At 54.8% G+C, this 56,872-nt stretch carries 54 protein-coding genes and 1 riboswitch (1 of these 55 cut by a window edge); of the genes, 29 read left to right on the plus strand and 25 right to left on the minus strand.

Going from position 1 to position 56,872, the window contains the following annotated elements:
- Positions 1–1,031 carry the 3' portion of a glycine C-acetyltransferase gene (locus tag NP77_RS13825; RefSeq protein WP_039660606.1) on the plus strand. Its footprint begins 166 nt before the window's first position, so the window shows 1,031 of its 1,197 coding nt (coding positions 167–1,197); its start codon lies beyond the left edge, outside the window; the stop codon is at positions 1,029–1,031.
- A 10-nt stretch (positions 1,032–1,041) separates the two neighbouring features.
- The gene (tdh, locus tag NP77_RS13830; RefSeq protein WP_039660577.1) at positions 1,042–2,070 is read left to right on the plus strand and encodes an L-threonine 3-dehydrogenase; all 1,029 of its coding nucleotides are present in this window, start codon (positions 1,042–1,044) and stop codon (positions 2,068–2,070) included.
- 28 nt (positions 2,071–2,098) lie between these two features.
- Here the strand turns inward: tdh and NP77_RS13835 are convergent, their stop codons facing one another.
- The 4 genes from NP77_RS13835 to envC all read right to left on the minus strand — a co-directional run bounded on the left by NP77_RS13835 (position 2,099) and on the right by envC (position 6,543).
- On the minus strand, positions 2,099–3,010 hold the full coding sequence (locus NP77_RS13835) for a hypothetical protein (protein WP_039660580.1): 912 nt from the start codon (positions 3,008–3,010) through the stop codon (positions 2,099–2,101).
- Complete coding sequence (locus NP77_RS13840; protein WP_039660583.1) at positions 3,003–4,232, minus strand: glycosyltransferase; 1,230 nt, start codon at positions 4,230–4,232, stop codon at positions 3,003–3,005. Before NP77_RS13840 ends, NP77_RS13835 begins: the two co-directional genes overlap by 8 nt.
- Positions 4,233–4,335: 103 nt before the next feature.
- Positions 4,336–5,238 (minus strand): divergent polysaccharide deacetylase family protein, encoded by a 903-nt coding sequence (locus NP77_RS13845; RefSeq protein ID WP_231572334.1) that lies wholly within the window; start codon positions 5,236–5,238, stop codon positions 4,336–4,338.
- A gap of 3 nt (positions 5,239–5,241) precedes the next feature.
- Complete coding sequence (envC, locus tag NP77_RS13850; RefSeq protein WP_003851287.1) at positions 5,242–6,543, minus strand: murein hydrolase activator EnvC; 1,302 nt, start codon at positions 6,541–6,543, stop codon at positions 5,242–5,244.
- Positions 6,544–6,795: 252 nt separating this feature from the next.
- Here envC and NP77_RS13855 point away from each other — a divergent pair, with 252 nt between their 5' ends.
- The 5 genes from NP77_RS13855 (at position 6,796) to cysE (ending at position 9,916) form a co-directional block, all read left to right on the plus strand.
- Positions 6,796–7,227 carry a rhodanese-like domain-containing protein gene (locus NP77_RS13855; protein WP_003851285.1) on the plus strand — a complete coding sequence of 144 codons (432 nt, stop codon included), beginning with the start codon at positions 6,796–6,798 and terminating at the stop codon, positions 7,225–7,227.
- A 19-nt stretch (positions 7,228–7,246) separates the two neighbouring features.
- Positions 7,247–7,501, plus strand: coding sequence for a glutaredoxin 3 (gene grxC, locus NP77_RS13860; RefSeq protein WP_008926942.1), 255 nt, complete (start codon positions 7,247–7,249; stop codon positions 7,499–7,501).
- 38 nt (positions 7,502–7,539) lie between these two features.
- The gene (gene secB, locus NP77_RS13865; RefSeq protein WP_003851281.1) at positions 7,540–8,010 is read left to right on the plus strand and encodes a protein-export chaperone SecB; all 471 of its coding nucleotides are present in this window, start codon (positions 7,540–7,542) and stop codon (positions 8,008–8,010) included.
- The gene (gene gpsA, locus NP77_RS13870) at positions 8,010–9,026 is read left to right on the plus strand and encodes an NAD(P)H-dependent glycerol-3-phosphate dehydrogenase (RefSeq protein WP_003851280.1); all 1,017 of its coding nucleotides are present in this window, start codon (positions 8,010–8,012) and stop codon (positions 9,024–9,026) included. The genes secB and gpsA overlap by 1 nt, the downstream gene beginning before the upstream one ends.
- Before the next feature lie 68 nt (positions 9,027–9,094).
- Positions 9,095–9,916 (plus strand): serine O-acetyltransferase, encoded by an 822-nt coding sequence (gene cysE, locus NP77_RS13875; RefSeq protein ID WP_003851279.1) that lies wholly within the window; start codon positions 9,095–9,097, stop codon positions 9,914–9,916.
- Here cysE and trmL read toward each other — a convergent pair.
- Genes trmL through cpxR form a run of 3 tightly spaced genes read right to left on the minus strand, consistent with a single transcriptional unit; the run spans position 9,913 to position 12,493 of the window.
- Entirely contained in the window at positions 9,913–10,386 is a 474-nt protein-coding gene (trmL, locus tag NP77_RS13880) for a tRNA (uridine(34)/cytosine(34)/5-carboxymethylaminomethyluridine(34)-2'-O)-methyltransferase TrmL (protein WP_003851277.1), read from the minus strand. The genes cysE and trmL overlap by 4 nt on opposite strands.
- Positions 10,387–10,421: 35 nt before the next feature.
- Complete coding sequence (cpxA, locus tag NP77_RS13885; RefSeq protein WP_003851276.1) at positions 10,422–11,801, minus strand: envelope stress sensor histidine kinase CpxA; 1,380 nt, start codon at positions 11,799–11,801, stop codon at positions 10,422–10,424.
- The gene (gene cpxR / locus NP77_RS13890) at positions 11,798–12,493 is read right to left on the minus strand and encodes an envelope stress response regulator transcription factor CpxR (RefSeq protein ID WP_003851274.1); all 696 of its coding nucleotides are present in this window, start codon (positions 12,491–12,493) and stop codon (positions 11,798–11,800) included. The genes cpxA and cpxR overlap by 4 nt, the downstream gene beginning before the upstream one ends.
- A gap of 148 nt (positions 12,494–12,641) precedes the next feature.
- Here cpxR and cpxP point away from each other — a divergent pair, with 148 nt between their 5' ends.
- The 6 genes from cpxP to NP77_RS13920 all read left to right on the plus strand — a co-directional run bounded on the left by cpxP (position 12,642) and on the right by NP77_RS13920 (position 18,147).
- Positions 12,642–13,151, plus strand: coding sequence for a cell-envelope stress modulator CpxP (cpxP, locus tag NP77_RS13895; protein ID WP_003851271.1), 510 nt, complete (start codon positions 12,642–12,644; stop codon positions 13,149–13,151).
- Between the two features lie 455 nt (positions 13,152–13,606).
- On the plus strand, positions 13,607–13,762 hold the full coding sequence (locus NP77_RS13900; protein ID WP_003851267.1) for a general stress protein: 156 nt from the start codon (positions 13,607–13,609) through the stop codon (positions 13,760–13,762).
- A gap of 243 nt (positions 13,763–14,005) precedes the next feature.
- A complete protein-coding gene (gene fieF, locus NP77_RS13905; protein ID WP_003851265.1) occupies positions 14,006–14,908 on the plus strand; it encodes a CDF family cation-efflux transporter FieF in 903 nt (300 codons plus the stop codon).
- A 207-nt stretch (positions 14,909–15,115) separates the two neighbouring features.
- Positions 15,116–16,078: a 6-phosphofructokinase gene (gene pfkA, locus NP77_RS13910; protein ID WP_003851263.1), complete on the plus strand. Its 963-nt coding sequence runs from the start codon at positions 15,116–15,118 to the stop codon at positions 16,076–16,078.
- 144 nt (positions 16,079–16,222) lie between these two features.
- A complete protein-coding gene (locus NP77_RS13915) occupies positions 16,223–17,212 on the plus strand; it encodes a sulfate ABC transporter substrate-binding protein (protein ID WP_003851261.1) in 990 nt (329 codons plus the stop codon).
- A 161-nt stretch (positions 17,213–17,373) separates the two neighbouring features.
- Positions 17,374–18,147, plus strand: coding sequence for a CDP-diacylglycerol diphosphatase (locus NP77_RS13920; protein WP_039660588.1), 774 nt, complete (start codon positions 17,374–17,376; stop codon positions 18,145–18,147).
- A gap of 28 nt (positions 18,148–18,175) precedes the next feature.
- On the opposite strand, the gene tpiA is transcribed toward NP77_RS13920, so the two are convergent.
- Together tpiA and NP77_RS13930 are read right to left on the minus strand one after the other, a co-directional pair.
- Complete coding sequence (gene tpiA, locus NP77_RS13925) at positions 18,176–18,943, minus strand: triose-phosphate isomerase (RefSeq protein WP_003851259.1); 768 nt, start codon at positions 18,941–18,943, stop codon at positions 18,176–18,178.
- 120 nt (positions 18,944–19,063) lie between these two features.
- On the minus strand, positions 19,064–19,654 hold the full coding sequence (locus tag NP77_RS13930) for a DUF1454 family protein (RefSeq protein WP_003851254.1): 591 nt from the start codon (positions 19,652–19,654) through the stop codon (positions 19,064–19,066).
- Positions 19,655–19,752: 98 nt separating this feature from the next.
- Between NP77_RS13930 and NP77_RS13935 the strand changes: the two genes are divergently transcribed.
- Complete coding sequence (locus tag NP77_RS13935) at positions 19,753–20,187, plus strand: DUF805 domain-containing protein (RefSeq protein WP_003851252.1); 435 nt, start codon at positions 19,753–19,755, stop codon at positions 20,185–20,187.
- Here the strand turns inward: NP77_RS13935 and fpr are convergent.
- Complete coding sequence (fpr, locus tag NP77_RS13940; protein WP_003851251.1) at positions 20,178–20,924, minus strand: ferredoxin--NADP(+) reductase; 747 nt, start codon at positions 20,922–20,924, stop codon at positions 20,178–20,180. The genes NP77_RS13935 and fpr overlap by 10 nt on opposite strands.
- Before the next feature lie 273 nt (positions 20,925–21,197).
- Between fpr and emrD the strand changes: the two genes are divergently transcribed.
- Positions 21,198–22,391, plus strand: coding sequence for a multidrug efflux MFS transporter EmrD (gene emrD, locus NP77_RS13945; RefSeq protein WP_003851249.1), 1,194 nt, complete (start codon positions 21,198–21,200; stop codon positions 22,389–22,391).
- Here the strand turns inward: emrD and glpX are convergent.
- The 3 genes from glpX to NP77_RS13960 all read right to left on the minus strand — a co-directional run bounded on the left by glpX (position 22,381) and on the right by NP77_RS13960 (position 25,880).
- Positions 22,381–23,391, minus strand: coding sequence for a class II fructose-bisphosphatase (gene glpX, locus NP77_RS13950; RefSeq protein WP_003851247.1), 1,011 nt, complete (start codon positions 23,389–23,391; stop codon positions 22,381–22,383). The two genes, emrD and glpX, sit on opposite strands and share 11 nt — an antisense overlap.
- 95 nt (positions 23,392–23,486) lie before the next feature.
- Positions 23,487–24,998 carry a glycerol kinase GlpK gene (glpK, locus tag NP77_RS13955; protein ID WP_003851245.1) on the minus strand — a complete coding sequence of 504 codons (1,512 nt, stop codon included), beginning with the start codon at positions 24,996–24,998 and terminating at the stop codon, positions 23,487–23,489.
- A gap of 30 nt (positions 24,999–25,028) precedes the next feature.
- Positions 25,029–25,880 carry an MIP/aquaporin family protein gene (locus tag NP77_RS13960; protein WP_003851244.1) on the minus strand — a complete coding sequence of 284 codons (852 nt, stop codon included), beginning with the start codon at positions 25,878–25,880 and terminating at the stop codon, positions 25,029–25,031.
- A gap of 405 nt (positions 25,881–26,285) precedes the next feature.
- On the opposite strand from NP77_RS13960, the gene zapB reads away from it, so the two are divergent.
- Positions 26,286–26,525, plus strand: a complete 240-nt coding sequence (gene zapB / locus NP77_RS13965; RefSeq protein ID WP_003851242.1) for a cell division protein ZapB — start codon at positions 26,286–26,288, stop codon at positions 26,523–26,525.
- A gap of 53 nt (positions 26,526–26,578) precedes the next feature.
- On the opposite strand, the gene rraA is transcribed toward zapB, so the two are convergent.
- From rraA to priA, 6 genes are all read right to left on the minus strand, one after another.
- Positions 26,579–27,064, minus strand: a complete 486-nt coding sequence (gene rraA / locus NP77_RS13970; RefSeq protein ID WP_003851240.1) for a ribonuclease E activity regulator RraA — start codon at positions 27,062–27,064, stop codon at positions 26,579–26,581.
- Between the two features lie 158 nt (positions 27,065–27,222).
- A complete protein-coding gene (gene hslU / locus NP77_RS13975; RefSeq protein WP_039660591.1) occupies positions 27,223–28,560 on the minus strand; it encodes an HslU--HslV peptidase ATPase subunit in 1,338 nt (445 codons plus the stop codon).
- Between the two features lie 10 nt (positions 28,561–28,570).
- Complete coding sequence (gene hslV / locus NP77_RS13980; RefSeq protein WP_003851234.1) at positions 28,571–29,101, minus strand: ATP-dependent protease subunit HslV; 531 nt, start codon at positions 29,099–29,101, stop codon at positions 28,571–28,573.
- 88 nt (positions 29,102–29,189) lie between these two features.
- Positions 29,190–30,197 (minus strand): cell division protein FtsN, encoded by a 1,008-nt coding sequence (gene ftsN, locus NP77_RS13985; RefSeq protein ID WP_039660594.1) that lies wholly within the window; start codon positions 30,195–30,197, stop codon positions 29,190–29,192.
- Between the two features lie 152 nt (positions 30,198–30,349).
- Positions 30,350–31,387: a DNA-binding transcriptional regulator CytR gene (gene cytR / locus NP77_RS13990; protein WP_008926938.1), complete on the minus strand. Its 1,038-nt coding sequence runs from the start codon at positions 31,385–31,387 to the stop codon at positions 30,350–30,352.
- Between the two features lie 164 nt (positions 31,388–31,551).
- On the minus strand, positions 31,552–33,747 hold the full coding sequence (gene priA, locus NP77_RS13995; protein WP_039660597.1) for a primosomal protein N': 2,196 nt from the start codon (positions 33,745–33,747) through the stop codon (positions 31,552–31,554).
- Positions 33,748–33,972: 225 nt separating this feature from the next.
- Between priA and rpmE the strand changes: the two genes are divergently transcribed.
- Positions 33,973–34,188, plus strand: coding sequence for a 50S ribosomal protein L31 (gene rpmE / locus NP77_RS14000; protein WP_003851227.1), 216 nt, complete (start codon positions 33,973–33,975; stop codon positions 34,186–34,188).
- A gap of 80 nt (positions 34,189–34,268) precedes the next feature.
- Here the strand turns inward: rpmE and metJ are convergent, their stop codons facing one another.
- The gene (metJ, locus tag NP77_RS14005) at positions 34,269–34,586 is read right to left on the minus strand and encodes a met regulon transcriptional regulator MetJ (RefSeq protein WP_003851225.1); all 318 of its coding nucleotides are present in this window, start codon (positions 34,584–34,586) and stop codon (positions 34,269–34,271) included.
- A gap of 273 nt (positions 34,587–34,859) precedes the next feature.
- Between metJ and metB the strand changes: the two genes are divergently transcribed.
- The 3 genes from metB (at position 34,860) to metF (ending at position 39,557) form a co-directional block, all read left to right on the plus strand.
- Complete coding sequence (metB, locus tag NP77_RS14010; protein ID WP_003851223.1) at positions 34,860–36,020, plus strand: cystathionine gamma-synthase; 1,161 nt, start codon at positions 34,860–34,862, stop codon at positions 36,018–36,020.
- A 2-nt stretch (positions 36,021–36,022) separates the two neighbouring features.
- On the plus strand, positions 36,023–38,458 hold the full coding sequence (locus NP77_RS14015; RefSeq protein WP_003851221.1) for a bifunctional aspartate kinase/homoserine dehydrogenase II: 2,436 nt from the start codon (positions 36,023–36,025) through the stop codon (positions 38,456–38,458).
- Positions 38,459–38,660: 202 nt separating this feature from the next.
- A complete protein-coding gene (gene metF, locus NP77_RS14020; protein WP_039660599.1) occupies positions 38,661–39,557 on the plus strand; it encodes a methylenetetrahydrofolate reductase in 897 nt (298 codons plus the stop codon).
- A gap of 94 nt (positions 39,558–39,651) precedes the next feature.
- Here metF and ppc read toward each other — a convergent pair whose 3' ends face one another.
- Positions 39,652–42,303, minus strand: a complete 2,652-nt coding sequence (gene ppc / locus NP77_RS14025; RefSeq protein ID WP_008926935.1) for a phosphoenolpyruvate carboxylase — start codon at positions 42,301–42,303, stop codon at positions 39,652–39,654.
- Positions 42,304–42,656: 353 nt separating this feature from the next.
- Positions 42,657–43,805, minus strand: a complete 1,149-nt coding sequence (gene argE, locus NP77_RS14030) for an acetylornithine deacetylase (RefSeq protein ID WP_003851216.1) — start codon at positions 43,803–43,805, stop codon at positions 42,657–42,659.
- Positions 43,806–43,972: 167 nt separating this feature from the next.
- Here argE and argC point away from each other — a divergent pair, with 167 nt between their 5' ends.
- From argC to argH, 4 genes are all read left to right on the plus strand, one after another.
- On the plus strand, positions 43,973–44,977 hold the full coding sequence (argC, locus tag NP77_RS14035; protein ID WP_039660601.1) for an N-acetyl-gamma-glutamyl-phosphate reductase: 1,005 nt from the start codon (positions 43,973–43,975) through the stop codon (positions 44,975–44,977).
- A gap of 14 nt (positions 44,978–44,991) precedes the next feature.
- Positions 44,992–45,768 carry an acetylglutamate kinase gene (argB, locus tag NP77_RS14040; RefSeq protein WP_039660602.1) on the plus strand — a complete coding sequence of 259 codons (777 nt, stop codon included), beginning with the start codon at positions 44,992–44,994 and terminating at the stop codon, positions 45,766–45,768.
- A 24-nt stretch (positions 45,769–45,792) separates the two neighbouring features.
- Positions 45,793–47,010 (plus strand): argininosuccinate synthase, encoded by a 1,218-nt coding sequence (locus tag NP77_RS14045; protein ID WP_003851209.1) that lies wholly within the window; start codon positions 45,793–45,795, stop codon positions 47,008–47,010.
- 91 nt (positions 47,011–47,101) lie between these two features.
- Complete coding sequence (argH, locus tag NP77_RS14050) at positions 47,102–48,475, plus strand: argininosuccinate lyase (protein WP_003851207.1); 1,374 nt, start codon at positions 47,102–47,104, stop codon at positions 48,473–48,475.
- 119 nt (positions 48,476–48,594) lie between these two features.
- On the opposite strand, the gene NP77_RS23480 is transcribed toward argH, so the two are convergent.
- Positions 48,595–48,741 carry a hypothetical protein gene (locus NP77_RS23480; RefSeq protein WP_153574532.1) on the minus strand — a complete coding sequence of 49 codons (147 nt, stop codon included), beginning with the start codon at positions 48,739–48,741 and terminating at the stop codon, positions 48,595–48,597.
- A gap of 180 nt (positions 48,742–48,921) precedes the next feature.
- Between NP77_RS23480 and oxyR the strand changes: the two genes are divergently transcribed.
- Positions 48,922–49,839: a DNA-binding transcriptional regulator OxyR gene (gene oxyR / locus NP77_RS14055; protein ID WP_003851204.1), complete on the plus strand. Its 918-nt coding sequence runs from the start codon at positions 48,922–48,924 to the stop codon at positions 49,837–49,839.
- Here the strand turns inward: oxyR and sthA are convergent.
- Positions 49,822–51,222: a Si-specific NAD(P)(+) transhydrogenase gene (gene sthA / locus NP77_RS14060; RefSeq protein ID WP_003851201.1), complete on the minus strand. Its 1,401-nt coding sequence runs from the start codon at positions 51,220–51,222 to the stop codon at positions 49,822–49,824. The genes oxyR and sthA overlap by 18 nt on opposite strands.
- A gap of 192 nt (positions 51,223–51,414) precedes the next feature.
- Between sthA and fabR the strand changes: the two genes are divergently transcribed.
- Positions 51,415–52,062, plus strand: coding sequence for an HTH-type transcriptional repressor FabR (gene fabR, locus NP77_RS14065; protein WP_003851200.1), 648 nt, complete (start codon positions 51,415–51,417; stop codon positions 52,060–52,062).
- Between the two features lie 14 nt (positions 52,063–52,076).
- On the plus strand, positions 52,077–52,430 hold the full coding sequence (locus NP77_RS14070) for a YijD family membrane protein (RefSeq protein WP_003851197.1): 354 nt from the start codon (positions 52,077–52,079) through the stop codon (positions 52,428–52,430).
- Between the two features lie 49 nt (positions 52,431–52,479).
- Here the strand turns inward: NP77_RS14070 and trmA are convergent, their stop codons facing one another.
- A complete protein-coding gene (trmA, locus tag NP77_RS14075) occupies positions 52,480–53,583 on the minus strand; it encodes a tRNA (uridine(54)-C5)-methyltransferase TrmA (RefSeq protein WP_003851194.1) in 1,104 nt (367 codons plus the stop codon).
- Between the two features lie 110 nt (positions 53,584–53,693).
- A riboswitch (cobalamin riboswitch) is annotated at positions 53,694–53,877 on the plus strand.
- Positions 53,878–53,945: 68 nt separating this feature from the next.
- Here trmA and btuB point away from each other — a divergent pair.
- Together btuB and murI are read left to right on the plus strand one after the other, a co-directional pair.
- Complete coding sequence (gene btuB, locus NP77_RS14080) at positions 53,946–55,826, plus strand: TonB-dependent vitamin B12 receptor BtuB (RefSeq protein WP_039660608.1); 1,881 nt, start codon at positions 53,946–53,948, stop codon at positions 55,824–55,826.
- Positions 55,771–56,622, plus strand: coding sequence for a glutamate racemase (gene murI / locus NP77_RS14085; RefSeq protein ID WP_033762375.1), 852 nt, complete (start codon positions 55,771–55,773; stop codon positions 56,620–56,622). Before btuB ends, murI begins: the two co-directional genes overlap by 56 nt.
- Positions 56,623–56,872 lie beyond the last annotated feature (250 nt).

The raw sequence follows: 56,872 nt of genomic DNA on the forward strand, positions 1-56,872 counted from the left end.
CGAACCATCCGGCGCTGATTCAGGCGGCGAAAGCGGGGATGGATTCGCATGGTTTTGGCATGGCGTCGGTGCGCTTTATCTGCGGCACCCAGGATAGTCATAAGCAGCTGGAAAAGCGGCTGGCAGATTTTCTGGGCATGGAGGATGCCATTCTTTACTCCTCCTGTTTCGATGCCAACGGTGGCCTGTTTGAAACCCTGCTTGATGCCCAGGATGCAATAATTTCCGACGCGTTGAATCACGCCTCCATTATTGATGGCGTCCGGCTGTGCAAAGCGCAGCGATATCGCTATGCCAATAATGACATGGTGCAGTTGCGCGCCTGTCTGCAGGAAGCGCGCGATAAAGGTGCCCGTCATATTTTGATCGCAACTGATGGCGTCTTCTCTATGGATGGGGTGATTGCGAATTTGCCCGCCATCTGCGATCTGGCAGATGAGTTCTCCGCGCTGGTGATGGTGGATGACTCCCATGCGGTGGGCTTTGTCGGGAATGCCGGACGCGGAACCCATGAATATTGCGACGTCATGGGTCGGGTCGACATCATTACCGGCACGCTGGGTAAAGCGCTGGGCGGCGCGTCCGGAGGCTACACTGCAGCAAAAGCTGAAGTAGTGGAGTGGCTGCGTCAGCGCTCCCGTCCTTATCTGTTCTCCAACTCACTTGCCCCGGCTATTGTAGCTGCCTCGCTGCGGGTGCTGGATCTGCTCAGCGAAGGCGATGGGCTGCGTCAGCGTCTGTGGGATAACGCCCGTTACTTCCGGGAGCAGATGACGGCCGCGGGCTTTACGCTGGCCGGTGCCGACCACGCCATTATTCCGGTGATGCTGGGAGAAGCCAGCGTCGCCCAGCAGTTTGCCCACCTGCTGCAGCAGGAAGGTATCTACGTGACCGGTTTCTTCTATCCGGTGGTGCCAAAAGGTCAGGCACGCATTCGCACCCAAATCTCTGCGGCGCACACCCAGCAACAACTGGAGCGTGCGGTGGCGGCCTTTACCCGCATCGGCAAACAACTGGGCGTCATCGCCTGAGGAGTCCGTCATGAAAGCACTCGCCAAACTGAAGAAGGAAGAGGGCATCTGGATGGTGACCGATGCGCCGGTTCCTGAGCCCGGTCATAATGATCTGCTGATTAAAATTCGTAAAACCGCCATCTGCGGCACCGATGTCCATATCTATAACTGGGATGACTGGTCACGCAAAACCATCCCGGTACCGATGATTGTCGGTCATGAATATGTGGGTGAGGTGGTTGCGATAGGACAGGAAGTGAAAGGCTTTACGATTGGCGATCGGGTCTCAGGTGAGGGGCATATCACCTGTGGGCACTGCCGCAACTGCCGCGCTGGACGCACGCATCTATGCCGGAATACGATGGGCGTGGGCGTTAACCGCCAGGGGTGCTTCGCGGAATATCTGGTCATTCCGGCCTTCAATGCGTTCAAAATACCCGACAATATTTCTGATGAGCTGGCGGCAATCTTCGACCCCTTCGGCAACGCCGTACATACCGCACTGTCGTTTGATCTGGTCGGCGAGGATGTGCTGATCTCCGGCGCAGGCCCAATTGGCATTATGGCTGCAGCGGTCTGTCGCCATGTCGGCGCACGTAACGTTGTGATCACGGACATCAATGAGTACCGCCTGGAGCTGGCGCGGAAAATGGGTGTCACGCGTGCGGTCAATGTGGCGAATGAGAACTTGCGGGATGTGATGCATTCGCTGGGTATGACGGAAGGGTTTGATGTCGGGCTCGAAATGTCCGGTGCACCGCCTGCGTTTCGTAGCCTGCTGGAGGTGATGAACCACGGCGGGCGGATTGCATTGCTGGGCATTCCGCCGGGGGAGATGGCGATCGACTGGAATCAGGTGATCTTCAAAGGGCTTTTTATCAAGGGAATTTATGGCCGCGAAATGTTTGAAACCTGGTACAAGATGGCAGCACTGATCCAGTCCGGCCTCGATTTAACGCCTGTAATCACCCATCGTTTTGGCATTGACGATTTCCAGCAGGGCTTTGATGAGATGCGTTCAGGACGCTCGGGAAAAGTGATACTGAGCTGGGATTAAATTAACGGCCGCAGGGGCGGCCGCGTGATTAGCTTTGCTTCTTCTCTTCGTCGGTCAGGTAGCGCACTTTGCGCGTGTAGTCCTGACCTTTGAAGTTCAGCGGCTGTTGCGGATCGGCGAGGTATTTTTGCCATTCCGACAGCGGGAATCCGCCATGTGCGCCAACCACTTCAGGTGGGATCACCGCCGACTGTCCGCCAATTTTCTTCGAGACTGGCCAGTTAGCCCATTCCCCCAGATTGACGGTTTTAATATCCAGCATGTCCAGTAACACCGCCAGCGGGAGCTGATCGGTAGGCGGCTGGCTGTCGTTCATTAAATTCCAGGTATCATTAAACAGCGTCAGCCACAGCGGTGAAATACGCTGCCAGACTTCTCGCGTAGCAGCCAGGTAAGCGCCGTTAACGTGGTCTGTCAGATAGGGCCTGATACTGTGCGGATAATAGGCGGGAATCGCTTCATCCGGCGCTCCCTCCAGCTTGGCAATCATTTTCCCCTGACGAAAACTGGAGTAAAGATGGCCTGGACCCATCATGATTTCAGGCATCTTAAGCAGATTGAGGTCGGAATCGATCATCAGAATGCCGTCGCCTTTTGCCTGCAGGGGCGCCTGCAATTTGATTAAACGGCTGCGATAGATCTGTTTGTAACGGTAGCTCTCTTCCCGGTGTGGGACATCCAGCGTTGCCACGCGGGTTTTTACGGGCAGGCTGCCAAAGGCGTGAGTGGGCTGATCGCTGACTATCACAATCTCTTCTGCTTCTGTCGCAAAGCGCGCCGCAAAATCAGCACTGAGCAGGGCTTCTTCAATATAGTCCGCGCCAGTGCAGGGAATCACGACAGACGTGACCGGCACAGTGCCCTGAACCGCTCTATTCGAATAAGGCAGGTTATGGCGCGCTCTGATATGACGGTAACGGGGATTCAAAAAATTAAGCATGAGGTTTCTTTTTGGCGACGCTTTGCAAAATATTCTCGACGCCGCTGATATAGGTTTCAATAGCGTACTGTTCACGTACGCGTTTCGCTGCCGCATTGGTCAGGCGCTGACGTAACTCCGCATCCTGCCACAGCGCAGTCAGATGCTGTGTCAGTTGCACCACGTTGCCATAATCAAACAGCAACCCGGTTTCATCATGACTGATCAATTCGGCAGTGCCGACTACGCGGGAGCCCACGACGGTGGTATTTACCAGCATCGCCTCCAGCACAACCCGTGGCAAGCCTTCACTGCGTGAGGCAAGAATAAAGGTATCAAAGGCTGTAAGGTAATCCATCGCATTGTTCTGGAAGCCCGTAAAGACCACGTGATGCTGGATGTTCTCTGCGGTAGCCAGTTGCAACAGATGCTGAAGCTCCGGGCCCGCTCCGACAATCATCATTCGCCAGTCTGCATCGGGGTTGGCGCGTTTAAAACGGCCCAGAGCCTGCAGAATGTGGTGATTAGATTTACGTAATATCAGGGAGCCGATCGTGCCAAACACAAAGGTCGACGGTGAGAGTTTAAAACGCTGGCGTACGTCAAGACGGCTGGGCAGAGGCTGGTGGATATCGATAGCATTACTGACGGTAAAACAGCGCTCCGCTTCCACGCCATGGCGGCGTAAGGTGTCACTAACACCCTGTGACACGGCAATGACCGCCTGACAATCCTGATTAACCATGTTAACCAGCCGCGGTTCCAGAACCGGATCGATACGGCAGTGCTGAACCACCGCGACCGGCAGGCTGCGCGCCGCCAGATAACCTTCCACATTGGTGCTGGGCTGGTTATTCATGTAGAGCGTGTCAAATTTCCCCAGTTGCAGCAATGAATTGATTTTGATGGCATTAGGCATAATGCGCCAGTGTGTATCAACTTTATCAATGGTGCGTTTCCTGAGTTTTTTATTGAAAAACAGCAGCGCCCGTGCGGCTTCTTTTATAAATTTGGCCCAGCGTGGTTGCCTGATTTGCGGAATAAAAAAGACCGGAATAGCCAGCGCATTCAGCGTGGCTTCGATGGTTTCGTCGTTGCCACGGCTGTAGTTGTGATAGAAGCAGCAGGTAATATCGAACTTTTGACGATCGATACGTTTCAACAGCTCCAGCATGCTGTTGGTGCCGCCGCCCCACTCTCTGCCGTTGTCCAGCAGCAGGATTTTTTGTTTATTAATCGTCATCCCTACACTGTTCCCGCAAAGCCCGTTATTGCCCGACCCAGGATTATAGTAATTTCTGTGCATAAATGAACGCTAAGCTCAGCACTTAGCATTCATGGCAAATTCAGAACAGATTTTTCAGCGTCCTAAACAGCGGACTGTTATTCACACTTTCGGCAATGACCGTCAAGGCTCTGGTCGCCGGAACCGGCGTCAGCGGCTGCTTCGGTTTACATATGTCGGCAGGCCGGAAGCGTGGCGTCACCGGTTTTGTCGGTGCCACAGGCGTCCGTGCGTTGTTGTGAAGAGATTCGTTCAATAGCTCGCTGGGGCGAACCAGCGTAATGTCGGCTGGCAGCGTGGGTAACATCTGCTGCAGCACCCGTACGGTGTTAGGGTGAGGATGCCCAATGGCAATGGCGTACCCATCGCGCTGCGCCAGCTTTACCGCCCGACTGAACTGCTGGCGGATGGCGTTGATATCCTGGCTGTCATCAAGGAAGACCCGGCGTTTTAACACTTTGACCTGGGTACCCTGAGCGGCAGGAATAGCCTGACTATTGGCGATGGTCATGCTATCAAGAAAGTAGAGATTATAGTGGTTCAGCGCCTGCATCACCTTCTGCATACCGGGCAGGCTTGAGGTCATCCTGCTGCCCATATGATTGTTCAGACCCACGGCATAAGGCACGTTGTTAACCGCATTGCGCATGATGCGGGCGACCTCTTCGCTGCTCATCTCCGGCGTTAAGGTATCTTTTTCCAGCGGCTGTTTGCTCAGCGGCGCCATGGGCAGATGGATCAACACTTCGTGACCCCCCTGATGCGCTTTAATTGCCATTTCACGGGCATGGGGTGCGTTGGGTAATACCGCTACTGAAATAGCCTGGGGCATCTGCAGGACCTTGTTCTCTTCTGCAGGGCGATAGCCAACATCATCAATGACAATGGACAGTTTGCCCGCCTGCGCAGCGGAGCAGAACAGCAGGGCGCTCATCAGAACGGGGAGTTTTCGACGTTGCAGCAAAACTTATTTTCCTAACCACGGGAGTGGATTGACGGCCTGTCCCTGACGTCGGATTTCAAAATAGAGCGATGGGGTACCGCGGCCACCACTGGTGCCCACCAGTGCAATAGGCTGTCCTGCCTTCACCTGCGTACCCACGCTCACCAGCGCACTTTGGTTGTAGCCATACAGACTCATATCACCTTTACCGTGTTCCAGCACCACCACCAGACCGTAGCCCTGTAACCAGTCGGCCATCAGCACACGGCCATCGGCGATAGCTTTCACCTCGGTACCTTCCCGCGCATCAATTACCAGGCCTTTCCAGCGAAGTTCACCCTGTAGTTGTTCACCAAAGCGATGTTCAATGCGTCCGCGAACCGGCCACAACGCCTGACCGCCCGCACGACCGAGCCCACCAGTACGCGCCACCAGTTCGCGTTCGCTCTGGGTCGGCTGATAGCTGGAGCCTTTGGCTTTCGCCTGCGCCTGACGCTGACGCACTTTTTCAGCCTCACGCGCTTCGCGGGCTGCACGCTCGCGCGCCTCACGTTCCGCCCGGGCGATTTTATCCTGCAGACGGCTTTCATTCTGGCGCATCTCGACCAGATCGGCCTGATCTTTTTCCAGCGCGCTTTCCAGCGACGTCAGGGTTTTTTTACGTGCTTCGCTCGCCTGTTGCAGCTTCTGCTGCTGGCCCTGCTGCTGTGCCAGTAAGTCTTTCTGCTGCTGTTGCTTTTGCTCAAGTGTGACGCGTTGCTGATTTAAGTCCTGACGCGTCTTTTGCAGCGATTCAATGCTTTTCTGGCGGGCAGCATTCATATAACCAAAATAGGCCAGAATACGCTCACTGCGCTGGCTCTCTTCACCGCCCATCAAAAGCTGTACTCCGTTGTGCTTACCCTGACGAAACGCCGCATCAAGCTGCTCGGATAACAGGCTTTCCTGTTGGGTTTGCTGTTTTTCAAGACGGGCGATGGAGGTGGTGAGCTGTTTGATCTCACTATTCAGGGCGCTGAGGCTATTGCGGGTGTCACGCAGCTGACGGCTTGCCTGCGCGATGATTTTTTCCTGGCTTTGCAGCTGATCCAGTAATTTGCTGCGTTGCACCTTCTGCGCTTTGACGCTTTTCTCTTTCTCAGCAATGTTTTGCTGAATGGACTGCAGCTGAGATTTGCTGTCTTCTGCACTTTGGGCTGCGGCAGGCAATAACAGTGCCCCCGCACAAAGCAGGCTAAGGGAGAGGCTGGACAGGTGTATGAACAACGGCAGGTTATCGCCGTTGCGACGGGTCCTTGTGTGCGAAACGGTTGTTTTTCCCTTCATAGGCCAATGATTATTCCACGATGAACCGCCGCTTACCAGTGCTCCCCACTGGCATTTGCTTTTCCAGTTATGTCTACTTTCGCAATGACATACATTAAGCCTTACGCCATTTTTGCTATTCAGCCACTTTTTTTGGAAAATGGCGCACAAATCGATACTCTGGCCGCATAGCATCTGTACATGCGAAGTGGCGCAGGTATACTCAGAACCCTTGTTTTAGCTTATTAGCCCGGTCTGGAGTCGTTACCCCTCATGCAAGAAATTATGCAGTTTGCAAGCAATCACCCCATCCTGAGTCTGGCATGGGTCGTTTTACTTGTTCTGGTGATTGTGACTACCGTTAAAGGAATGTTCTCTAAGGTAAAAACGATCAGCCGCGGTGAAGCAACCCGCCTGATTAACAAAGAGGACGCGGTAGTGGTAGACGTGCGTTCGCGCGACGATTTCCGCAGAGGGCATATTTCAGGCGCTGTAAATGTGGCAGCCGCTGAGATTAAAAAAGGCAACATCGACGAACTGGCAAAGCACAAAGCACAGCCCATAATTGTGGTATGTGCAACCGGACAAAGCGCGGGTGATTCTGCTGCGCACCTTAGCGCTGCAGGCTTTGAGCAGGTTTCAGTGCTGAAAGATGGTATCAGTGGCTGGAGTGGTGAAAATCTGCCATTAGTCCGCGGTAAATAATCATACAGAGGTGTTGATCATGGCAAATGTTGAAATGTATACCAAGGCCACCTGTCCTTACTGCCATCGGGCGAAGGCGCTGTTAACGCAAAAAGGCGTATCGTTTCAGGAGATCCCTATTGATGGGGACATGGCGAAACGCGAAGAGATGATCAAGCGTAGCGGCCGTACCACCGTGCCTCAGATTTTTATTGATGCGCAGCACATTGGCGGCTGCGATGACTTATTCGCACTCGATAATCGCGAAGGTTTAGATCCCTTACTGCAGGCGTAATTTTACGCCGGACAATCTCATACATAGGATTTGGTCACATGTCAGAACATAACTCGAACGAAATGCAATTCCAGATTCAGCGCGTCTTCACCAAAGACATCTCTTTTGAAGCGCCTAATGCCCCGCAGGTTTTCCAGAAAGAGTGGGAACCGGACGTTAAACTGGATCTGGACACTGCATCTTCACAGCTGGCTGACGAAGTTTACGAAGTGGTACTTCGTGTGACTGTAACCGCGACTGTGGGCGAAGAGACGGCTTTCCTGTGTGAAGTTCAGCAGGCCGGTATCTTCACCATCAGCGGTATCGAAGGAACGCAGATGGCACATTGCCTGGGTGCATACTGCCCGAACATTCTGTTCCCGTACGCTCGCGAATGCATTACCAGCCTGGTATCCCGTGGTACCTTCCCGCAGCTGAACCTGGCACCGGTTAACTTTGATGCGCTGTTCATGAACTATCTGCAGCAGCAGCAAGGTGAAGAAGGTGCTGAACCACATCAGGATGCCTGATGGAAACTCACGCTTCGATTAGCGTCATCGGTGCCGGTTCTTACGGCACCGCTTTGGCGATTACGCTGGCCCGTAACGGCCATCCGGTGCTGTTGTGGGGACATAACCCGACGCATCTGGCTCAACTTCAGAATGACCGCTGTAACACCGCTTTCCTGCCCGATGTGCCGTTTCCCGACAATCTTTCCCTTGAATCTGATCTGACCAAAGCTATTGCTGCCAGCCGCGACTTATTGATCGTGGTGCCGAGTCATGTCTTTGGCGATGTGCTGCAGCAGATCAAGCCTCATCTGCGACCAGACTCACGCATTGTCTGGGCGACTAAAGGGCTGGAAAAAGAGACGGGTCGTCTGCTGCAGGATGTGGCGCGTGAAATTGTCGGCGATACTATTCCGCTGGCCGTCATCTCCGGACCCACTTTTGCGAAAGAACTGGCAGCCGGATTACCGACCGCCATCGCGCTGGCCGCAACGGATGCGCAGTTTGCAGACGACCTGCAGCAGAAACTGCACTGCGGTAAGAGCTTCCGTGTTTATAACAACCCTGACTTTATTGGCGTACAGCTCGGCGGCGCAGTAAAAAACGTGATTGCTATCGGAGCGGGAATCTCCGACGGAATAGGTTTTGGCGCGAATGCGCGTACCGCACTGATCACCCGCGGTCTGACTGAAATGAGCCGGTTAGGTGCAGCGCTGGGTGCCGATCCCACGACGTTTATGGGCATGGCCGGTCTGGGCGATCTGGTACTGACCTGTACTGATAATCAGTCGCGTAACCGCCGTTTTGGCATGATGCTGGGCCAGGGCGAGGATGTAGATAGCGCACAACGCATTATCGGACAAGTTGTAGAAGGCTATAGAAACACCAAAGAAGTCAAGGCATTGGCTGCGCGGCTGGGTGTGGAAATGCCGATTACCGAGCAGATTTATCAGGTGCTGTATTGCGAAAAACCGGCGAGAGATGCAGCATTGAGCTTGCTGGGACGCACAAGGAAGGACGAAAACAGCACTGGCTAACGCAGGACGCGTAGCATCATTACCTGCAGCGCCCATTCAGGCGCTTTTTTTATCGGGAGAAAGCAGCAATGTCGTCTGATGAGTTAGAACTGGTCTGGAACAATATCAAAGCAGAAGCGCGTGCCCTGGCTGATTGTGAGCCGATGCTTGCCAGCTTCTTCCACGCGACATTGCTAAAACATGAAAATCTCGGTAGCGCACTGAGTTATATGCTGGCCAACAAGCTGGCTAACCCGATTATGCCCGCCATCGCCATTCGTGAAATCGTTGAAGAAGCCTATCGTGAAGATCCGTCGATGATTATGTCAGCGGCTTACGATATTCAGGCTGTGCGTCAGCGCGACCCGGCAGTGGATAAATACTCTACGCCGCTGCTCTACCTTAAAGGTTTTCACGCCTTACAGGCCTACCGCATTGGCCACTGGCTGTGGAATGAAGGCCGGCGCGCACTGGCGGTTTACCTGCAGAACGAAATCTCTGTCTCCTTTGCCGTCGATATTCACCCCGCCGCCCATATTGGCCACGGCATTATGCTCGACCATGCCACAGGCATAGTGATTGGTGAAACCGCCGTGGTGGAAAATGATGTTTCGATTCTGCAATCGGTGACGCTGGGCGGTACCGGCAAAACCAGTGGAGACCGTCATCCGAAAATCCGTGAAGGGGTGATGATTGGTGCCGGCGCGAAAGTCCTTGGCAATATTGAAGTCGGCAAGGGAGCAAAAATCGGTGCCGGTTCCGTGGTGTTACAGCCCGTGCCGCCGCACACCACTGCCGCAGGCGTTCCCGCGCGTATCGTCGGTAAGCCAGGCAGTGAGAAGCCGTCGATGGATATGGATCAGCACTTCAATGGCAGCCTGGCCGGTTTTCAGTTTGGCGACGGCATCTAGTCTTTGATCAGCGCGCCCGCGTAATCAAGCTGGCGCCACGCTTCATAAACCACAACCGATACAGCATTCGACAAATTCATACTCCGGCTTTCTGCTCTCATCGGGATGCGGATTTTTTGCTGCGCCGGTAACGCGGCCAGGATCTCGGCAGGCAATCCGCGGCTCTCCGGCCCAAACAGCAGATAATCGCCCGCCTGATAGGCGACGGCGCTGTGTGCAGGCGTCCCTTTGGTCGTCAGTGCAAACAGACGCTCAGGCGACTCAGTGGCGATAAACGCCTGATAGTCAGCATGGAATTTGATGGCGGTGAATTCGTGATAATCCAGCCCGGCGCGACGTAAGCGCTTGTCATCCCAGGCAAAGCCGAGCGGCTGAATCAAATGAAGCTGAAAGCCCGTATTGGCGCAAAGGCGGATGATATTGCCGGTATTCGGCGGAATTTCTGGTTCAAACAAGACAATGTTAAGCATAAGGCCCCCGATGACAGGGGCCGAAGCATAGCAAATTATTGACGGCCGGAGGAGTAGAGCGGCAACCAGAGGGTCAGACGCAAACCGCCTAATGGACTGTCATCGGCTTTAACCCAGCCGCGATGTTGCTGCACGGCCGTTTCGACAATTGCCAGGCCAAGACCGGTGCCGCCTGATTCGCGATCGCGCGCTTCATCGGTTCGATAGAAAGGACGGAAAATCTGTTCACGATCTTCCGGACTCACGCCAGGACCATCATCATCGACGTGGACCGTGATACCGGAAATATCAACGGAGAAGCTGACGCTGATGTGCGTGTGTGAATAGCGCAGCGCATTGCGCACAATATTTTCCAGCGCACTCTCCAGCGCATGAGGGTTCCCATAAAGCGGCCACGGGCCTGGCGGATAGGGGATATCCATCTTCTTGCCCATCTGCTCAGCTTCGAAACGGGCATCTTCCAGCACCCCATTCCACAATTGATTTGCCTTCATTGCTTCGCTGACCAGCGCATTTTTATGCTGGGTGCGGGAGAGCACCAACAGATCGTTAATCATGCCATCGAGACGCTGTGCTTCCATCTCAATGCGGCCCAGCTCTTTACCTTCACCCTGACGCCGACGCAGCAGGGCGGTAGCCAGTTGCAGGCGGGTCAGTGGGGTGCGAAGTTCATGACTGATATCCGATAACAGACGTTGCTGACCGGTCATCATCCGTTCCAGCGCACTGACCATCTGGTTAAAGCTGGAACCCGCAGCCAGAAACTCCTGCGGACCCGACTCCAGTTCCGGATGCTGACGTAGATTCCCGCTTGCGACTTCGTCAGCAGCATATTTCAGCTTACGTGCCGGACGTGCCAGGCTCCAGGCCAGCCACAGCAGCAGCGGTGAGCTGATGAGCATGGTGACGATAAGCAGCAGCAACGGACGGTCAAACAGCAGATTGACGAAGTCGAGCTGAGAGCTATTGGCGGGACGGATCATGTAAAGCTGGTAGTTATCTTCGCCATCGCGAACGGCAAAAGGCCCTACCAGCTCAACGCGACCATATTTCTTCTTCTGAGGATGATCGGCATTGTCAGACTGGCCGATAAAATTGCGGATAACCTGCATTTCATTATGTTGCGCGCCAATCACCCGACCTTCACTGGTTACTAACAGCAGCCGCTGACCCGGCGGTGCCCATTTTTCCACGGCACGAAACAGACGACGCCACCACATCAGATCGTTAGGGGGATCCTGTGACAGCTCTGCTTCAACGTGTTGCTCAATCATGATGCCCTGCCGCTGTTCACTTTCCAGCAGCGAGGTCATCTGTCGTGAATCGAGCTTGGGAACCATCAACACCAGCATCAACACCAGCGCCAGCGTCAACCAGAAGATGGCGAAGATACGGGTGGTCAGACTTCCAATCATGATGCGGAAACCATCAGGTAGCCACGGCCACGTAAGGTTTTAAACCAGGGATGACCATCACGGCGCTCAGGCAGCTTGCGACGCAGATTCGAGATATGCATATCAATGGCACGGTCAAAAGGTGTCAGGCGTTTGCCCAGCACTTCCTGGCTCAGATGTTCACGCGACACGACCTGGCCCAGGTGCTGCGCCAGCAGATAGAGCAGGGTGAATTCTGTGCCGGTCAAATCCAGCGTAACGTCATCAAAACTGGCCTCCTGACGGCCGGGATTGAGTCTCAGACAGTCCACTTCCAGTGTGGGCGAGCTGTTGTCGTGTTGCTGCTGTTCACTCCAGTTAGAACGCCGCAAAATAGCGCGGATACGCGCCACCAGCTCGCGATCGTTAAACGGCTTAGGCAGATAGTCATCTGCGCCCAGTTCGAGGCCCAGAACACGATCCAGCTCGCTGCCGCGCGCCGTTAGCATGATGACGGGGGTTTGATGTTGCTGACGCAGTTCTTTCAGAGTGTCGATACCGTTTTTCTTCGGCATCATGACATCCAGTAAAAGCAAATCAATCGAGTTATCGATCAGGTTCAGCGCTTGTTCACCATCACTGGCGACGACCACTTCAAACCCTTCCATTTCTAACAGTTCTTTCAAAAGCGAAGTTAATTCGCGGTCGTCATCTACCAACAGGATTTTATTCATTTTTGTAGCCCTCCGCAGGCAAAATACCGTGTTCCTGGCGCACCTATCCATCGCTTTACGTAGTTTTACACCCCCTGACGGATGTTTGCAGCTGTCGCCGTACACTGGCTCTCGTTGAATCGCAAAACGGAACGAACTGGAGTATACGATGCGCAAATTAACCGCCGTCGTCCTTGCCTCAGCGATGGCTCTGAGTGTCGCCAGCGCAGATGCTAAAGATGCGACGACGATTGACGAGATGCATCATGGCGGATTGCCGACAGGCAGTATGACGCAAAATCCGCAAAGCCACATGTTCGACGGCATCGAGCTGACTGAAGAACAGCGTCAGCAGATGCGAGACCTTATGCAACAGGCAAGACATGATCGCCCGGTCGTTCATATTGACGATATCGCTGCATTACACGAATTAGTGACTGCAGACCAGTTTAACGAAGCGGCCATTCGCCAAAAGGCGGAAGTCATCGCCAGAGTTCAGGTTGAACAACAGGTCGAGATGGCGCGCGTACAGAATCAAATGTTTCAACTGCTAACGCCGGCCCAGCAGTCCGCGTTACAGAAAAATTACCAGCGGCGACTTAACGAGCTGCGACAGTTTTCGAATTTGCAGTCAGCTTCATCGCTGCAGGCAGTGAGTAGTACCAGCAGTAACCAGTAATATAGTATCCCTGTTTTCCTTGCCATAGACACATCCCTGTCTTCCCCCACCATGATGGTGGGGGTTTTTTTTTATCTTTTTTTCACTTTTTTTATTTTGACAGGAATCATCACCGCACAACAAAACCCCCGTTTTATTAGCGCTTGTCGGGAATTTGTTGGGAAGAATCGCTGATTTCTTAATATCTGGAACACGCTGTAAATTTAAGCGAGCCGGTGAGCATTTTTTCATCATGAAAATATCATAACTTACTGAAACTAAATGAATTGCAGACAAGTCATTAACATTTTAATCATATTTTTCAGTGAGATACATTCCCCGCGTTACGCTTGCTGGCTCAGTCACACCTTCTACACTAAATCCTGTCACTGCAGGGAAGTTAAGTGTCTTTGCGAAGTCTCAGGGAGCAACAACCACATTATGTAGTCCTGATAAATCTATTAACGGAGTAAGTTATGGCAGAGCATCGTGGTGGTTCAGGTAATTTCGCAGATAATCCGCAAAAAGCGTCTGAAGCTGGCAAAAAAGGCGGACAGAACAGCGGCGGCGGAAATTTCAAAAACGATCGTGAAAAAGCATCTGAAGCCGGGAAAAAAGGCGGCAAAAAGTAGTCGCCGACACGTTCCTGGAATTAGCCCGCGGCTGAAAGTAGCCAGGCAATGATGTGTATAACACTTCGCCCCGTCCTTCCCAGGCCGGGGCTTGTTTTTTGTACCTGCTTATTCCTGTCGCGATTTCAAAACAGCCTTCTTCATCGAATGACCTCCTAAGCACAGCCCGCCTCCCGGTGTTAAACTTCAGCCATTCATCTATTTAAGTGTGCATCTTCACTGATGCTGCATAGGGAATCTGGCATGCAACACTCTTATGGCCGACTGGTAAAGCGTGCTGCGCTCGCTGCCACCATTCTTGCGTCTGTGCTGTTACTCGTGAAAATTTTTGCCTGGTGGTACACCGGTTCAGTGAGTTTGCTGGCTTCACTGGTGGACTCGCTGGTGGATATCGCTGCATCGCTAACCAACCTGCTGGTGGTGCGCTATGCGCTGCAGCCTGCTGATGAAAATCACACGTTCGGGCACGGCAAAGCGGAGTCGCTGGCGGCGCTGGCACAAAGTATGTTTATCTCCGGCTCGGCACTGTTTCTGTTTCTGACCGGCCTGCAGCATCTTGCCTCCCCCAGCGAGATGCGGGCGCCGGGTGTTGGTATTGTAGTAACCATTGTGGCACTGAGCTCAACGCTGGTACTGGTTGCCTTTCAGCGCTGGGTAGTGCGTAAAACCCGCAGTCAGGCCATTCGGGCTGACATGCTGCACTATCAATCCGACGTCATCATGAATGGCGCCATACTGATTGCGCTGGTGCTGAGCAGCTATGGCGTTGTACGGGCGGATGCCCTGTTTGCGCTGGGGATTGGTGTTTTCATTCTTTATAGCGCATTGCGGATGGGCTACGAAGCCGTACAGTCATTGCTGGATCGCGCATTGCCGGAAAATGAACGGCAGCAAATCCTGACGCTTGCGACAAACTGGCCGCAGGTGCAGGGCGTACATGATCTGCGAACCCGGCAGTCCGGCCCGACCAAATTTATTCAGCTTCATCTGGAACTGGAAGATCAGCTGCCACTGGTTCAGGCGCATCGGGTTGCCGACCAGGTTGAGAAAGCATTACGCAAAGAATTTCCCGGGTCTGACGTAATTATCCATCAGGATCCCTGTTCTGTGGTACCGTCTGAGACCAGGGACTCTTTAGGTTTTTAACGTAAATGAATCAAATCGATACGGAAGGGATGACGTAGCGCTAACTTTGCTGCAAAAAATAGTGAAAAGTTGTCTGACCTGAATCAATTCAGCAGCAAGCCTTTGATATACTATCTGCCATCACATGTCGCGCTAATCGTGAAATGATCTTCTGCAGCGATCGACAGGCAGGATTAACCCTTAGTTTTGAACAATCCAGAGGTTGTCATGATCAAAAAAATTGGTGTATTAACCAGCGGCGGTGACGCCCCAGGCATGAACGCAGCTATTCGTGGAGTGGTACGTTCCGCGCTGAGTGAAGGACTGGAAGTTTTTGGGATCTATGATGGCTATCTGGGATTGTACGAAGATCGCATGATCAATCTTGATCGCTACAGCGTCTCCGACATGATTAACCGCGGCGGCACTTTCCTGGGCTCAGCGCGTTTCCCCGAGTTCCGTAATGAAGATGTGCGCCAGGTTGCCATTGAGAACATGAAAAAGCGCGGCATTGATGCACTGGTGGTGATTGGTGGTGACGGATCTTACATGGGTGCTAAGCGCCTGACTGAAATGGGCTTCCCCTGCATTGGTTTGCCAGGCACCATCGATAACGATGTGGCCGGAACGGATTACACCATCGGTTATTTCACTGCACTGGAAACCGTGGTTGAAGCGATTGACCGTCTTCGCGACACCTCTTCCTCGCATCAGCGTATCTCGATTGTTGAAGTGATGGGCCGCTACTGTGGCGATCTGACCCTGGCGGCGGCGATTGCCGGTGGCTGCGAGTTCATCGTCCTGCCAGAATTCCCGTACACCCGCGAAGAGCTGGTAGCGGAAATCAAAGCAGGCATCGCCAAAGGTAAAAAGCACGCTATCGTGGCGATTACTGAGCACATCTGCGATATCGACGACCTGGCGCGTTTCATTGAAACAGAAACCAAACGTGAAACCCGTTCGACCGTTCTGGGCCATATTCAGCGTGGCGGTGCACCTTGTGCGTATGACCGTATCCTGGCGTCACGCATGGGCGCTTACTCCATTGAACTGCTGATGCAGGGTTACGGTGGCCGTTGCGTGGGTATTCAGAATGAGAAGATGGTGCATCACGACATCGTCGACGCGATTGAAAACATGAAACGTCCGTTCAAGCGCGACTGGCTCGACACGGCGAAAAAACTCTACTGATTCTTCTGCGGGGGTGTGCTGCACAGCATGCCCCGGCATATACCCGCTATATTCCCCCCGGTTATAACAGCTTATTTTTAATTCTTTTAGCTCTGTAATGGTTTATGTCACGCTTAGCCCATAACGACATTGGGAGAGTGCGTAATGAACAAGTGGAGTATCGGCGTTACCCTGTTGCTGGCCTCAACCAGCGTTCTGGCGAAAGACATTCAGCTGTTAAACGTTTCCTACGATCCAACCCGTGAGCTGTACGAACAGTACAACAAAGCGTTTAGTGCGCACTACAAACAGGAAACCGGCGATAATGTCGTGGTCCGTCAGTCGCACGGTGGCTCCGGCAAGCAGGCAACTTCAGTGATTAACGGCATCCGTGCGGATGTGGTTACGCTGGCGTTGCAATCGGATGTCGATGCTATTGCAGAACGCGGTCGTATTGATAAGAACTGGATTCAGCGTCTGCCAGACAACTCCGCGCCTTACACCTCCACCATTGTCTTCCTGGTCCGCAAAGATAATCCCAAGGGCATTCACGACTGGAGCGACCTGACTAAACCCGGTGTGTCTGTGATTACCCCTAACCCGAAAACCTCTGGCGGCGCACGCTGGAACTATCTGGCGGCCTGGGGCTGGGCGCTGGATCATAACAACGGCGATCAGGCCAAAGCGCTGGCGTACGTCAGAGCGCTGTTTAAAAACGTTGAGGTGCAGGATTCCGGTGCACGCGGCGCAACTAACACCTTCGTTGAACGCGGGATTGGTGATGTGCTGATTGCCTGGGAAAACGAAGCTTATCTGGCGGTTAACAAATTGGGTAAAGACAAGTTCGAGATTGTCACCCCGAGCGAATCGATTCTGGCTGAACCCACCGTGTCCGTGGTCGATAAAGTGGTAGATGAAAAGGGAACGCGCAAAGTCGCAGACGCCTATCTGAAATACCTCTACTCGCCAGAAGGTCAGACTATCGCTGCGCAGAACTACTATCGTCCGCGTGATGCTGAAATCGCGAAGAAATTTGCCAGCCAGTTTGCGCCGGTGAAGCTGTTTACCATCAAGGACAAATTTGGTGGCTGGGCAGAGGCTCAGAAAGCGCACTTCGCCGATGGCGGCAGCTATGACCAGGTCATGAAACCGTAATACGTTGCGGTCAGCGCTCCCTGCGCTGACCGCTCACCCGCAACAATCCCACCTTTCTCTTTTCTCTGCCCGGCTGCTGACTGATCTGCCCGAATTCCCCGTGACATTTTTTTCCCGCCAGGCGAGGATGCAGGCTGCTAAACCATTCAGGAAGCGTTGTTATGCCGACACATCGTCGTGCAACCAGTCTGGTTGCGGTTCTGCTGGTGCTGGTCATTGCGGGGATACTGGTTGCCGCACTGCATTTCAAAAAGAACAGTGATGCGCTGTGGCAGATTGTCAGCGAGAAATGTGTGCCTCATCAGCAGAGCAGCGGAGACCCGGCGCCCTGTCAGCGTGTCGATCAGCAGCATCGCTATGCCATGCTGAAAGATATGCATGGTCCATTGCAGTATCTGCTGATCCCGCTCGACAAAATCACCGGCATCGAAAGCCCACGGTTACTGCAACCCGCTACGCCCAACTACTTTGCCCTTGCCTGGCATGAACGCTCTCTGCTTGCAGAGCGACGCGGCTCTCCCATTGATGATCGGGTTCTTTCACTGGCGATCAATTCACAGTATGGCCGTACGCAGAATCAACTCCATATTCATCTCTCCTGTCTGCGACCCGATGTGCGTCAGCAGCTGGATCGGCTGACGCCGCAGCTTAGCGGTCAGTGGCAGGACATTACGCTGCGTAAGCACCGCTACTGGCTGCGAGCTCTGACGCCAGATGAACTGACTCAGCAGAGTGCCTTTATCCGGCTGGCCGATGAGCGGCCAGAGGCGCGCACAGAGATGGGGAAATATGGTCTGGCACTGGCGGAATTAAGCGATGGGCGACTGGTGCTGATGGCGATAGAGCGGAACTGGCTGCTGCTGAACAGGGGTTCGGCGGAGGAAGTGCAGGATCACGCCTGTGAGCTGATTGCGCCCATAAAAAAGGCGGCTTAAGCGCCGCCCTTGACCGGAATGCTAATGCTTAGGCGCTTTTTGCCGCCGCCGCTGCTTTAACGATTACCGCGAAAGCATCTGCTTTCAGTGACGCACCGCCAACCAGCGCGCCATCGATATCAGGCTGGGTGAACAGCTCAGCAGCATTCTTGTCGTTCACTGAGCCGCCATACTGAATGATGACCTGTTCTGCGATAGCCGCATCTTTCTTCGCAATATGATCACGAATGAATTTGTGCACGGCCTGTGCCTGAGCAGGGGTCGCAGATTTGCCGGTACCGATGGCCCAGACGGGCTCATACGCGATAACCGCATCTTTAAACGCTTCGGCGCCCTGCGTTTCCAGAACGGCATCCAGCTGACGAGCGCAGACTTCTTCAGTTTTACCCGCTTCGTTTTCCGCTTCGGTTTCACCAATGCACAGCACAGGAACCAGGCCCACTGACTTCAGCACCGCATATTTCTTCGCGATGAACTCGTCGCTCTCTTTGTGATAAGTGCGGCGTTCTGAGTGACCGATGATGATATATTTCGCGCCGATATCTTTCAGCATCTCTGCGGAAACTTCACCGGTAAACGCGCCAGACAGGTTAACGTCCACGTTCTGCGCACCCAGTGCGATGTGGCTACCGGAGATGGCATGTTTTGCCTGCTCGAGATAGAGCGCTGGCGGTGCAATGGCCACGCCACAACCGTCAACGCCAGAGAGTTCCTTGCGCAGACCCGCGATCAGTTCAGCAGTGAGTTGCTTGCTGCCATTCAACTTCCAGTTACCCATAACCAGTGGATGTCGCATTCTATCCTCCGCATAACGCGATACATGAAAAATCGCTGCCAGCTGGCAGCGTTGTCTGCGAAACAGTATAGAGATCAAATGTAGCGATGGCTTTGCTTTTCGTCATTTTCAGCGACATCTTCAGGGGGGAGCGAGCGCAAGTTTTACCGGCTCGACAGCGAAGGTTAGCCCCTTGTCACCGTTATCAGCGACCACAAAGCGAAGCGCGCCATCGACCTGCGCAAAGTAAGGCAAATCCTTGCCCTCCTTCAGTAAGCTCTCCAGCTTTTTGCGTCCCTCGTCTGCACCTAATCCCGGTACAAAGAAGCGCAGCATAGCGGTCATGTAGGCCATGGCTTTTTGCTCAGAGGCGTTCTGATCCGGGCCAGGCAGTGGCAGCCAGGTGATCTGCAGCGTCTTGATTTTGCCGGTACCGGGCTCCAGCGCGGTAGACGCATAGAGCGTCTCGTTAATTTTGCTGGCAGCACGCGTCAGGTTACTTTTGTCGCCCCGATTATCAATGGCGCGATATTCCGGCAGCATCAGCGTCGCATTAGCCAGATTATACTTTTCGCGAAACTGGCCGATAGTCATATCAAAGGTGGGCGCACCCGCCAGCAGGTAGGGCGCGGTGGGTAATGCATCGGGCCGTTCCTGCGGTGGCGGATCGGCGGCAAAGACCGGAACCGTCAGCGCAAACGATAACAGCAGTGCGCCAGGCAAATTCTTCATTTTGTCGATCCTAACCCGTAAACTCAGGCGCAAATTAAAACGGTTTTTATCCGCGAGGTCAAAAGCGCGGCGGTTCTTTTCTCTCTGGATGATAATGCATGACGTTACAACAATGGTGTTTTTCCTGGCGTGGCAGGCTGGGACGACGTGATTTCTGGATCTGGCAGGCAGTCTGGTTGCTGACAACGACACTGTTATTTACCCTGGCAGCAAACGACTGGGTTGATACCCAGATGGCGGCTTTCGGCGTGGTCTGCCTGTTGTGGCCCGCCAGCGCGGTCATTGTAAAACGTCTGCACGATCGTAATCGTCCCGGCTACTGGGGATTTCTGGTGATAGTGGCCTGGCTGCTGGTGGCGGGAAACTGGAGCATGCTGGGCGGCATTCTGCCCTGGCTGCTGGGTCGCGCCATTCCCTTTGTGTTATTCGCTGGCCTGCTGCTCGAACTCGGCGTTTTTCGCGGCACCCCCGGCGCTAACCGGTTTGGTACCGCGACGCAGCCGGTGCGATACCGGCAACTCGCTCACCAGTAATGTTCGCTGGTGATATGGCCCGGCTTGCGCTTCAGGTGCTTACGCATCTCGCGCGTCTCTTTCAGTAACTGCTGGGTGTCGCGCACCATCTGAGGGTTGCCGCACAGCATCACATGGCTGCTGTCGGCATCCAGTGTTAATCCGGTGGCACGCTCCAGCTCGCCATTTTCGATCAGCGCCGGAACCCGGCCCGTCAGCGAACCGGGGATCGTTTCGCGGCTCACCACCGTCTGGATGTGCAGCTTGCCCTGATAACGCTGTTGCAGCTGCTGCATCAGTGGCAGAAAGCTCAGGTCGTCCGCATAGCGTGCGGCATGGACCAGCACGATGTTTTCAAAGCGATCCAGTCCTTCGCCCTGCTGAAGCATAGAAAGGTAAGGGCCAATAGCGGTGCCGGTTGCCAGCATCCATAATGTTCTGCACGCCGGAACTTCATCAAGGACAAAGAATCCTGCGGCTTCTTTCGTGACCATCACCTGATCGCCAGGCTGAAGGGCCTGCAGATGCGGACTCAGCTTGCCATCGGGCACGGTAACCAGGTAAAACTCCAGCAGGTCATCCTTTGGCGCATTGACGAAAGAGTAAGCGCGCTGCACCCGCTCGCCGTCAATTTCCAGAGCCAGTTTGGCAAATTGCCCCGCGATAAAGGGATCGATGGGCGCTGTTACCCGCAGACTGAACAGCGCATCCGTCCAGTTTTTCACTTCCTTTACTTCAGCATTGACCCACTCAGCCATAATCACTCCCTGGTTGTTGATTATTCCGGCAGGTTTCTATTTTCGCGGCTGCCCGATGAGATTGCCAGCTTGTGGCCGGGCAAAGGCTCTAATCGACAAACTGTTGCTTTGTCTTTACAGGCTGGTGCATAAACTTGACAGGCGCAAGCCGGGACCTTTCGGCCTGCCTCTCGCTTTGTCATCTAATCCTGATATTTTGCCCGCCATAACAAGATGACTGGCGGGTGAACCGCTGTTTTAACCTCCTTTCACAGAAAGAAATTTTGCATAATCATGATTAGTAAACTGGAAAATCGCCCACTGCTGGTGATGCTCATTGTGCTGGTGGCTGTCGGGCAGATGGCGCAGACCATCTACGTCCCGGCGATGTCGGTGATGGCGGACGCGCTGAATGTGCGGGATGGCGCGCTGCAGCGTGTGATGGCGGCCTATCTGATGACCTATGGCGGATCCCAGCTGATCTACGGCCCGCTGTCAGACAGTGTCGGTCGGCGTCCGGTGATCCTTGCAGGCATGATGATCTTTATGATCGGCGCAATCACGGCATTGATGGCGACCTCACTCGATATGCTGGTGCTCGGCAGCGCGATTCAGGGACTGGGAACCGGCGTAGCTGGCGTAATGGCCCGCACCATGCCGCGTGATCTCTATGAGGGGCACGCGCTGCGCCGTGCCAACAGCCTGCTTAATATGGGCATTCTGGTCAGCCCGTTGCTGGCACCGGTGATTGGTGCACTGTTGACCCAGCTCTTTGGCTGGCACGCCTGTTTCGCCTTTCTGCTGCTGCTCTGTCTGGCGGTTACTTTGTCTATGGCGCGCTGGCTGCCGGAAACCCGGCCACAGAGTGCTGAAGTGACCCCGTTCTTCAAACGCTATGCCCGGCTGCTCAGCGACGCAAATTTCGTTCGCTACATTGTCCTGCTGATTGGTGCGCTGGCGGGCATTGCGGTATTTGAGTCGAGCTGTGGCGTGCTGCTCGGCGGCGTGCTCGGCCTGCACAGCCTGACCGTCAGTATCCTGTTCATTCTGCCCATTCCGGCGGCGTTCTTCGGTGCCTGGTTCGCGGGACGCGAGCAGGGTTCATGGCACAGTCTGATGTGGTGGGGCGTGAATAGCTGTCTGCTGGCGGGCATCCTGATGTGGATCCCGGCATGGTTTGGCGTAATGAATATCTGGACGCTGCTGGTTCCGGCCGCGCTGTTCTTCTTTGGGGCTGGCATGCTGTTCCCGCTGGCGACTTCAGGGGCAATGGAGCCGTATGCCTGGCTGGCGGGCAGCGCGGGTGCACTGATTGGCGGAATGCAGAATCTGGGATCGGGTCTTGTCGCGTGGCTTTCAGCCATGATGCCGCAGCGCGATCAGTTCAGCCTTGGCATGCTGATGTTCTTTACGGCACTGGTGATGCTGCTCTGCTGGTTGCCGCTCTCACGTCAGCCGGAGCGCGGCAACCAGCCGGTTACAGGATAAACGGATGGAGCGCCGGATCCTTACGGTCAAGATAATGAATCGACTGGATGCGGCGAATAGTGCGAGATTTACCGCGAATCAGCAGGGTTTCGCTGGTGGCGACATTGCCCTGACGCGTAATGCCTTTCAGTAGTTCGCCACTGGTAATGCCGGTGGCGGCAAACACTACGTTGTCATTGCGCGCCATCTCACCTAGCGTCAGCTTCTTACCCGCTTCAATCCCCATCTCCGCACAGCGCTGCAGCTCCTGCTCGCCGAGGCGACGGTTTTCAGCACTATCGCCTTTGACGTGATGACGCGCCAGCAGCCGACCCTGCATATCACCGTCCAGCGCACGGATCACCGCTGCTGAAACGACGCCTTCCGGTGCGCCGCCGATGCCATACATCACATCGACTTCGCTGTCTGGCATGCAGGTCAGAATTGAGGCGGCAACGTCACCATCCGGGAAGGTAAATACCCGCACGCCCAGCTGCTGTAACTCGCTAATCACCACATCATGACGTGGCTTAGCCAGGATGGATACGGTCAGCTGTGACAATGGCTTGTTCATCGCTATTGCGATATTACGCAGGTTAGTTTCAAGCGGCAGGTCGAGGTCGATCGCGCCCTGTGCTGCAGGACCCACAATCAGTTTTTCCATATACATGTCTGGAGCGTGCAGAAAGCTGCCTTTATCGCCCACGGCCATCACAGCCAGCGCATTCGCCTGGCCCAGTGCCGTCATGCGGGTACCCTCAATCGGATCGACGGCAATATCAACGGCATCGCCGTGACCGGTACCGACTTTTTCACCGATATAGAGCATCGGGGCTTCGTCGATTTCGCCCTCACCGATCACAATCTGACCGTCAATTTCAATGGAGTTCAGGACATGACGCATGGCATGGACAGCCGCACCGTCAGCCGCATTTTTGTCACCGCGTCCTAACCAGTGATAGCCTGCCAGGGCGGCAGCTTCGGTTACGCGGGAAAATTCAATGGCAAGTTCTCGTTTCATGGCATCTACCTGACAAAAAACCGGCAGGCAGTGTAACACAGCGGGGGAGTGGGGCGGGGAAAAGGCCCGCGACGGCAATGTCGCGGGCGTTGATATTACTCCTGTTCTTCCCACGCCTGTGCGCGGGCAACCGCTTTTTTCCAGCCAGCATAACGGAAGTTACGCTCGGTGGTTTCCAGGCTTGGACGGAACTCACGCTCAATAACGGCTTTAGAGCGCACTTCATCCAGATCCTGCCAGAAGCCAACAGCCAGACCCGCCAGATACGCAGAACCCAGCGCGGTCACTTCACGCACTTCCGGACGCTCAACACGGGTGCCGAGGATGTCAGCCTGGAACTGCATCAGGAAGTTGTTGGACACCGCACCGCCGTCTACACGCAGCGCCTGCAGGCGGGTATTGGCATCATTCTGCATCGCTTCCAGAACGTCACGTGTCTGATAAGCGATCGACTCCAGCGTCGCGCGGATGATGTGGTTAGAGTTTGCGCCACGGGTCAGACCGAAGATCGCGCCACGGGCATACGGGTCCCAGTAAGGTGCGCCCAGGCCGGTGAAAGCAGGCACCATGTAAACGCCGTTGGTATCTTTCACTTTCATCGCGAAGTATTCAGAGTCAGCCGCTTCACTGATCAGCTTCATCTCATCACGCAGCCACTGAATAGAGGCACCACCGATAAACACGGCACCTTCCAGCGCATAGTTCACTTCACCGCGCGGGCCACAGGCGATGGTGGTCAGCAGGCCGTGGGTTGAGGTCACCGCTTCAGTACCGGTGTTCATCAGCATGAAGCAGCCGGTGCCGTAGGTATTTTTCGCCATGCCAGGCTGTACACACAACTGGCCATACAGCGCGGCCTGCTGGTCACCGGCGATACCGGCGATAGGAATACGTGTACCGCCTTTACCACCAATGTTGGTCTGACCGTAAACTTCAGAAGAGGACTTCACTTCTGGCAGCATTTCACGCGGGATATCCAGGATATCCAGCATGCGCTGATCCCACTCCAGCTTGTGAATGTTGAACATCATAGTACGGGAGGCGTTGGTGTAGTCGGTGATGTGCACGCGTCCCTGAGTCATTTTCCAGACCAGCCAGGTATCGACGGTACCGAACAGCAGCTCGCCACGTTTTGCACGCTCACGCGCACCTTCAACGTGATCCAGAATCCACTTCACTTTCGTACCGGAGAAGTAAGGGTTAATCACCAGACCCGTGGTGTGCTGGATGTACTCTTCCAGACCCTCTTTCTTCAGTTTGTGACAATAGTCAGCGGTGCGGGGATCCTGCCAGACGATGGCGTTGTAGATCGGCTTACCGGTCTCTTTTTCCCAGACGATAGCGGTTTCGCGCTGGTTGGTGATACCGATTGCCGCAATCTCATCAGAGCGGATATCGGCATGTGCCAGCACTTCAACCAGAGTAGAGCTTTGTGAAGCCCAGATATCCATCGGGTCATGTTCAACCCAGCCCGCTTTCGGGTAGATCTGGGTGAATTCGCGCTGCGATACCGCGACGATGTTGGAGTCGTGGTCGAGAATGACGGCGCGTGAACTGGTTGTACCCTGATCGAGTGCGACAATGTATTTTTTATCTGTGGTAGTCATAAATTCATTCCTGATGATAAAAAGTGAAACTTACGCTTTACGCTGCTGAGCGCGTGCAACCGGTTTGTCTGCTGGAACACTCGGTTCCTGTGCGGCACCTGGCAGGTAGCGGCCAATCAGTGTGCGGTAACCTACTGCACCCAGGCAGGCACCCACCAGCGGGCCAAAAATTGGTACCAGGAAGTAAGGGATATCTTTACCACCCGTGAAGGCAACGTTACCCCAGCCAGCGAAGAAGGCGAACAGCTTAGGTCCGAAATCACGTGCCGGGTTAAGCGCAAAGCCGGTCAGCGGACCCATTGAGCCACCAATGACTGCGACCAGCAGACCGATCAACAGCGGCGCCATCGGTCCACGTGGGACACCGTTGCCATCGTCGGTCAGCGCCATAATCACCGCCATAAGCACTGCGGTAATAACCATTTCAACCAGGAACGCCTGGCCTACGCTGATGTGCGGATTAGGATAGGTTGAGAAGATACCCGCCAGGTCCAGACTCTGAACCGTACCGCGTACCATCTGATGACTCTGTTCGTAATCGAAAAACAGGCTGTAGTAGAGACCATAAACCAGCGCGGCCGCGCAGAATGCCCCGGCGATTTGCGCCAGAATATACGGCACCACTTTACGGCCTTCAAAGTTGGCGAACAGGCAGAGTGCAACGGTAACGGCAGGGTTCAGATGCGCGCCAGATACCCCAGCGGTAAGATAGACAGCCATTGAGACGGCTAAGCCCCAGATGATGCAGATTTCCCACTGACCGAAGGCGGCACCGGCAAGTTTCAGCGCAGCTACACAGCCTGCGCCAAAGAAAATAATCAAGCCTGTCCCCAGAAATTCGGCAATACACTGACCTTTGAGCGTGTTAGTTGTCTGACTCATAATAGTGGTTCCTGAAGCGAGGTTAAATTTTATCAGTTTTTGTTCTCAGTCCATGAGGCACCCAGCTTTAATGTAGGGCTGATGTGAATTTATCGTTAACGAACATAAACGAGAAATAGCGAAATCATTTTTTGTGTACTGCGTCATAAAAATGCGCGTTTTCGCGTATTCTGGCTTTCCTTAGCCCATATTCGCGCCTGATGACAGAGAGGGTGGACACGTGCTGGAAAGCAGACGCAGTAAGCGCAGCGCAAATTCAGGGATTGGCTGAAAAGTGTTACAGACTGCGCTCGCAGCGGCCGCGTTGCTGGACTTGAGGGGTGAGGCTACATACAATCGGGACAACGTTGCTGGCTTAAGCTGGCATCATCAACGCCTTGCAGGAATTTAGGAGAGGTCAGAAAGATGTCATTTGAAGTATTTGAGAAACTTGAAGCGAAAGTACAGCAGGCGATTGATACCATCACGCTGTTGCAGATGGAAATCGAAGAGCTGAAAGAGCAGAACAACTCACTGCGTAACGATGCGCAACAAGTCGCGGGTAACCACGATGCGCTGATGCGCGAAAATCAGCATCTGAAAGAAGAGCAACACGTGTGGCAGGAACGTCTGCGTGCATTGCTGGGAAAAATGGAAGAGGTTTGAAGCCTCAGCTGATGTGAAAAACGGGTGCTCTGGCACCCGTTTTCATGTCTGGCCTATTCGAGGTCCAGCGCATCCTCTGACAGAATGATACCGGTGTTGTCGGCATAGAGATGGTCACCAGAGAAGAAGGTGACGCCGCCGAAGTTGACGCGCACATCGCTTTCGCCAATCCCTTCACCCGCAGCGCCAGCCGGAATCGCGGCAATGGCCTGAATGCCAATCTCCAGCTCTTCCAGCTCATCAACCTGACGTACCGAACCGTAAACCACCAAGCCTTCCCATTCGTTAGTTGCCGCCAGGCGTGCCAGTTGGGCATCGACCAGCGCACGGCGCACTGAGCCGCCGCCATCAATCACCAGTACGCGACCACGGCCATTCTCTTCCAGCAGATCGTAGAGTAAGCCGTTGTCTTCAAAGCATTTCACTGTGGTAATCTGACCACCGAATGAAGTGCGCCCACCAAAGTTTGAAAAAAGCGGTTCAACAACATTCACTTCTTCATGGTAGATATCGCAGAGTTCAGATGTATCGTATTTCATAAGGGTTTCGTCTGTTTGCCACAGGAAGGGTAAGTATATCGCTATATGCAGATTGTTGGCAAAATCATCAGTATGAAAAAAGCATCGTTCGATCAAGAACATGCATAAAAAAGCCCAGCCGGGTGGGCTGGGCTTCGGAAAAGCGCTGAATCAGTGAATCAGAGAATGAAGCGGCTAAGGTCTTCGTCAGCCACCAGTTCATCCAGGTGTTTAGCCACATAGTCAGCATCAATGGTAAAGGATTCACCGTGACGATCGCTGGCGTCATACGAGATATCTTCCATCAGGCGCTCCAGCACGGTATGCAGGCGGCGCGCACCGATGTTCTCGGTGGTTTCGTTAACCTGCCATGCGGCTTCAGCGATCCGGCGAATACCCTCTTCGGTGAACTCAATGTTCACGCCTTCGGTATTCATCAGTGCTTTGTACTGCACGGTAATCGAGGCATTCGGTTCGGTCAGGATGCGCTGGAAATCATTGACGGTCAGCGCCTGTAGCTCAACACGAATCGGCAGACGACCCTGAAGTTCCGGAATCAGATCGGAAGGGCTGGCAACCTGGAACGCGCCTGAGGCGATAAACAGGATATGGTCGGTTTTGACCATGCCATGCTTGGTGGAGACGGTGCAGCCTTCAACCAGCGGCAGCAGGTCGCGCTGAACGCCTTCGCGAGAGACATCGGGTCCGCCCGCATTCTGGCCGCCGCGCTTACAGATTTTATCGATCTCATCAATGAACACGATACCGTGCTGCTCGACCGCTTCAATCGCATCCTGCTTAAGCTCTTCCGGGTTAACCAGTTTTGCCGCTTCTTCTTCGATCAGGAGCTTCATCGCTTCTTTGATCTTCAGCTTGCGGGCTTTCTGCTTCTGGCCGCCGAGGTTCTGGAACATCGACTGCAGCTGGCTGGTCATCTCTTCCATGCCCGGAGGCGCCATGATTTCGACGCCTGGGCTGCTGGTCGCCAGATCGATTTCAATCTCTTTATCATCCAGCTGGCCTTCGCGCAGCTTCTTGCGGAATGACTGACGCGCGGCAGAGGGTTCAGCACTCTGCTCAGCCTGACCCCAGTTGTTTTTCGCGGGTGGAATCAGCACATCAAGAATGCGCTCTTCTGCCATCTCTTCGGCACGGTATTTATTCTTTTCAATCGCCTGACTGCGCACCATCTTGATGGCGGAATCAGTCAGATCACGAATGATAGAGTCCACTTCCTTACCGACATAACCGACTTCGGTAAACTTGGTCGCCTCGACTTTGATGAACGGTGCATTCGCCAGCTTTGCCAGACGACGTGCGATCTCGGTTTTACCGACACCGGTCGGACCGATCATCAGGATATTTTTTGGGGTCACTTCATGGCGCAGCTCTTCGTCGAGCTGCATGCGGCGCCAGCGGTTGCGCAGTGCAATAGCCACGGCGCGCTTGGCGCTGTCCTGGCCGATGATAAAGCGGTTCAGTTCGCTAACGATTTCGCGTGGAGTCATCTCAGACATATTTATACCCTTACGCCTTAGACGTTAATTCTTCGAAATTAACGTTGTGGTTAGTGTAGATGCAGATATCACCCGCGATATTCAGCGACTTCTCGACGATGTCGCGTGCGCCCATTTCGGTATTCTCCAGCAGCGCACGTGCCGCTGCCTGGGCGAAAGGCCCACCGGAGCCGATGGCGATCAGATCGTTTTCAGGCTGGATGACATCACCGTTACCGCTGATGATCAGTGAGGCTGACTCATCCGCGACGGCCAGTAAAGCTTCAAGGCGGCGCAGCATACGGTCGGTACGCCAGTCTTTGGCCAGCTCCACCGCTGCTTTCACCAGGTGGCCCTGATGCATTTCCAGTTTACGTTCGAAAAGTTCAAACAGGGTGAAGGCGTCTGCGGTGCCGCCAGCAAATCCGGCAATCACCTTATCGTTGTATAAACGACGCACTTTTTTAACGTTGCCTTTCATCACGGTATTGCCGAGCGTAGCCTGGCCATCACCGCCAATCACTACCTGGCCGTTGCGTCGTACACTTACTATTGTTGTCACGGGCAGACCCCTTGTTGCTGTCGGAAAAGGACTCCGCGCACGGGGCGCGGAGTATCATGCAACAGATATGGGGCGGGTTTGACGGGTTTCAACCCCCAACGGAGAGCGGAATACAGCTGGAGTGTCCGGAACTGCGAAGACGTTTCAGGGTGCTGTCAGCGGATGCGCGATCTTTATACGGACCAATCACCACACGATTCCAGCCGCCACCGGTGGTAATGCGGCTTTCAAAGCCTTCAAAGGCTAAGCCCGCACGTACCGACTCAGCCTGGTCAGTGCCTTTGAACGAACCACACTGCACCATCCAGCGCTGCGAAGAGGCTTTCTCCGCCGGTTTCGCCTTCGCGGTCTCCTGTGGCTTTGTCTGCACGTCTGGTTCCCGCGTTACTGGCGCAGGTTGCGACTGGCGCTGTACGTTTTGCTGCTGCTGCTGCTGCTGCTGCTGCTGCTGACGTTGCAACTGCTGCTGTTGTTGACGCTGTTGCTGTTGCTGCAACTGCAGCTGGCGTTGCTGTTGTTGCTGAGCCTGCAACTGCTGACGTTGTTGCTGAACCTGTTGCTGCTGCTGAACCTGCTGCTGTTGCTGAACCTGCTGCTGTTGGCGTTGCAGCTGTTGCAATTGCTGCTGATGCTGCAGCGTCTGCTGACGTTGCGCCGGCGTCTGTTCATTCCACGGCACTTCATTGAGCTGTGTTGGCTGCTGACGCATATCAGCCTGCATCTGCTCCAGCAACTGGCGCTGTTCATCGGTCAATTGGGTCTGCGACTTCACTTCGCCACCCGAAGAGGGTTCGATCGGTGTCGGCACAGTAACCTGACGGTTTTCCAGCTCTTTAATGTATTTCCAGCGTTCTTCAGGCTTCGGCGGTAAGCCATTGCCGTTGGCTTTATGATCCGTAATAACCGGCACGTCTTCTTTCTTATGATGCGCCAGGAACCATAAACCACCGGCAAAGGTCACCAACACAGCGACCGCCAGTACAATCATCAATTTAGAAGTTCCCGAACCGCCTTTGCTCTTCTTGCCACGGCTGGGGCTTTTTTTGCGACGCGTCCCTGTTGAACGCCCGCGGCCTACATAATCTTTTTGTGCCACTCTCGTTCTTATACCCTTCAAAAATAGTGCCAGTTGGGCGAAATGATGATTTTTACGCGCCCGGCAAGGAGTCCGCCATGTTACTTAAGGGCCGGAACTTTGACCAGCTGTGTTCGCCTTAAGAATCTACTGAAAAAACCAGACGAATACGCTTATTTTTCACGCTTTTTTGCGCGTGCCGTACTGCCCCGAATCGTCAAACCGGCATCCAGCAGCCGCGAGCCGCTGATCACCCGTTTGCCATTTAACTCATCCAGCAGCAGAAGCATCGCTTCCCGGCCTATCTGATAGCGTGGTTGTGTGACCGTCGTCAGCGGTGGCTCGCAGTAACGTGATAACTCAATGTCATCAAATCCCACCACAGAGAGATCTTCCGGTATCCGCAGCCCGCAGCGTCTGGCCTGATTCATCGCGCCCAGCGCCATAATGTCGCTGTGACAGAACAACGCGCGCGGCGGTTGCGGCAGAGTCATCAGCTGATTCATGGCGGCAACGCCTGCTTCAAAGGTGAAGTCACCGCGCACAATATAGGTGGGATCGACCGTCAGCCCGCTGCGACGCATCGCCTGGACATAACCCTGTAAACGATACTGACAGAGTGGCATCTCTTCCGGCCCGGCGATACAGGCGATCTGCGTATGACCTAACTGCAGCAGATGATTTACCGCTTCAAACGCGGCAGTCAGGTTATCAATGTGAACCGTGGGCAGCGACATTTCCGGTGCAAACTCATTCGCCATCACCATGGGTGGCAAGTTGCGTTGCTCATCAATGCTGGCATCAAAAGGCAGTTGTGAGCCAAGCAGCACCATGCCATCGATCTGTCGTGTGACCATCAGGTTAAGAAAGGTTCTCTCCTGCTGATTCTGATGGGCGCAGTCGCCGATCAGCACCAGATAGCCCTCTTCGGCGGCTGTGACTTCGACGCCGCGAATGATTTCACTAAAGAAGGGATCGCAGATGTCAGGGACAATGACCAGAATGGTACGCGTCTCATTACGACGCGCGTTGCGTGTGGGGCCATGGGCCGCATAGCCGACGGCGGCAACCGCCTTCTCGACTTTATGGCGGGTAGCCGCAGAAACCTTCTCTGGATTCATCAGCGCACGCGATACGGTGGCGGTTGAGACGCCCGCGTGTTCCGCGACATCCTTCATCGTGGCGGCGGGCGGTTGTTGATTCTGCTCCAACACATGCTCCTGACGCGTTATGGCGCGTTCGATTTTGTTTTTGCCTGACCTGAAAGCAAACCGGGCAACATTGTTAACGATTGCCCGGCTGGTTGTTACTTAATTTGCATAAAAATTGTGACTTATGCGACATTTTTCGATCTGGCTCGCAGTGTCAGAAAAAATCAGCTCTCTGTCGGGTCAATATCCAGCGTCCATTTCACTTTGCGCGCGGCGGGTAGCGTGGAAACCAGCGGCAATGAACTGCTCAGCAGCTGTTGCAAACGCTGTCGGGAAGGATGCTGCAGCAGCAGTTGCCAGCGCCAGCGTCCGCTGCGTTTTGGCTGCAGAGCCGGCAATGGACCCATAAACCACATCGCCTTGTCATTGAGCGGGCTCGCCTCCAGCAAGTTACGGAGTTGTTGCAGAAATTCCGCCGCCTGCTGATTGTCCATATCTTCCGCGCGGAACAGCGCATGGCGGCTCCAGGGCGGCAGGTGAACTGCCTGTCGCTCCAGCAGCGTCTGCTGCGCAAATGCCGAATATCCCTGGTGCAGCAGTGTCTGAAGCAGAGGATGTTCCGGATGATGCGTCTGTAATAACACCTCGCCCTGCTTGCCAGCGCGGCCAGCACGACCGGCGACCTGAGTATAGAGCTGCGCAAAGCGTTCTGCCGCGCGAAAATCGGCTGAGAACAGTGCGCCATCAACATCCAGCAGCGACACCAGGGTGACATCCGGGAAATGATGCCCCTTGGCCAGCATCTGGGTGCCGACCAGAATGCGTGCGCCGCCGCGATGAACGTCAGCCAGATGCTGCTCCAGCGCCCCTTTGCGGCTGGTGGTATCACGGTCAATTCGCGACACCGGCACGCCAGGAAAGAGTGTACCGAGCTGCTGCTCCAGCTGTTCGGTTCCGACACCTACTGGCAGCAGATGCGTTGAACCACACTGCGGGCATTGATTAGGCAGCGGACGCTGGCTGTCGCAATGGTGGCAGCGTAACTGGCGATGATGCTGGTGCAGCGTGTAATAGCGATCGCAGCGGGTACATTCGGCAATCCAGCCGCAGTCGTGACAGAGCAGGGCGGGCGAAAAGCCGCGGCGGTTAAGAAACAGCAGCACCTGATTATCGGCCTGCAGATGCTGGCGCATTTTACCAATCAGGCCCGGTGCCAGGCCGCCGATCAGCTGCACACCTTTTAAGTCGATAAGCTGTTGCAGCGCCGGTCTGGCATTGCCGGCGCGCTTTGTCAGGTCGAGCTGACGATACTTGCCGCTGCGGACATTGTGCAGCGTCTCCAGAGCGGGGGTCGCCGATCCCATAACAATCGGGATATCCTCTTCATGCGCGCGGAAAACGGCCAGATCGCGCGCCTGATAACGCCAGCCTTCCTGCTGTTTATAAGAGCTGTCATGCTCTTCATCAATGATAATGACGCCAGGACGGGCCAGCGGCGTAAACAGCGCCGATCGCGTGCCAATCACAATCGCCGTTTCACCGCGCCGTGCACGTAACCACACCGCCAGCCGCTCACTGTCATTTAAGGCGGAGTGCAGCACATCGATGGGCGCATCGAAACGTTCGCGAAAGCGGGCGATAGTCTGCGGAGTTAAGCCAATCTCCGGCACCAGCACCAGCGCCTGTTTACCGCGTGCCAGCACATTTTCCAGCACGCTGAGGTAAACCTCGGTTTTGCCGGAACCGGTAATGCCCGCCAGCAGCCACGCAGCATAATGCTCATCATCTGCCCGAATCGCACCTACAGCCATCGCCTGATCCGTATTCAGTCGCAGACGCTCGCCTTTCACAGCATAGGTAGTACGCCAGTCGTGCATCTGCGGCTGATGCTCATGCAGTTCGCACAACCCTTTGGCCCGCAGAGCCTGCAGCGTGGCTTCCGTAAGGTCATGTTCACTGACCTGATGACGATAGAGGGGTTGCTGACGCAGTGCTGCCAGTGCCTGCTGCTGTTTCGGGGCCCGCTTTAAACTTTCGGGTGCCGTTGCCCGGCCCTGCTCGGTGATTTCCCACCGCCATAAGGGATTATCCTGCGCCGCTTTGCCCTGGCGCAGCAGCACTGGAATGGCATGGCTCAGCACTTCTCCCTGCGGCGAATGATAGTAGCTGGCGGCCCAGTTAAGGATGCGCCACAGCGACGGCGGATAGAGTGACTCACTATCCAGCACCTCGATCACTTGCCTGAGTTGTGCTTCCGGCAGATCGCTGCTGTCACGAAAGGCGACCACAATCCCGATCATCCTGCGATTGCCAAAGGGCACACTTACGCGACCGCCGATGACCGGTTGCGCACCCTGTGGCGGCAGATAGTCAAACAGGCGGGGCAAGGGGACGGGCAGGGCGACCTGGACTACGGGCATAACTCTCTCTTTCCGGCATCATCATCGGGGAAGCTAGTGTACACGCTGACCCTGATGGCGGGTATCTCAGCAGATATTTGCAGCAATCGAAACTTACCTGTATAATATGCCGCCTTCGGTGAGAAATATCTGGCCGGAGTACACCCTATAATGTTCAACCGCGTGTGGTGCTGTGCAGGTCAAAGCCTGGCACGGAGAGCGACACGGCCTTCTATGAGGTTTCCCATGAAACAAGGTATTCACCCGAAATACGAAGCAGTTACTATCAAATGTACCTGCGGCAACGAGATCCACACCCGTTCAACACTGACTCACGAACTGAACCTGGACGTTTGTGGCAAATGCCACCCGTTCTATACCGGTAAGCAGCGTGAAGTGGCAACTGGTGGCCGTGTTGACCGCTTTAACAAGCGTTTCAGCGTGCCAGGCGCTAAAAAATAAGATTAAAAGGCACCTGAACCTGCGGGTTCGGCGGCAAGAAAAAACCCAGCTTCGGCTGGGTTTTTTTATGCGCTGACGAATCAATATTCCCAGGTGTCGGGATCGATGCCCATATCGCGCATGATCTTTTTCGCTTCTTCAGGAATTTCATCGCTGCGTTCTTTACGCAGGTCCACGTCGTCTGGCAACGGTTGCCCGGTAAAGGCATGCAAAAAGGCTTCGCAAAGCAGCTCACTGTTGGTGGCGTGACGCAGGTTGTTCACCTGACGACGGGTACGCTCATCCGTTAAAATCTTCAGCACGCTCAATGGGATAGATACTGTAATCTTCTTGACCTGCTCGCTCTTCTTACCGTGCTCAGCGTACGGGCTGATATATTCGCCGTTCCATTCAGCCATGGGTTACCTTAATTAATAAACGTTAAATGTGAGGAAATCAGCGAATTATGCCTGATTTTTTCCTGCCTGACCCCTGATATGGCGGGTTTTCTTCGCTCACTGCCTCTGCATCACAGAGGGGAACGCCAGGCGATGACGCATAATTTTAGCGGTTATTGCGTTTTTGCTCAATCTATACGCAAAGACATTTAGATGTCCAGATGTATTGACGTCTAATTAGAGGGTGATATCCTGTGGCCTACATTTTATTCACTCTTCAGGAACAATTCGCTCATGACGCGTAAACCGGCAACCATCGCAGTGCGCAGCGGTTTGAATGATGACGAGCAATATGGCTGCGTTGTCCCGCCAATCCACCTCTCTACGACCTACAACTTCCTGGATTTTAATGAGCCTCGTGCGCATGACTACTCCCGTCGTGGCAACCCCACGCGTGATGTCGTACAGCGTACCCTGGCCGAACTGGAGGGAGGAGCGGGCGCGGTATTAACCAATACCGGGATGTCGGCGATTCACCTGGTGACGACGGTGTTCCTGAAGCCTGGCGATCTGCTGGTTGCGCCACACGACTGTTATGGCGGCAGCTATCGGCTGTTTGACAGCCTGAGCAAGCGCGGCGCGTATCGGGTTAAATTTGTCGATCAGGGCGACCCGGTGGCGCTGCAGGCGGCACTGGATGAAAACCCTAAACTGGTGCTGATTGAAAGCCCCAGCAATCCGCTGCTGCGCGTAGTGGATATCAGCGCGATTTGCGCCGCTGCCCGCGCAGCAGGTGCTATCAGCGTGGTGGACAACACCTTTATGAGTCCGGCGCTGCAGAACCCTCTGGCGTTGGGTGCCGATCTGGTGATCCATTCCTGTACCAAATACCTCAATGGCCACTCCGATGTGGTAGCGGGCGCAGTGATTGCCAAAGATCCGCAACTGGCAACCGACCTGGCCTGGTGGGCGAATAATATTGGTGTAACCGGCGCGGCATTTGACAGCTATCTGCTGCTGCGCGGAATTCGTACCCTGTCGCCGCGCATTGCGGCCGCACAACGCAACGCACTCGCGATTGTTGAGTATCTGAAGCAGCAGAAGCGGGTGAAAAAGTTGTATCATCCTTCGCTGCCGGAAAACGCCGGACACGAACATGCCGTACGTCAGCAGCGCGGCTTTGGTGCCATGCTGAGTTTTGAAATCGACGGTGATGAGGCACTGCTGCGCCGCTTCCTGAAAGCGTTGCGGCTCTTTACGCTGGCGGAATCGCTGGGTGGCGTGGAAAGTCTGATCTCCCATACCGCCACCATGACGCACGCGGGTATGTCAGCAGAAGCACGCGCGGCAGCGGGCATTTCCGATACGCTGCTACGGGTTTCTGTTGGTATTGAAGATCACGAAGATTTAATTGCCGATCTGGATAATGCATTCCGGATCGCAGCCGAGGGTTAAGTATGACGATTTCAGCAGGCGCGGGAACGCCGACTATCAGGCAGTTGCATAAGTTTGGTGGCAGCAGTCTGGCCGATGCGCGTTGCTATCAGCGCGTTGCCAGCATTATGGCGGATTACAGCCAGCCGGGCGACCTGATGGTGGTCTCTGCGGCAGGTTCAACCACCAACCAGCTGATTAGCTGGCTGAAGCTGAGCCAGAGCGATCGCCTCTCTGCGCACCAGGTGCAACAGGCCTTGCGTCGCTACCAGAGCGAACTGATCGGTGCGCTGCTGCCTGCTGAGATCGCCGAACCTTTAATTACTGCGTTTATTCGCGATCTGGAAAAGCTGGCGGCCCTGCTGGATGCGCCGATTACCGATGCGGTCTATGCCGAAGTGGTCGGGCACGGTGAAGTCTGGTCAGCACGCCTGATGTCAGCGGTCCTGAGCCAGCGTGATCTGCAGGCCTGCTGGCTGGATGCGCGTGAGTTTTTGCGTGCTGAACGTGCCGCTCAGCCACAGGTGGATGAGGGTAAATCCTGGCCACTGCTGCAGACTTTGCTGGCGCAGCATCCCCATAAGCGCATCGTGGTCACCGGCTTTATCAGCCGTAACGATGCCGGTGAAACCGTCCTGCTTGGCCGTAACGGCTCCGACTATTCCGCTACGCAGATCGGTGCGCTGGCGGGTGTCGGACGTGTGACGATCTGGAGCGATGTGGCGGGCGTTTACAGCGCCGATCCCCGCAAAGTCTCTGATGCCTGTCTGCTGCCGCTGTTAAGGCTGGATGAGGCCAGTGAGCTGGCGCGTCTGGCGGCACCGGTGCTGCATACCCGTACGCTGCAGCCGGTTTCCGGCAGTGATATCGATTTGCAATTGCGCTGCAGTTATCAGCCGGAGCAGGGCTCAACCCGAATTGAACGCGTGCTGGCCTCCGGAACAGGCGCGCGCATCGTCACCAGCCATGACGATGTTTGCCTGATTGAGATTCAGCTGCCAGAGCAGCATGACTTCGCCATCCTTCACAAAGAGATCGACCTGTTGCTGAAGCGCGCGCAGCTCCGTCCGCTGGCGTTTGGCGTCCATCCTGACCGTCAACTGCTGCAGCTCTGTTATACCTCCGAAGTGGTTAACAGTGCCTTTACGCTGCTACAGGATGCCGGTTTACCGGGCCATCTGCAGCTGCGCGATGGCCTTGCGCTGGTGGCGCTGGTTGGCGCAGGCGTTACCCGCAATCCGCTGCATACCCATCGCTTCTGGCAGCAGTTAAAAGATCAGCCGGTTGAGTTCATCTGGCAATCAGAAGAGCACATCAGCGTGGTCGCGGTGCTGCGCGTCGGCCCGACGCAGCATCTGATTCAGGGACTCCATCAGTCGCTGTTCCGTGCAGAAAAGCGCATCGGCCTGATGCTGTTTGGCAAAGGGAATATCGGTTCACGCTGGCTGGAGCTGTTTGCCCGCGATCAGGAAACGCTGTCAGCGCGGACCGGCTTTGAATTTGTGCTGGCGGGTGTCGCGGATAGCCGTCGCAGTCTGCTGAGCTATGAAGGGCTGGATGCCAGTCGGGCACTCGCCTTCTTTGATGATGAAGCGGTGGAACGCGATGAAGAGTCGCTGTTCCTGTGGATGTGCGCGCATCCGTTTGATGACCTGGTAGTGCTGGATGTCACAGCCAGCACACCGCTGGCACAGCAGTATCTCGACTTTGCCAGCCACGGCTTTCACGTGATCAGCGCCAATAAGGTCGCGGGTGCGTCAGACAGTCAGACCTGGCGGCAGATTCGTGATGCCTTTACCAAAACCGGGCGTCACTGGCTCTATAACGCCACCGTAGGCGCAGGCCTGCCGATCAACTACACGGTACGCGACCTGCGCGACAGCGGCGATACCATCCTGGCAATCAGCGGGATCTTCTCCGGTACGTTGTCCTGGCTGTTCCTGCAGTTTGATGGCACGGTGCCGTTTACCGAGCTGGTGGATCAGGCATGGCAGCAGGGCTTAACCGAGCCGGATCCGCGCGCCGATCTCTCGGGTCAGGATGTGATGCGTAAGCTGGTGATCCTGGCGCGTGAAGCAGGCTACAACATCGAGCCGGATCAGGTACGGGTGGAGTCGCTGGTGCCAGACAACTGTCAGCAGGGCTCAGTAGACCACTTCTTTGAAAATGGTGAAGAGCTGAATGAGCAGATGCTGCAGCGTCTGGAAGCCGCGCAGGAGATGGACCTGGTGCTGCGTTACGTTGCCCGGTTTGATGCCAACGGTAAAGCACGTGTCGGGGTCGAAGCGGTGCGTCCGGAACATCCGCTGGCTTCGCTGCTGCCGTGCGACAACGTCTTTGCGATTGAAAGTCGCTGGTATCGCGACAATCCGCTGGTCATCCGCGGACCCGGTGCAGGCCGTGATGTTACCGCAGGTGCAATACAGTCAGATATTAATCGCCTCGCACAGTTGCTGTAATTTCTCTTTAACAGGCGCTTCGGCGCCTGTTTTCAATGCGTTATCTCTCCTCTGTTGAAACTTCTTCAAGTTGATTGAAAATTGATCACGGCTGTTGATCATTTTTAAGTTGACGGCATCCGCAGATTACGTCATTTTGAACATCTGGACGTCTAAACGTGTAGATGTTCGCAGGCCGATTGTTAATCGATGAGGGTGCAGGATGAGTTTCTTTCATGCCAATCAGCGCGAAGCGCTAAACCAGAGCCTGGCTGAGCTGAACGGGCAAATTAATGTTTCATTTGAGTTCTTCCCGCCGCGTACCAGCCAAATGGAAGAGACCCTCTGGAGCTCCATCGATCGTCTGAGCAGCCTGAAACCAAAATTCGTTTCTGTTACTTACGGCGCGAACTCAGGGGAACGCGACCGCACCCACAGCATTATCAAAGGCATTAAAGATAGAACCGGGCTGGAGGCTGCACCCCATCTGACCTGTGTTGATGCCACGCGGGATGAACTGCGCACCATTGCACAGGATTACTGGAACAATGGCATTCGCCATATTGTGGCGCTGCGCGGTGACCTGCCTCCCGGCAGCGGCAAGCCTGAGATGTACGGCAGCGATCTGGTGTCGCTGCTGAAAGAGGTCGGCGGTTTTGATATTTCCGTCGCCGCCTATCCTGAAGTCCATCCCGAAGCGAAAAGCGCCCAGGCCGATCTGATTAACCTGAAGCGAAAAATTGATGCCGGCGCAAATCGCGCGATTACCCAGTTCTTCTTTGACGTTGAAAGCTATTTACGTTTTCGCGATCGCTGTGTTTCGACCGGCATTGATGTAGAAATTGTGCCGGGCATTCTGCCGGTCTCTAACTTTAAACAGCTCCAGCGCTTTGCCACGCTGACCAATGTGCGTGTGCCGGGTTGGATGAATGCGATGTTTGCCGGTCTGGACGATGATCCAGAAACGCGCAAAATGGTGGGCGCCAATATCGCGATGGACATGGTAAAAATCCTGTCACGCGAAGGGGTGAAAGATTTCCATTTTTACACGCTAAACCGTGCCGAAATGAGTTACGCCATCTGTCACACGTTAGGTGTGCGTCCTGCCGCTGCGGCTTAACCCTCTTGTTTCAGCCAATAAAAAAGTCGGGAACGTCCCGACTTTTTTGTTTTTCTGGCGGGCAGCGCTGACCGTTGTCAGCGCCCGGCCACGATTAACCGGTATTGCGCATACCTGCCGCCACACCTGCAATCGTTACCATCAGCGCCTGCTCTACGCGGGCATCCGGCTCCTCACCACGGGCTTCCTGCGCACGTGAACGATGCAGCAGTTCTGCCTGGAGTACGTTGAGCGGATCGGTATAGACGTTACGCAGCGCAATCGACTCGGCAATCCACGGCTGGTCAGCCATCAGGTGTGAGTCATTGGCGATGGTCAGTACCGCTTTGATATCCGCAGCAAGCTGTTCGCGCAGCTGTTTGCCCAGCGGCCAGAGTGATTTATCGACCAGACGCTGATCGTAATATTCCGCCAGCCACAGGTCGGCTTTCGAGAAGACCATTTCCAGCATCCCCAGACGGGTGGAGAAGAATGGCCAGTCGCGGCACATCGCTTCCAGCTGATCCTGATGACCGGCTGCCATCGCCTGCTGCAATGCAGCACCGGCACCCAGCCAGGCAGGCAGCATCAGACGGTTCTGCGTCCAGGCGAAAATCCATGGAATCGCACGCAGCGACTCTACGCCACCGGTAGGACGGCGTTTGGCCGGACGTGATCCCAGCGGTAATTTACCCAGCTCCTGCTCCGGCGTCGCCGAACGGAAATAAGGGACGAAGTCAGCGTTTTCACGCACATAACCACGATACATCGCACAGGAGTCAGCTGAGAGCTGATCCATAATGTCGCGCCATTCGCGTTTTGGCTCTGGCGGTGGCATCAGGTTTGCTTCCAGAATTGCGCCGGTGTAGAGCGACAGGCTGGCGATGGTCACGGCCGGTAAGCCATATTTAAAGCGGATCATCTCACCCTGTTCAGTTACACGCAGACCGCCGCGCAGGCTGCCTGGCGGTTGTGACAGCAGTGCGGCATGGGCGGGCGCGCCGCCACGACCAATGCTGCCGCCGCGTCCGTGGAACAGCGTCAGTGAAATACCGGCTTTCTCGCAGGTTTTAATCAGGGCATCCTGTGCCTGATATTGCGCCCAGCTGGCGGCCATGACACCGGCATCTTTCGCCGAGTCAGAATAGCCAATCATCACCATCTGTTTGCCCTGAATAAAGCCGCGATACCAGTCGATGCTCAGCAGCTGGCTCATCACGTCGTTCGCGTTATTCAGATCATCAAGCGTTTCAAACAGCGGTGCAACCGGCATGGCATAACCGATACCCGCTTCTTTCAGCAGCAGATGCACGGCCAGCACGTCGGAAGGGGTTTTCGCCATCGAAATAACATAGGCGGCGATAGAACCCTGCGGGGCTTCCGCCGCGACACGACACGTCTCCAGCACTTCACGCGTCTCATCGCTGGGTTCCCATGTACGAGGCAGCAGCGGGCGCTTGGAATTCAGTTCACGGATCAGGAACGCCTGCTTGTCCGCTTCAGACCAGCTTTCATAATCGCCGAGGCCCAGATAACGGGTCACTTCGGCAATCGCCTCTGTGTGACGGGTGCTCTCCTGGCGCAGATCGATACGCACCAGCGGCACGCCGAAGCATTTCACGCGGCGCAGCGTATCAAGCAACTGACCGTTAGCGATAATGCCCATGCCACACTGTTGCAGTGACTGATAGATGGCAAACAGCGGGTCCCACAGTTGATCGTTGGAGACCAGCAGATCGGCCGGACGCGGCAGGCGTTCGCCTTTCAGGCGGCGTTCCAGGAACGACTGGGTCGTCATCAGCTGACTGCGCAGACGTTTCAGGATCACACGGTAAGGTTCCAGCGCTTCCGGCTCGCCGCTGAGTTCGCGGATCTCTTCACTGCACTCGGACATCGACAGCTCGGAGATCAACACGCCGATATCGCGCAGGAACAGGTCAGTGGCTTTCCAGCGGCTCAGCTGCATCACATGGCGGGTAATCGACGCCGTGACGTTCGGGTTACCGTCGCGGTCGCCACCCATCCACGAGGTGAACTGAACCGGCACGAAATCGACCGGCAGCCTGATGCCAAACGCCTCTTCGACCTGCTCGTTCAGCTCACGCAGGAAAGCAGGAACGCCTTCCCACAGGCTGTTTTCTACGACGGCAAAGCCCCATTTGGCTTCGTCTACTGGGGTCGGACGATATTTACGGATCTCATCGGTGTGCCACGCCTGCGCCACCAGCTGGCGCAAACGGCGCATAATCTGGTTGCGTTCGTAGTCGGAGACATCGCTGTGATCAAGCTGCTTCAGGCAGCTGTTAACTTCAACCAGCTTGTGAATCAGTGTACGACGGGTGATTTCGGTCGGGTGCGCAGTCAGCACCAGCTCCAGAGACAGTGATTCAATGGCCGCAAGGATGTCGCTTTCGCTGATATCTTTCTGCTGTTTCAGGGTATCAAAGGTCTTTTTCAGCAGTTCAGGATGGTTCTCACCCTCACCACTTTGCGAGATGGTCTGATACTGCTCAGCCACGTTAGTGAGGTTCAGAAACTGGCTGAAAGCGCGTGCAACCGGCAGAAGCTCCTCGTTGGAGAGGTTCTGCAGCGTATTGAGCAGTTCTTTACGATGAGTGTCATTTCCTGCACGGGATGACTTGGAGAGCTTACGGATGGTTTCAACCTGGTCGAGGATGTTCTCTCCCAGTGCATCCTTAATCGTATCCCCGAGCAGTTTGCCGAGCATACTGACATTACTTCGCATTGCGGAATATTGTTCGTTCATTGGACCCTGACACCCTTATCGTCTTGAAAAACTCATACACCCGACCTTTCAGGCAGCAGAAAAATCAGCAACATTGTGTCCCCGATAATCTACAGGGAACCGGCTCCGTTGCCGCCTGTCCACATTCTGAAACGTTCTGGATAATCACCCGGTGGGCATAACATCGTCTTTTATCTAGCCACGTAATGCTGCGTTCGTCAAATGCGTTAAAGTGCACTGAAGATGTGGCTAACTAACGGAAATTCGTAGAATTTATAGAGAAAGAAGCGGGATAAGTTATTCTTATTGTTAAATCCCGCAGATTGCGGGGGCATTTTGCTGTTAATACAGTGAAATGCCCCATTTGCTGTCAATCAGTGACAAAAATGCTGCACAACCTGACTGATTAGCGCCCGTGTCGGCTTAATAAATGCCGTATCAATAAATTCGTCGGGTTGATGCGCCTGATTGATTGAGCCCGGGCCCAGGACCAGTGTTGGGCAGAGTGTTTGAATAAACGGCGCCTCGGTACAGTAATTCACCACCTCGGTTGGCGTACCCAGTAATTTCTCAACCACACTCACCAGTTCATGATTTACCGGACACTCATAGCCCGGAATCGGCGGATGCAGTTCGGCCACGGTGACCCGGCCCGGCCAGCGTGCACTCACCGGTGCCAGCGCCTCGTTCAGCAACCCATCCAGATCGCTCAGCGACAGGCCCGGCAACGGACGAATATCCATATGCAGTTCACAGCAGGCGCAGATACGGTTCGCGGCGTCTCCGCCATGAATATGGCCGAAATTCATGGTCGGATAAGGGATAGCGAAGCCGTCATGGTGATAACGCTCCTGCAGCGTCGTGCGCAGTTGCATCAGATGAGTGATCGACTCATGCATCAGTTCAATGGCGTTGACACCGCGTGCCGGATCGCTGGAATGGCCCGATTTCCCCTCGATGCGAATCACATTCGACAGATGGCCTTTGTGCGCGCGCACCGGTTTAAGCGAAGTCGGTTCACCGATGATGGCACAGTCGGGACGCAGCTGCGTCGATTCAGAGAAATATTTGGCGCCAGCCATGGTGGTCTCTTCATCGGCCGTGGCAAGGATATAGAGCGGTTTGCTCAGCGTGCTGACATCCACATCGCGCAGCGTGTCGAGAATAAAGGCGAAGAAGCCTTTCATGTCTGCTGTGCCCAGGCCGTAGAGCTTGTTGTCGTGCTCGGTCAGGGTAAAGGGATCGCGCGTCCAGCGGCCATCATCAAAGGGAACGGTATCCGTATGACCGGCTAACAGCAGGCCGCCCGCACCGGTGCCGGTTCGCGCCAGCATATTAAATTTATTGCGGGTGCCGGGCACCGGCTGCACTTCAACGCTGAAGCCAAGGTCGCGGAACCAGCCGGCCAGCAAATTGATTAAAGTTTCATTACTCTGATCCAGTGCGGCATCGGTTGCGCTGATCGACGGCGTGGCGATTAACTGGCGGTACAGTTCAATAAAAGGCGGTAATTTTGTCTTCACTGTTGGCGGTCCTTGGGTTAGGATGTATCCATATTCATGCAGTAATAGTGAATAAAAATACATTAACGTCCTCTGCAAGGAAACCATAAATCACTGCAGATGACAGGGTGGGTAACGGGGCAAGGCCGCGACCCGGAACGTGCGACTGTAAAAAGGGTTACAGCCTGATGTTGAATACGCTGATCGTTGGTGCCAGTGGTTATGCCGGTGTAGAGCTTGCCACCTTCCTGAATCGCCATCCACATATCAACATAACCGCTTTGGCGGTTTCTGCGCAAAGCCCTGATGCTGGCAAGCGCCTCTCTGACCTCCATCCACAGCTGAAAGGCGTAGTGGATTTACCGCTACAGCCGCTGAGCAGCGCAGCTGAGTGGGCAGACAAAGTGGATGTGGTGTTCCTGGCGACGGCGCATGAAGTCAGCCACGATCTGGCGCCGGAATTCCTTAAGGCCGGTTGTGTCGTGTTCGACCTGTCAGGCGCGTTCCGCGTTAATGACGCTGATTTTTATACGCGTTTCTATGGCTTTACCCATCAGCATGGTGACTGGCTGGACAAAGCGGTGTACGGCCTGGCGGAATATCAGCATGAGAAAATTCAGCAGGCGCAGCTGGTAGCGGTACCGGGTTGCTACCCGACCGCTGCGCAACTGGCACTGAAACCCCTGGTGGATGCCGGACTGTTGAACGATGCGCAGTGGCCAGTCATTAACGCCACCAGCGGCGTAAGCGGTGCCGGACGTAAAGCCAATGTCGGCACCAGTTTCTGCGAAGTAAGCCTGCAGCCTTATGGCCTGTTTAACCATCGTCACCATCCGGAAATTGTTGCGCACCTCGGTACACCCGTGATCTTTACGCCGCATCTGGGCAGTTTCCCGCGCGGTATTCTGGCAACGATTACCTGCCGTCTGAAAGCGGGTGTCAGCCGCGAAGATATCGCCGCTGTTTTCCATCGCGCCTATGACAATAAGCCACTGGTGCGGCTCTATGATAAGGGCGTGCCGGGGCTGAAAGCCGTTGTGGGCCTGCCTTACTGTGATATCGGTTTTGAAGTACAGGGCGAACATCTGATTGTCGTCGCCGCCGAAGATAATCTGCTGAAAGGCGCGGCATCGCAGGCGGTACAGTGCCTGAACATCCGGTTCGGCTTCCCTGAAACGCAGTCACTGATTTAACGGACAACTTAACCATGACCAATCCATTGATTATTAAGCTGGGCGGTGTGCTGTTAGACAGCGAAGAAGCGCTGGCCCGTTTGTTTGAAGCGCTGCTGAAATATCGCAGCGCCCATCAGCGTCCGCTGCTCATTGTCCACGGCGGCGGTTGCCTGGTCGATGAACTGATGAAAAAGCTGGCGCTGCCAGTCATGAAGAAAAATGGCCTGCGCGTCACCCCAGCCGATCAGATCGACATCATTACCGGTGCACTGGCGGGAACCGCAAACAAAACGCTGCTGGCCTGGGCAAAAAAATCGGGCATCAACGCGGTCGGCCTCTGCCTGGGCGATGCGGGCATTGTGAATGTCGCTCCGTTTGATGACGAACTTGGCCATGTTGGCCACGCAACGCCGGGTAATCCGGCCTTGCTGAACACGCTGCTGGCGGCGGGTTACATGCCGGTGGTGAGCTCAATTGGTATTACTGACAGCGGCGACCTGATGAACGTCAACGCTGACCAGGCGGCAACCGCGCTGGCCTCGACGCTGGGTGCCGATCTGGTTCTGTTGTCCGACGTCAGTGGTATTCTCGACGGCAAAGGTCAGCGCATCGAAGAGATGACCGCCGACAAAGCTGAGCAGCTGATTTCCCAGGGCATTATTACCGATGGCATGATTGTTAAAGTCCACGCGGCACTTGATGCGGCGCGTACACTGGGTCGCCCGGTCGATATTGCCAGCTGGCGTCATGCTGAGCGGCTGACTGATCTTTTTAACGGCGTGTCGATTGGCACCCGGATTCTCGCTTAACGACTCTGATTCAAGGATTACGAAATGCAAACGCAAAACATCAAAAAAATCGTTCTGGCTTACTCCGGTGGTCTTGATACTTCGGCCATCATTCCATGGCTGAAAGAGAACTACGGCGGCTGTGAAGTGGTCGCATTTGTAGCGGATATTGGTCAGGAGCGCGGCGATCTGGAAGGTGTGGAGAAGAAAGCCCTGCAGTCTGGCGCATCTGAATGTCATGTGGTTGACCTGCGTGAAGAGTTCATCAGCGACTACGTTTATCCGGTACTGCAGACCGGTGCGTTGTATGAAGGAACCTATCTGCTGGGCACCTCTATGGCGCGTCCTATCATCGCAAAAGCGCAGGTTGAGCTGGCACTGAAAGTAGGCGCGGATGCGCTGTGTCATGGCGCAACCGGTAAAGGCAATGACCAGGTACGTTTCGAAACCACCTACACCGCGCTGGCACCACAGCTGAAAGTCGTGGCACCGTGGCGTGAATGGAACCTGCGTTCACGTGAAGCACTGCTGGACTATCTGAAAGAGCGCAACATTCCGACCACCGCATCGCTGGAGAAAATCTACAGCCGCGACGAAAACGCCTGGCATATCTCCACCGAAGGCGGCGTGCTGGAAAGCCCGGCCAATGCACCAAATAAAGATTGCTGGGTCTGGACTGTCGATCCGCTGGAAGCGCCTGACCAACCTGAAGACGTGACTGTAACCGTTGAGAAAGGTCGTGTTGTGGCGGTTAACGGCGAAAAACTGAGTCCGTTCCAGTGTCTGGAAAAACTGAACGTGCTGGGCGCAAAACATGGCGTCGGCCGTATCGATATCGTTGAAAACCGTCTGGTAGGCATTAAATCCCGCGGCTGCTACGAAACCCCTGGCGGCACCATCATGGTGAATGCGCTGCGTGCGGTTGAGCAGCTGGTCCTGGATCGCGATAGCTTCAAATGGCGTGAGCAGCTGGGCCACGAGATGTCTTACGTCGTTTATGATGGTCGCTGGTTCGCTCCGCTGCGTAAGTCGATTCAGGCTGCTGCCGAATCGCTGGCGGAAGAAGTTAACGGTGAAGTGGTGCTGCAGCTCTACAAAGGCCAGGCGACAGCCACTCAGAAGCGTTCTGCGAACAGCCTCTACTCGGAAGAGTTCGCTACCTTCGGTGAAGATGAAGTTTACGATCACCGTCACGCGGGCGGCTTTATCCGTCTGTTCTCGCTCTCTTCGCGTATCCGCGCCCTGAACGAGCAGAAGAAGTAATTTTTCAGGCGGGGTGCGCCTCGCCTCACAGTTTTGATTCAGGGGCGGCATTTATGCCGCCTCTTGTTTAACGATTCAGAGGAGTTTTCACATGGCACTTTGGGGTGGACGGTTTACTCAGGCAGCGGATCAACGTTTTAAACAGTTCAATGACTCGCTGCGCTTCGATTACCGCCTGGCAGAGCAGGACATCATTGGCTCTGTTGCCTGGTCCAAAGCGCTGGTGACGGTCAATGTGCTGACTCAGGATGAGCAGCAGCAACTTGAAGCGGCCCTGAATTCGCTATTGAATGAAGTGCGTGAAAATCCTGAACAGATTCTGCAGAGCGATGCCGAAGATATTCACAGCTGGGTTGAAGGTAAGCTGATCGACAAAGTCGGCTCGCTGGGCAAAAAGCTGCACACCGGCCGTAGCCGCAACGATCAGGTCGCGACCGATCTGAAACTGTGGTGCAAGGTACAGATCGAAGCGCTGCTGGGCGCCACACGTGAGCTGCAGCAGGCGTTAGTGGTTACCGCCGAAGCCAATCAGGATGCAGTGATGCCGGGCTACACCCACTTGCAGCGTGCGCAGCCGGTGACGTTTGCGCACTGGTGTCTGGCCTACGTTGAAATGCTGGCGCGTGACGAGAGCCGTCTGCAGGATACCCTGAAGCGTCTTGATGTCAGCCCGCTGGGCTGTGGCGCACTGGCCGGTACCGCTTACGAGATTGATCGTCAGCAGCTGGCAGGCTGGCTGGGCTTCGCTTCCGCCACACGTAACAGTCTGGATACCGTATCAGACCGCGATCACGTGCTGGAACTGCTCTCTGACGCGGCCATTGGCATGGTGCATCTGTCGCGCTTTGCGGAAGATATGATTTTCTTCAACACCGGCGAAGCAGGCTTTATTGAGCTGTCAGATAAAGTGACCTCAGGCTCATCACTGATGCCGCAGAAGAAAAATCCGGATGCGCTGGAGCTGATTCGCGGCAAATGTGGTCGTGTGCAGGGTGCACTGACCGGCATGATGATGACGCTAAAAGGTCTGCCGCTGGCCTACAACAAAGATATGCAGGAAGACAAAGAAGGGCTGTTTGACGCGCTGGATACCTGGCTCGACTGTCTGCATATGTCAGTGCTGGTGCTGGATGGCCTGCAGGTTAAACGTCCGCGTTGCCAGGAAGCCGCTGAACAGGGCTACGCAAACTCTACTGAGCTGGCCGACTATCTGGTCGCCAAAGGCGTGCCGTTCCGTGAAGCACACCATATCGTTGGCGAAGTTGTCGTGGCGGCTATCGGGCAGGGCGTAGCACTTGAAGCGCTGTCGCTGGCACAACTTCAGCAGTTCAGCGCGGTGATTGGCGAGGATGTCTATCCGATTCTGGCGCTGCAATCGTGTCTGGATAAGCGTAATGCGCAGGGCGGTGTTTCTCCGCAGCAGGTTGCCCGCGCTATCGGTGACGCTAAACAGCGTCTGGCGTGATCAGCAGGTAAAAAAAAGCGGGCACATTAAAATGCCCGCCAACCTCTAGCTTCAGAACTACTATTTTTTATAGGCACATCATCAAAGCGCCCGCTCTCCCGGCCGACGCTCAGACTCTCTTACGCTGACAGCAAGTATTGACGCAGATCTTCACTGCCGCCAGCATGACGACCGCCCATGAAGACCTGCAGTACCGTCGCCAGGCCTGAAACGGCTCCTGAACTGACGGTTGTCGAATCCTGTCCCATCACAATTTTCGTACTCAATGACATGCTCACTCAGCCTCTGTATGGCCTGCGCACAGAAGCCGCAGCTGGCTTTATAGAGATGAAGACAGACTCCTGAGCTTTTTGTTGCGCGCATTATTCCCAACCACCCTTGATAGGGCCAATCGTTCATTGCTATTCTATCTATCGCCACGGGCTATCGTGGTTTGGAGGGTAATAATGAATATTCGTGATCTTGAATATCTGGTTTCGCTTGCTGAACACCGTCATTTCCGCCGTGCGGCGGATGCATGTCATGTCAGTCAGCCCACGTTAAGCGGGCAGATCCGTAAGCTGGAAGATGAGCTGGGTGTGATGCTGCTGGAGCGCACCAGCCGTAAAGTGCTGTTCACGCAGGCAGGTTTACTGCTGGTGGATCAGGCGCGTACGGTGCTGCGTGAAGTGAAAGTGCTGAAAGAGATGGCCAGTCAGCAAGGGGAAGCGATGTCAGGTCCGCTGCATATCGGCCTCATCCCGACCACCGCGCCGTATTTACTGCCACAGATTATCCCGACGCTGCACCAGACCTTCCCGAAACTGGAGATGTATCTGCACGAAGCGCAGACGCAACAGCTGCTGTCACAGCTCGACAGTGGCAAGCTCGACTGTGCGATTGTTGCGCTGGTCAAAGAGAGTCAGGCCTTTATCGAAGTGCCGCTGTTTGATGAGCCAATGAAGCTGGCTGTCTATGCCGATCATCCGTGGTGCGATCGCGATCGTGTGCCAATGTCCGATCTGGCCGGCGAGAAATTGCTGATGCTGGAAGATGGACACTGTCTGCGTGACCAGGCGATGGGATTCTGCTTTGAGGCGGGTGCCGATGAAGATACCCATTTCCGGGCGACCAGTCTTGAGACACTGCGCAATATGGTGGCGGCAGGCAGTGGCATTACGCTGTTACCGGCGCTGGCAGTTCCACCAGAGCGTATTCGCGACGGTGTCTGTTATCTCACCTGCTACAAACCGGTGCCACAGCGCACGATCGCGCTGGTCTATCGTCCGGGTTCACCTCTGCGCAGCCGTTATGAACAGCTGGCAGAGGCAATTAAAACCCACATGGCACACTATTTCGACGCTGCGTTAAAACAGGCGGTTTAAGCCGTTTAACGCCGCAACGCGATAGGCTTCGGCCATCGTCGGATAGTTAAAGGTGGTATTCACGAAGTACTCAATCGTGTTGCCACCATTTTTTTGCTCCATGATCGCCTGACCGATGTGAATGATCTCAGCGGCACGCTCGCCAAAGCAGTGGATCCCCAGAATCTCTTTGGTTTCCCGATGGAACAGAATCTTCAGACTGCCAACGTTCATGCCCACAATCTGCGCGCGTGCCAGATGTTTAAACTGCGCGCGGCCCACTTCGTAAGGCACCTTCATTGCCGTCAGCTGCTGCTCGGTTTTACCCACGGAGCTGATTTCCGGAATGGTGTAGATACCGGTTGGGATATCTTCAATCAGGTGTGCTGACGCTTCCCCTTTGATAATCGCCTGTGCGGCAATACGGCCCTGATCGTAGGCGGCTGAGGCCAGGCTTGGATAGCCAATCACGTCACCGACGGCATAAATGTGCGGCTGCGCTGTCTGATACATGCTGTTCACTTTCAGCAGGCCACGCCCATCGGCTTCCAGACCGACGTTTTCCAGCGAAAGGGAATCGGTGTTACCGGTGCGGCCGTTGGCGTACAGCAGGCAATCCGCTTTCACTTTCTTGCCCGACTTCAGATGCATGATGACGCCATCTTCCACGCCTTCGATCTTCTCAAACTCTTCATTGTGACGAATCACTACGCCGCTATTCCAGAAGTGGTATGAGAGAGAATCCGACATCTCCTGATCGAGAAACGCCAGCAGGCGATCGCGGGTATTAATCAGGTCAACTTTGACGTTGAGACCACGGAAAATCGATGCATATTCACAGCCGATGACGCCAGCGCCGTAAATAATGACGTGACCCGGTTCGTGGTGCAGATTAAGGATAGAGTCGGAGTCGTAGACGCGGGGATGCGTAAAGTCGACATTATCAGGATGGTAAGGCCGTGAACCACAGGCGATAACAAACTTCTCTGCCGTCAGCGTCTCACGCGTGCCATCAGGTTGTTCAATCTCAATCGTATTGGCATCAACAAAATGGGCATCGCCCTGATAAAGCTCACAGCGGTTACGCTCGTAGAAGCCCTGGCGCATGGCTGTCTGCTGGCTGATCACGCTTTCAGTGTGATTAAGAATGTCGGCGAAAGAGGAGCGAAGCAGTCGGGTATGATCGCTGTAGAGCGGGTTTTGGTTGAATTCGATAATGCGACTGACGGCGTGGCGAAGGGCTTTGGAAGGGATGGTTCCCCAGTGCGTACAGCCGCCGCCGATGTTGTGGTAGCGTTCGACCACGGCGATGCGCGCTCCCTGTTTTACCAGCCCCATCGCCGCCCCTTCACCGCCGGGCCCTGAGCCAATCACAATGGCATCGTAATCGTAAGACTTTTGCATACCGATACGTCCTATTATTTATACATTTTTACAACGAGATTCTAACATCTCGTCGCGCACTTCTGAATTCTATCAGCGATTTTCATCACATTTTGACAAAGTGTGAGGTTCACAGGCAGTGACAAAGAATGCCAATCTGTACGCTGAAAATTTTGCTATAGTGCCCGCTCAACACCGCTAAAGGCAGAGAGAATGGGCGTCAGAGCGCAACAAAAAGAACGTACACGACGTACACTGATTGAAGCAGCGTTCAGTCAGCTCAGCGCCGAACGCAGTTTTGCCAGTTTGAGTTTGCGGGAAGTTGCCCGTGAAGCGGGGATTGCACCCACCTCCTTTTATCGTCATTTCAAGGATGTTGATGAGCTTGGCCTGACGATGGTGGACGAAAGTGGGCTGATGCTGCGACAGCTGATGCGTCAGGCACGACAGCGTATCGCCAAAGGCGGCAGCATCATTAAAACGTCGGTGTCGACCTTTATGGAGTTCATCGGTAACAACCCCAACGCTTTCCGCCTGTTACTGCGTGAACGTTCCGGCACCTCTGCTGCTTTCCGTGCCGCCGTGGCGCGTGAAATTCAGCACTTTATCGCTGAACTGGCTGACTATCTTGAGGTCGAAAATCGCATGCCGCGCAGTTTTACCGAAGCGCAGGCTGAAGCGATGGTGACCATTGTCTTCAGCGCCGGTGCAGAAGCACTGGACGTTGATGCTGAGCAGCGACGTAAGCTTGAGGATCGGCTGGTGTTACAGCTGCGGATGATCGCCAAAGGCGCTTATTACTGGTACCGCCGTGAGCAGGAACGACTGGCGGTCACCCTGGAAAAACCCGAAGAGCAATGAGTAAGGATCAGTTCATGACCCACCCAGGTACCCGCGATAAAAGCACTCTGGCACTGGCTTTTATTACCGGCTTAGCGATTAACGGTTCGTTTTCTGTGCTGTTCAGCGCCTTTGTTCCCTTTTCGATTTTTCCGCTGATTGCGCTGGGTCTGGCGGCCTGGTGTCTGCATCAGCGGTATCTCAACACCAACATGCCGGACGGCATGCCAGGTCTGGCGGCGGCGTTTTTCCTGCTGGGGATTCTGGTTTATAGCGCGCTGGTGCGGGCAGAATACCCGGACATTGGCTCTAATTTCGTTCCCACCGTTCTGATGGTCGCGCTGGTGTTCTGGATTGCGACGCGGTTTAAGCGCAAGCGTAATCAGTAGGGATATCGGCAGGGAAAAAAAACGGGAACCTCAGGGTTCCCGTTTTTGTTTACGCTTTACGCGTCAGCAGCACACCGCATTCCATGTGGTGGGTGTAGGGAAACTGATCAAACAGCGCCAGCCGCGTCACGTCGTGCGTTTCTGACAACGTCTGCAGATTGTCGCTCAGGGTTTGTGGGTTGCAGGAGATATAAAGGATGCGCGGATACGCCTGCACCATTTTCACCGTCTCTTCATCCAGGCCGCTACGTGGCGGATCGACAAAAATCGTCTCGCATTCGTAGCTGGTCAGATCAATCCCTTCCAGACGATTAAAGCTGCGCACGCCATTCATCGCCTGAGTAAACTCTTCCGCCGCCATGCGAATGATCTGCACGTTATCAATCTGGTTCACGGCAATGTTGTATTGGGCCGACGCAACAGAAGGCTTGGCGATTTCCGTTGCCAGAACGCGGCGGAAATTGCGCGCCAGCGCCAGCGAGAAGTTGCCGTTACCGCAGTACAGTTCCAGCAGGTCACCCTGTGAATCCTGCGTCACATCCAGCGCCCACTCCAGCATCTGAATATTCATTGCCGCGTTAGGCTGGGTAAAACTGTTCTCGACCTGACGATAGATAATCTCGCGACCTGCAACCGGCAGACACTCATCCACATAGTCGCGATCCAGACAGATTTTGGTTTTGGTCGCACGGCCAATTAACTGCACATTCAGACCTTCCGCACGCAGTTGATCACGCAGCGCGGCGGCGGCCTGCTGCCACTCATCATCCAGCTTGCGATGATAGAGCAGTGAAATCACAATCTGATTGCTCATGGTTGACAGATAGTCGATCTGGAACAGCTTGTGACGCAGGGTGCGGTTATCACGGATCGCGGCGATCATCTTTGGCATCAGCTGATTGATCAGCTGGCTGGCTGCCGGGAACTGATCGACCCGGATCCGCTCGCGCGTCTGCTGATCAAAGATGATGTGATAGATATCATCACCGTCGTGCCACAGGCGGAATTCGGCGCGCATCCGATAGTGGCTGACCGGCGAACGGAACACCTCCACGTCGGGCGCAGCAAACGGCGTCATCATCGTCTCTAAACGACTGACTTTTTCCGCCAGCTGTGCGTCATAGTCTTCAATGGGGAGATGTTCGGGTGTCATGAGTAATCCTGATTAATAGCTTACCAGCGGGCGATTGTAGGCATTCACTTGCTGATGTCCAGTCCCACAGCGATAAGATATTTAGCAGTCTGGACTTCCGTATCTCCACTCCGTAGACTGCAGACGCCGGCCTCAAGCCCGAGTTAATAGGGAATCCAGTGTGAATCTGGAGCTGACGCGCAGCGGTAAGGAATGTCGTGATGAGTGCAATTGCAGACACTGTCCTCCGGGATGGGAAGTCATCATCATTTATGGTTCCCAGCCCGAAGACCTGCCGGTGTAACGTCGCTACTCGTACAATCATCGCGTTCTATTGATTGTCGGCCTGCGGCATCCTGCTTCGTCTTATGGATGCGATTAAAATGACAAAAAAAACTGCATCGCTGTTCGCTCTGAGCGCAACGGCGATTTCTCTCTGGGCGCAAAACGGTTTTGCGCAGGGGAATGATGATACGCAAATCGTTACTGCCAACCGTTTTGCCGAACCTGTTTCCGGGGTGCTGGCGCCGACAACCGTCGTCACGCGTGATGAGATTGATCGCTGGCAGGCCAAAAGTCTGACAGATGTGATGCGCCGTCTGCCGGGTGTCGATGTCGCGCAAAGCGGCGGGCTAGGGCAGCAGAGTTCGCTGTTTATTCGGGGTACTGAGTCCAGACATGTGCTGATCCTGATTGATGGTATCCGGCTTAATCAGGCGGGTATTACCGGTTCGTCCGACCTCAGCCAGATCCCCCTGTCGCTGGTGCAACGCATCGAATATATTCGCGGCGCACGTTCCGCGGTTTACGGTTCTGATGCCATTGGCGGCGTGGTGAATATTATTACGGGCCGATCGCAACCGGGCACGACGCTGACGGCGGGCATGGGATCCAACGGCTATCAATCGTATGACGGCTCAACTCAGCAGATGCTGGGCGACGCGACAAAGCTTACCCTGGCAGGCAACTATACCTACACCAAAGGGTATGACGTTGTGGCGGGCTATCCCAATGACTATGGCCCGGCGCAGCACGATCGCGACGGCTTCATGAGCAAAACCCTGTATGGCAACCTTGAGCATCAGTTCAGCGATGAACTCAGTGGTTTTGTGCGCGGCTATGGCTTTGATAACCGCACTGCCTATGACGGGTCATACACGTATGATGACAGCTTCACGAATATCATCGGCCTGGCGGATACCCGTCAGCTCTACAGCCAGACCTGGGACACCGGTTTACGCTTCAACCGCGACGTCTACTCCACCCAGCTTATTGCCAGTTATGGCCATACCAAAGACATTAACTACGATCCGCGCAATGGCCGCTACGGCGCTGCATCCACCTTTGATGATGTCACCCAGTACAATCTGCAGTGGGGCAATACCGTGCAGGTGGCGCAGGGCGCCGTCAGTGCGGGTGTGGACTGGCAGAAAGAGACAACGGAACCGGGCACGAACTATTTATCAGATGGCTATGAACAGCGTAATACCGGCCTCTACTTGACCGGGCAGCAACAGTTTGGCAGCGTCACTCTTGAGGGTGCGGTACGTGGTGACGATAACAATCAGTTCGGCTGGCATAACACCTGGCAGACGGCGGCGTCATGGGAGTTTATTTCCGGGTACCGCGCGTTCGCTTCGTATGGTACTGCTTTCAAAGCGCCTAATCTGTCGCAGGTATACAGCCCATTTTATGGCAACCGCGACCTCGATCCTGAAAAAAGTAAGCAGTGGGAAGGCGGCTTTGAGGGGCTGACCGGGCCGGTGAACTGGCGCGTGTCGGGCTATCGCAACGACATTGATGACCTGATTGAAGGCGATCCGCAGACCTTCCGCTACTACAACATTGAGAAGGCACGTATTAAAGGCGTTGAAGCCACCGCTGGATTCGATACCGGGCCGCTGACGCATCAGCTCTCATATGATTATGTCGATGCGCGGGATGGCAGCACCGATCAGCCGCTCGTTCGCCGGGCTAAGCAGCAGGTCAAGTATCAGCTTGACTGGACACTGCATGAGTTTGACTGGTCCGTGACTTATCACTATCTGGGCGACCGTTATGATACCGACTTCAACAGCACGCCCAGCCGTCGTGTGAAATTAGGCGGTGTCAGCCTGTGGGATCTCGCCGTCTCATATCCTGTCACTTCACAACTCACGGTTCGTGGTAGAATTGCCAACCTGTTCGATAAAGATTACGAGACAGTGTATGGCTATCAGACTCCAGGACGAGAGTATTACCTCAGCGGCAGCTACAACTTCTGATTTGCGTCCCACCGTGCTGGTGTTTGATTCCGGCGTCGGTGGGCTTTCTGTCTATGATGAGGTCCGTCAGCTGTTGCCGGATCTTCATTATCTCTACGCCTTCGATAACGCTGGATTCCCTTACGGCGAGAAAAGCGAAACCTTCATCGTGGAACGCGTGGTCGCTATCGTTGAGGCCATTACACAGCGTTATCCTCTCTCATTAGTCATCATCGCCTGCAATACAGCCAGCACGGTTTCATTGCCTGCTTTACGTGAACGCTTTGCGTTTCCTGTCGTGGGTGTGGTTCCGGCGATTAAACCTGCCGCGCGCCTGACGCGAAATGGTGTGGTCGGGTTGCTGGCGACGCGGGCTACAGTGCGCCGTCCTTATACCCACGAGCTGGTGGCGCAATTCGCCGGTTCCTGCAACATCGAAATGCTGGGATCGGCGGAGCTGGTGGAACTGGCAGAAGCTAAGCTACACGGTGCTGAGGTTGCACTGGATGAGGTGCGCCGTATTGTTCAGCCGTGGCTGCGGATGGCTGAACCACCGGACACGGTTGTTTTAGGCTGTACGCACTTCCCTTTACTGCGCGAAGAGCTGCAGCAGGTGTTACCTGAAGGGACGCGTCTGATTGATTCCGGTGCGGCAATTGCCCGACGAACAGCCTGGCTACTGGAACATGAAGCGCCTGAAGTAAATTCTTCGCAACAGAACGTCGCATTCTGCACGGAGCTGGATGGTGAAGCGGTACAATTATCACCCGTTTTACAGCGTTATGGCTTCCCGTTGCTTGAAAAACTGGCGCTTTAGCGGCTTTTCGCTGAAAAAAGAAGCACTCGAAATTATATTTGAAATTAGCACTTGTCAGCCTCCGAGAACTCCCTATAATGCGCCTCCACTGACACGGCACAACGGCTTACGAAGCGCCGGGTTGAGTAGGTTCGAAATCATACGAACCAGTGAGTTAAGCGAAAATAAATGCTTGACTGACAATGCGGAAAGCGTAATATACGCAGCCCGCGCCGCAGTAAATCGCGGCATGCTCTTTAACAATTTATCA

The sequence above is a fragment of the Pantoea sp. MBLJ3 genome, assembly GCF_000816655.1.
GTDB lineage: Bacteria > Pseudomonadota > Gammaproteobacteria > Enterobacterales > Enterobacteriaceae > Pantoea > Pantoea eucalypti.

Excerpts from the sequence above, each read along its gene's own strand:
- argH (WP_003851207.1), top strand. The coding sequence starts at position 47,102 with ATGGCACTTTGGGGTGGACGGTTTACTCAGGCAGCGGATCAACGTTTT.
- fpr (WP_003851251.1), bottom strand. The coding sequence starts at position 20,924 with ATGGCTGAGTGGGTCAATGCTGAAGTAAAGGAAGTGAAAAACTGGACG.
- cpxP (WP_003851271.1), top strand. The coding sequence starts at position 12,642 with ATGCGCAAATTAACCGCCGTCGTCCTTGCCTCAGCGATGGCTCTGAGT.
- secB (WP_003851281.1), top strand. The coding sequence starts at position 7,540 with ATGTCAGAACATAACTCGAACGAAATGCAATTCCAGATTCAGCGCGTC.
- NP77_RS13935 (WP_003851252.1), top strand. The coding sequence starts at position 19,753 with ATGACGTTACAACAATGGTGTTTTTCCTGGCGTGGCAGGCTGGGACGA.
- NP77_RS13835 (WP_039660580.1), bottom strand. The coding sequence starts at position 3,010 with ATGCTTAATTTTTTGAATCCCCGTTACCGTCATATCAGAGCGCGCCAT.
- grxC (WP_008926942.1), top strand. The coding sequence starts at position 7,247 with ATGGCAAATGTTGAAATGTATACCAAGGCCACCTGTCCTTACTGCCAT.
- glpK (WP_003851245.1), bottom strand. The coding sequence starts at position 24,998 with ATGACTACCACAGATAAAAAATACATTGTCGCACTCGATCAGGGTACA.
- NP77_RS14070 (WP_003851197.1), top strand. The coding sequence starts at position 52,077 with ATGACCCACCCAGGTACCCGCGATAAAAGCACTCTGGCACTGGCTTTT.
- cpxR (WP_003851274.1), bottom strand. The coding sequence starts at position 12,493 with ATGAATAAAATCCTGTTGGTAGATGACGACCGCGAATTAACTTCGCTT.
- tpiA (WP_003851259.1), bottom strand. The coding sequence starts at position 18,943 with ATGCGACATCCACTGGTTATGGGTAACTGGAAGTTGAATGGCAGCAAG.
- NP77_RS13840 (WP_039660583.1), bottom strand. The coding sequence starts at position 4,232 with ATGACGATTAATAAACAAAAAATCCTGCTGCTGGACAACGGCAGAGAG.
- tdh (WP_039660577.1), top strand. The coding sequence starts at position 1,042 with ATGAAAGCACTCGCCAAACTGAAGAAGGAAGAGGGCATCTGGATGGTG.
- ppc (WP_008926935.1), bottom strand. The coding sequence starts at position 42,303 with ATGAACGAACAATATTCCGCAATGCGAAGTAATGTCAGTATGCTCGGC.
- btuB (WP_039660608.1), top strand. The coding sequence starts at position 53,946 with ATGACAAAAAAAACTGCATCGCTGTTCGCTCTGAGCGCAACGGCGATT.
- emrD (WP_003851249.1), top strand. The coding sequence starts at position 21,198 with ATGATTAGTAAACTGGAAAATCGCCCACTGCTGGTGATGCTCATTGTG.
- NP77_RS13855 (WP_003851285.1), top strand. The coding sequence starts at position 6,796 with ATGCAAGAAATTATGCAGTTTGCAAGCAATCACCCCATCCTGAGTCTG.
- glpX (WP_003851247.1), bottom strand. The coding sequence starts at position 23,391 with ATGAAACGAGAACTTGCCATTGAATTTTCCCGCGTAACCGAAGCTGCC.
- pfkA (WP_003851263.1), top strand. The coding sequence starts at position 15,116 with ATGATCAAAAAAATTGGTGTATTAACCAGCGGCGGTGACGCCCCAGGC.
- oxyR (WP_003851204.1), top strand. The coding sequence starts at position 48,922 with ATGAATATTCGTGATCTTGAATATCTGGTTTCGCTTGCTGAACACCGT.
- argB (WP_039660602.1), top strand. The coding sequence starts at position 44,992 with ATGACCAATCCATTGATTATTAAGCTGGGCGGTGTGCTGTTAGACAGC.
- trmL (WP_003851277.1), bottom strand. The coding sequence starts at position 10,386 with ATGCTTAACATTGTCTTGTTTGAACCAGAAATTCCGCCGAATACCGGC.
- envC (WP_003851287.1), bottom strand. The coding sequence starts at position 6,543 with ATGAAGGGAAAAACAACCGTTTCGCACACAAGGACCCGTCGCAACGGC.
- NP77_RS13915 (WP_003851261.1), top strand. The coding sequence starts at position 16,223 with ATGAACAAGTGGAGTATCGGCGTTACCCTGTTGCTGGCCTCAACCAGC.
- metB (WP_003851223.1), top strand. The coding sequence starts at position 34,860 with ATGACGCGTAAACCGGCAACCATCGCAGTGCGCAGCGGTTTGAATGAT.
- rraA (WP_003851240.1), bottom strand. The coding sequence starts at position 27,064 with ATGAAATACGATACATCTGAACTCTGCGATATCTACCATGAAGAAGTG.
- trmA (WP_003851194.1), bottom strand. The coding sequence starts at position 53,583 with ATGACACCCGAACATCTCCCCATTGAAGACTATGACGCACAGCTGGCG.
- NP77_RS14045 (WP_003851209.1), top strand. The coding sequence starts at position 45,793 with ATGCAAACGCAAAACATCAAAAAAATCGTTCTGGCTTACTCCGGTGGT.
- metJ (WP_003851225.1), bottom strand. The coding sequence starts at position 34,586 with ATGGCTGAATGGAACGGCGAATATATCAGCCCGTACGCTGAGCACGGT.
- zapB (WP_003851242.1), top strand. The coding sequence starts at position 26,286 with ATGTCATTTGAAGTATTTGAGAAACTTGAAGCGAAAGTACAGCAGGCG.
- hslU (WP_039660591.1), bottom strand. The coding sequence starts at position 28,560 with ATGTCTGAGATGACTCCACGCGAAATCGTTAGCGAACTGAACCGCTTT.
- NP77_RS13960 (WP_003851244.1), bottom strand. The coding sequence starts at position 25,880 with ATGAGTCAGACAACTAACACGCTCAAAGGTCAGTGTATTGCCGAATTT.
- cysE (WP_003851279.1), top strand. The coding sequence starts at position 9,095 with ATGTCGTCTGATGAGTTAGAACTGGTCTGGAACAATATCAAAGCAGAA.
- NP77_RS13900 (WP_003851267.1), top strand. The coding sequence starts at position 13,607 with ATGGCAGAGCATCGTGGTGGTTCAGGTAATTTCGCAGATAATCCGCAA.
- sthA (WP_003851201.1), bottom strand. The coding sequence starts at position 51,222 with ATGCAAAAGTCTTACGATTACGATGCCATTGTGATTGGCTCAGGGCCC.
- gpsA (WP_003851280.1), top strand. The coding sequence starts at position 8,010 with ATGGAAACTCACGCTTCGATTAGCGTCATCGGTGCCGGTTCTTACGGC.
- NP77_RS13930 (WP_003851254.1), bottom strand. The coding sequence starts at position 19,654 with ATGAAGAATTTGCCTGGCGCACTGCTGTTATCGTTTGCGCTGACGGTT.
- argC (WP_039660601.1), top strand. The coding sequence starts at position 43,973 with ATGTTGAATACGCTGATCGTTGGTGCCAGTGGTTATGCCGGTGTAGAG.
- NP77_RS13920 (WP_039660588.1), top strand. The coding sequence starts at position 17,374 with ATGCCGACACATCGTCGTGCAACCAGTCTGGTTGCGGTTCTGCTGGTG.
- priA (WP_039660597.1), bottom strand. The coding sequence starts at position 33,747 with ATGCCCGTAGTCCAGGTCGCCCTGCCCGTCCCCTTGCCCCGCCTGTTT.
- metF (WP_039660599.1), top strand. The coding sequence starts at position 38,661 with ATGAGTTTCTTTCATGCCAATCAGCGCGAAGCGCTAAACCAGAGCCTG.
- cpxA (WP_003851276.1), bottom strand. The coding sequence starts at position 11,801 with ATGATTGGAAGTCTGACCACCCGTATCTTCGCCATCTTCTGGTTGACG.
- murI (WP_033762375.1), top strand. The coding sequence starts at position 55,771 with ATGGCTATCAGACTCCAGGACGAGAGTATTACCTCAGCGGCAGCTACA.
- fieF (WP_003851265.1), top strand. The coding sequence starts at position 14,006 with ATGCAACACTCTTATGGCCGACTGGTAAAGCGTGCTGCGCTCGCTGCC.
- fabR (WP_003851200.1), top strand. The coding sequence starts at position 51,415 with ATGGGCGTCAGAGCGCAACAAAAAGAACGTACACGACGTACACTGATT.
- NP77_RS14015 (WP_003851221.1), top strand. The coding sequence starts at position 36,023 with ATGACGATTTCAGCAGGCGCGGGAACGCCGACTATCAGGCAGTTGCAT.
- rpmE (WP_003851227.1), top strand. The coding sequence starts at position 33,973 with ATGAAACAAGGTATTCACCCGAAATACGAAGCAGTTACTATCAAATGT.